53 protein-coding genes and 4 tRNA genes (1 of these 57 running past the window's edge) are annotated in these 57671 nt (G+C 57.6%); 18 read left to right on the forward strand and 39 right to left on the reverse strand.

Features of this window, described 5'->3' with window-relative positions; translation table 11 throughout:
- The 6 genes from NT179_04165 to NT179_04190 form a co-directional block, all read right to left on the reverse strand.
- The coding region (locus tag NT179_04165) for a GTP-binding protein (GenBank protein MCX5721213.1) at positions 1 to 141 on the reverse strand (141 nt) is incomplete at its 3' end.
- Positions 142 to 227: 86 nt separating this feature from the next.
- Positions 228 to 303, reverse strand: a tRNA-Thr gene (locus tag NT179_04170).
- Positions 304 to 366: 63 nt separating this feature from the next.
- A tRNA-Gly gene (locus NT179_04175) sits at positions 367 to 441 on the reverse strand.
- 77 nt (positions 442 to 518) lie between these two features.
- A tRNA-Tyr gene (locus NT179_04180) sits at positions 519 to 603 on the reverse strand.
- Between the two features lie 327 nt (positions 604 to 930).
- Positions 931 to 1851, reverse strand: coding sequence for a hypothetical protein (locus tag NT179_04185; GenBank protein ID MCX5721214.1), 921 nt, complete (start codon positions 1849 to 1851; stop codon positions 931 to 933).
- A gap of 48 nt (positions 1852 to 1899) precedes the next feature.
- Positions 1900 to 3927, reverse strand: a complete 2028-nt coding sequence (locus NT179_04190) for an ATP-dependent helicase (GenBank protein ID MCX5721215.1) — start codon at positions 3925 to 3927, stop codon at positions 1900 to 1902.
- Between the two features lie 298 nt (positions 3928 to 4225).
- Between NT179_04190 and NT179_04195 the strand changes: the two genes are divergently transcribed.
- The 4 genes from NT179_04195 (at position 4226) to NT179_04210 (ending at position 9169) form a co-directional block, all read left to right on the forward strand.
- Entirely contained in the window at positions 4226 to 5062 is an 837-nt protein-coding gene (locus NT179_04195; protein MCX5721216.1) for a hypothetical protein, read from the forward strand.
- A 72-nt stretch (positions 5063 to 5134) separates the two neighbouring features.
- Positions 5135 to 7294, forward strand: a complete 2160-nt coding sequence (gene glgP / locus NT179_04200; protein ID MCX5721217.1) for an alpha-glucan family phosphorylase — start codon at positions 5135 to 5137, stop codon at positions 7292 to 7294.
- Positions 7288 to 8706 carry a HEAT repeat domain-containing protein gene (locus NT179_04205; protein ID MCX5721218.1) on the forward strand — a complete coding sequence of 473 codons (1419 nt, stop codon included), beginning with the start codon at positions 7288 to 7290 and terminating at the stop codon, positions 8704 to 8706. The genes glgP and NT179_04205 overlap by 7 nt, the downstream gene beginning before the upstream one ends.
- Positions 8707 to 8722: 16 nt before the next feature.
- Positions 8723 to 9169 (forward strand): hypothetical protein, encoded by a 447-nt coding sequence (locus tag NT179_04210; protein MCX5721219.1) that lies wholly within the window; start codon positions 8723 to 8725, stop codon positions 9167 to 9169.
- A 3-nt stretch (positions 9170 to 9172) separates the two neighbouring features.
- On the opposite strand, the gene NT179_04215 is transcribed toward NT179_04210, so the two are convergent.
- The 4 genes from NT179_04215 to NT179_04230 all read right to left on the reverse strand — a co-directional run bounded on the left by NT179_04215 (position 9173) and on the right by NT179_04230 (position 11646).
- Positions 9173 to 9991, reverse strand: coding sequence for a HEAT repeat domain-containing protein (locus NT179_04215; protein ID MCX5721220.1), 819 nt, complete (start codon positions 9989 to 9991; stop codon positions 9173 to 9175).
- 51 nt (positions 9992 to 10042) lie between these two features.
- Positions 10043 to 10246 carry a hypothetical protein gene (locus NT179_04220; GenBank protein ID MCX5721221.1) on the reverse strand — a complete coding sequence of 68 codons (204 nt, stop codon included), beginning with the start codon at positions 10244 to 10246 and terminating at the stop codon, positions 10043 to 10045.
- A 124-nt stretch (positions 10247 to 10370) separates the two neighbouring features.
- Positions 10371 to 11039: a septal ring lytic transglycosylase RlpA family protein gene (locus NT179_04225; GenBank protein MCX5721222.1), complete on the reverse strand. Its 669-nt coding sequence runs from the start codon at positions 11037 to 11039 to the stop codon at positions 10371 to 10373.
- A gap of 262 nt (positions 11040 to 11301) precedes the next feature.
- Positions 11302 to 11646: a hypothetical protein gene (locus NT179_04230; protein MCX5721223.1), complete on the reverse strand. Its 345-nt coding sequence runs from the start codon at positions 11644 to 11646 to the stop codon at positions 11302 to 11304.
- Between the two features lie 201 nt (positions 11647 to 11847).
- Here NT179_04230 and NT179_04235 point away from each other — a divergent pair, with 201 nt between their 5' ends.
- The 4 genes from NT179_04235 to NT179_04250 are packed head-to-tail and all read left to right on the forward strand — an operon-like array spanning position 11848 to position 16493.
- Positions 11848 to 12828, forward strand: coding sequence for an ATP-binding cassette domain-containing protein (locus tag NT179_04235; protein ID MCX5721224.1), 981 nt, complete (start codon positions 11848 to 11850; stop codon positions 12826 to 12828).
- Positions 12825 to 13592, forward strand: a complete 768-nt coding sequence (locus NT179_04240; protein ID MCX5721225.1) for an ABC transporter permease subunit — start codon at positions 12825 to 12827, stop codon at positions 13590 to 13592. The genes NT179_04235 and NT179_04240 overlap by 4 nt, the downstream gene beginning before the upstream one ends.
- Before the next feature lie 2 nt (positions 13593 to 13594).
- Positions 13595 to 15112: a GldG family protein gene (locus NT179_04245; GenBank protein MCX5721226.1), complete on the forward strand. Its 1518-nt coding sequence runs from the start codon at positions 13595 to 13597 to the stop codon at positions 15110 to 15112.
- Positions 15113 to 15116: 4 nt separating this feature from the next.
- Entirely contained in the window at positions 15117 to 16493 is a 1377-nt protein-coding gene (locus NT179_04250; GenBank protein ID MCX5721227.1) for a DUF4340 domain-containing protein, read from the forward strand.
- Positions 16494 to 16575: 82 nt separating this feature from the next.
- On the opposite strand, the gene NT179_04255 is transcribed toward NT179_04250, so the two are convergent.
- From NT179_04255 to NT179_04385, 27 genes are all read right to left on the reverse strand, one after another.
- A complete protein-coding gene (locus NT179_04255; GenBank protein ID MCX5721228.1) occupies positions 16576 to 17721 on the reverse strand; it encodes an MraY family glycosyltransferase in 1146 nt (381 codons plus the stop codon).
- 8 nt (positions 17722 to 17729) lie between these two features.
- Complete coding sequence (locus NT179_04260) at positions 17730 to 18803, reverse strand: DegT/DnrJ/EryC1/StrS family aminotransferase (GenBank protein MCX5721229.1); 1074 nt, start codon at positions 18801 to 18803, stop codon at positions 17730 to 17732.
- Complete coding sequence (locus tag NT179_04265; GenBank protein MCX5721230.1) at positions 18800 to 19441, reverse strand: PIG-L family deacetylase; 642 nt, start codon at positions 19439 to 19441, stop codon at positions 18800 to 18802. The genes NT179_04260 and NT179_04265 overlap by 4 nt, the downstream gene beginning before the upstream one ends.
- Before the next feature lie 33 nt (positions 19442 to 19474).
- Positions 19475 to 20164 carry a WbqC family protein gene (locus tag NT179_04270; GenBank protein ID MCX5721231.1) on the reverse strand — a complete coding sequence of 230 codons (690 nt, stop codon included), beginning with the start codon at positions 20162 to 20164 and terminating at the stop codon, positions 19475 to 19477.
- A 17-nt stretch (positions 20165 to 20181) separates the two neighbouring features.
- On the reverse strand, positions 20182 to 21735 hold the full coding sequence (locus tag NT179_04275; GenBank protein ID MCX5721232.1) for a hypothetical protein: 1554 nt from the start codon (positions 21733 to 21735) through the stop codon (positions 20182 to 20184).
- Positions 21732 to 22925, reverse strand: coding sequence for a glycosyltransferase family 4 protein (locus NT179_04280; GenBank protein MCX5721233.1), 1194 nt, complete (start codon positions 22923 to 22925; stop codon positions 21732 to 21734). Before NT179_04280 ends, NT179_04275 begins: the two co-directional genes overlap by 4 nt.
- 1 nt (position 22926) lies before the next feature.
- On the reverse strand, positions 22927 to 24165 hold the full coding sequence (locus NT179_04285; GenBank protein MCX5721234.1) for a glycosyltransferase family 4 protein: 1239 nt from the start codon (positions 24163 to 24165) through the stop codon (positions 22927 to 22929).
- 28 nt (positions 24166 to 24193) lie between these two features.
- A complete protein-coding gene (asnB, locus tag NT179_04290; GenBank protein MCX5721235.1) occupies positions 24194 to 26077 on the reverse strand; it encodes an asparagine synthase (glutamine-hydrolyzing) in 1884 nt (627 codons plus the stop codon).
- Positions 26077 to 26862, reverse strand: a complete 786-nt coding sequence (locus NT179_04295; protein MCX5721236.1) for a class I SAM-dependent methyltransferase — start codon at positions 26860 to 26862, stop codon at positions 26077 to 26079. Before NT179_04295 ends, asnB (NT179_04290) begins: the two co-directional genes overlap by 1 nt.
- 109 nt (positions 26863 to 26971) lie before the next feature.
- A complete protein-coding gene (locus NT179_04300; protein ID MCX5721237.1) occupies positions 26972 to 28117 on the reverse strand; it encodes a glycosyltransferase in 1146 nt (381 codons plus the stop codon).
- Between the two features lie 2 nt (positions 28118 to 28119).
- On the reverse strand, positions 28120 to 29382 hold the full coding sequence (locus NT179_04305) for a radical SAM protein (GenBank protein ID MCX5721238.1): 1263 nt from the start codon (positions 29380 to 29382) through the stop codon (positions 28120 to 28122).
- 73 nt (positions 29383 to 29455) lie between these two features.
- Positions 29456 to 30205: a class I SAM-dependent methyltransferase gene (locus NT179_04310; GenBank protein ID MCX5721239.1), complete on the reverse strand. Its 750-nt coding sequence runs from the start codon at positions 30203 to 30205 to the stop codon at positions 29456 to 29458.
- 57 nt (positions 30206 to 30262) lie between these two features.
- Complete coding sequence (locus NT179_04315; protein MCX5721240.1) at positions 30263 to 31210, reverse strand: glycosyltransferase; 948 nt, start codon at positions 31208 to 31210, stop codon at positions 30263 to 30265.
- A gap of 11 nt (positions 31211 to 31221) precedes the next feature.
- The gene (locus NT179_04320; GenBank protein ID MCX5721241.1) at positions 31222 to 31974 is read right to left on the reverse strand and encodes a class I SAM-dependent methyltransferase; all 753 of its coding nucleotides are present in this window, start codon (positions 31972 to 31974) and stop codon (positions 31222 to 31224) included.
- Positions 31971 to 33209, reverse strand: coding sequence for a glycosyltransferase family 4 protein (locus NT179_04325; GenBank protein ID MCX5721242.1), 1239 nt, complete (start codon positions 33207 to 33209; stop codon positions 31971 to 31973). Before NT179_04325 ends, NT179_04320 begins: the two co-directional genes overlap by 4 nt.
- 54 nt (positions 33210 to 33263) lie before the next feature.
- Entirely contained in the window at positions 33264 to 34115 is an 852-nt protein-coding gene (locus NT179_04330) for an FkbM family methyltransferase (GenBank protein MCX5721243.1), read from the reverse strand.
- Complete coding sequence (locus tag NT179_04335) at positions 34115 to 34987, reverse strand: CDP-alcohol phosphatidyltransferase family protein (protein MCX5721244.1); 873 nt, start codon at positions 34985 to 34987, stop codon at positions 34115 to 34117. The genes NT179_04330 and NT179_04335 overlap by 1 nt, the downstream gene beginning before the upstream one ends.
- Before the next feature lie 8 nt (positions 34988 to 34995).
- Positions 34996 to 35691, reverse strand: coding sequence for a class I SAM-dependent methyltransferase (locus NT179_04340; GenBank protein ID MCX5721245.1), 696 nt, complete (start codon positions 35689 to 35691; stop codon positions 34996 to 34998).
- 2 nt (positions 35692 to 35693) lie between these two features.
- Entirely contained in the window at positions 35694 to 36620 is a 927-nt protein-coding gene (locus NT179_04345; GenBank protein MCX5721246.1) for a glycosyltransferase family 2 protein, read from the reverse strand.
- On the reverse strand, positions 36613 to 37803 hold the full coding sequence (locus tag NT179_04350; GenBank protein MCX5721247.1) for a glycosyltransferase: 1191 nt from the start codon (positions 37801 to 37803) through the stop codon (positions 36613 to 36615). Before NT179_04350 ends, NT179_04345 begins: the two co-directional genes overlap by 8 nt.
- 145 nt (positions 37804 to 37948) lie before the next feature.
- Positions 37949 to 39724: an ABC transporter ATP-binding protein gene (locus tag NT179_04355; GenBank protein ID MCX5721248.1), complete on the reverse strand. Its 1776-nt coding sequence runs from the start codon at positions 39722 to 39724 to the stop codon at positions 37949 to 37951.
- A gap of 104 nt (positions 39725 to 39828) precedes the next feature.
- Positions 39829 to 41262 (reverse strand): O-antigen ligase family protein, encoded by a 1434-nt coding sequence (locus tag NT179_04360; protein ID MCX5721249.1) that lies wholly within the window; start codon positions 41260 to 41262, stop codon positions 39829 to 39831.
- A 74-nt stretch (positions 41263 to 41336) separates the two neighbouring features.
- Positions 41337 to 43502 (reverse strand): AAA family ATPase, encoded by a 2166-nt coding sequence (locus NT179_04365; GenBank protein ID MCX5721250.1) that lies wholly within the window; start codon positions 43500 to 43502, stop codon positions 41337 to 41339.
- A 5-nt stretch (positions 43503 to 43507) separates the two neighbouring features.
- Positions 43508 to 44614, reverse strand: a complete 1107-nt coding sequence (locus NT179_04370) for a polysaccharide export protein (protein ID MCX5721251.1) — start codon at positions 44612 to 44614, stop codon at positions 43508 to 43510.
- 81 nt (positions 44615 to 44695) lie between these two features.
- On the reverse strand, positions 44696 to 45718 hold the full coding sequence (locus NT179_04375; protein ID MCX5721252.1) for an HD domain-containing protein: 1023 nt from the start codon (positions 45716 to 45718) through the stop codon (positions 44696 to 44698).
- A gap of 228 nt (positions 45719 to 45946) precedes the next feature.
- Positions 45947 to 46651, reverse strand: a complete 705-nt coding sequence (locus tag NT179_04380) for an AAA family ATPase (GenBank protein MCX5721253.1) — start codon at positions 46649 to 46651, stop codon at positions 45947 to 45949.
- Positions 46652 to 46974: 323 nt separating this feature from the next.
- Positions 46975 to 47313 (reverse strand): hypothetical protein, encoded by a 339-nt coding sequence (locus NT179_04385; protein ID MCX5721254.1) that lies wholly within the window; start codon positions 47311 to 47313, stop codon positions 46975 to 46977.
- Between the two features lie 191 nt (positions 47314 to 47504).
- Here NT179_04385 and NT179_04390 point away from each other — a divergent pair, with 191 nt between their 5' ends.
- The 10 genes from NT179_04390 (at position 47505) to NT179_04435 (ending at position 54964) form a co-directional block, all read left to right on the forward strand.
- Positions 47505 to 47789: a PqqD family protein gene (locus NT179_04390; protein ID MCX5721255.1), complete on the forward strand. Its 285-nt coding sequence runs from the start codon at positions 47505 to 47507 to the stop codon at positions 47787 to 47789.
- Positions 47758 to 48201 (forward strand): lasso peptide biosynthesis B2 protein, encoded by a 444-nt coding sequence (locus tag NT179_04395; GenBank protein MCX5721256.1) that lies wholly within the window; start codon positions 47758 to 47760, stop codon positions 48199 to 48201. Before NT179_04390 ends, NT179_04395 begins: the two co-directional genes overlap by 32 nt.
- Positions 48202 to 48208: 7 nt before the next feature.
- Positions 48209 to 50143, forward strand: coding sequence for an asparagine synthase (glutamine-hydrolyzing) (gene asnB, locus NT179_04400; protein ID MCX5721257.1), 1935 nt, complete (start codon positions 48209 to 48211; stop codon positions 50141 to 50143).
- A 36-nt stretch (positions 50144 to 50179) separates the two neighbouring features.
- A complete protein-coding gene (locus tag NT179_04405) occupies positions 50180 to 50338 on the forward strand; it encodes a lasso RiPP family leader peptide-containing protein (GenBank protein ID MCX5721258.1) in 159 nt (52 codons plus the stop codon).
- A gap of 33 nt (positions 50339 to 50371) precedes the next feature.
- Positions 50372 to 51514, forward strand: a complete 1143-nt coding sequence (locus NT179_04410) for a 50S ribosomal protein L11 methyltransferase (protein ID MCX5721259.1) — start codon at positions 50372 to 50374, stop codon at positions 51512 to 51514.
- On the forward strand, positions 51511 to 52539 hold the full coding sequence (locus NT179_04415; protein MCX5721260.1) for a hypothetical protein: 1029 nt from the start codon (positions 51511 to 51513) through the stop codon (positions 52537 to 52539). The genes NT179_04410 and NT179_04415 overlap by 4 nt, the downstream gene beginning before the upstream one ends.
- Positions 52529 to 53761 carry a nucleotidyltransferase family protein gene (locus NT179_04420; GenBank protein MCX5721261.1) on the forward strand — a complete coding sequence of 411 codons (1233 nt, stop codon included), beginning with the start codon at positions 52529 to 52531 and terminating at the stop codon, positions 53759 to 53761. Before NT179_04415 ends, NT179_04420 begins: the two co-directional genes overlap by 11 nt.
- A gap of 98 nt (positions 53762 to 53859) precedes the next feature.
- Positions 53860 to 53936, forward strand: a tRNA-Arg gene (locus tag NT179_04425).
- 174 nt (positions 53937 to 54110) lie between these two features.
- Entirely contained in the window at positions 54111 to 54521 is a 411-nt protein-coding gene (locus tag NT179_04430; GenBank protein MCX5721262.1) for an Lrp/AsnC ligand binding domain-containing protein, read from the forward strand.
- Positions 54518 to 54964, forward strand: coding sequence for a hypothetical protein (locus NT179_04435; GenBank protein ID MCX5721263.1), 447 nt, complete (start codon positions 54518 to 54520; stop codon positions 54962 to 54964). The genes NT179_04430 and NT179_04435 overlap by 4 nt, the downstream gene beginning before the upstream one ends.
- A gap of 172 nt (positions 54965 to 55136) precedes the next feature.
- On the opposite strand, the gene NT179_04440 is transcribed toward NT179_04435, so the two are convergent.
- Positions 55137 to 56540, reverse strand: a complete 1404-nt coding sequence (locus tag NT179_04440) for a sigma-54 dependent transcriptional regulator (protein MCX5721264.1) — start codon at positions 56538 to 56540, stop codon at positions 55137 to 55139.
- Positions 56540 to 57671: the 3' portion of an ATP-binding protein gene (locus tag NT179_04445; protein MCX5721265.1), read on the reverse strand. It continues 32 nt past the right edge of the window; the window shows 1132 of its 1164 coding nt (coding positions 33-1164); its start codon lies off the right edge, out of view; the stop codon is at positions 56540 to 56542. The genes NT179_04440 and NT179_04445 overlap by 1 nt, the downstream gene beginning before the upstream one ends.

The following is a 57671-nucleotide window of genomic DNA, read 5'->3' on the forward strand; positions in this document are numbered from 1 at the left end:
GTAGCTGATGAACTTGGCCATGCCCTTGTCCGCACTGACCTTAGTCAAGGCCGCCGTCAACGTCGTCTTGCCATGGTCCACGTGCCCGATCGTCCCGATATTCACATGCGGCTTCCGCCGCTCATATTTCGCCTTCGCCATGCCTTACTCCCTTTCTAAAAATCACCAGAGGTACTATCCCGTCGCGCCGACATATTCCTAGCGCTTCAGGTCGAGCAAGCTCCGTTTGGAGCCCACGACGCGGATCGAACGCGTGACCTCGTCCTTACCAAGGACGTGCTCTACCAACTGAGCTACGTGGGCCAACACTGCATGCCTTCTTCCGCCGCGTCCATCGTATTCGCTCCGAGTCGAGTCAGCTCGGACTGGAGCGGGCGATGGGATTTGAACCCACGACAGCCAGCTTGGAAGGCTGGAACTCTACCACTGAGCTACGCCCGCCCGTCGTCTGCCCACACTCGATGCCGCACAGATCCACACACCGCACTTGATCAAGCTTCCGGTCCCACAGGCCTACATGGTGGGCAGGCAAGGATTCGAACCTTGGAAGCCGATGGCAACAGATTTACAGTCTGCCCCCTTTGGCCACTTGGGTACCTGCCCGAAACGCCATGCATGACAAATCTATATGCACAATTACCGACTTCTTTTTCATCGCATGATGAGGAAAGAAGAGTAAACCGATCCACGCACTTCTCCTCTCTCCTTACAAATAAGGATTTAAGCGGGGAAATGCGGGCACGGCCTTGTTCAGGAAACGCTCGATTCTATTGATCAAGTGCTGCGAAGTCAAGGGCCAAAATCAGAATAGTCTCGTTTCCCTCCGACAACCTCTCAACCCATTGCCCTGACAAACTTCGCCTCACTCCTGACTTGCGACACCGCTATCCTGAGCCAACTCCATTGTGCCATGAATATCCCAGAGATATTTCACGGTGTTAGAGAAAGGGGGGCCTGACTGTCACATTGCCTCGGTCGCTTGCCGCTCTGCTCCGGCCAGGAAAATGCCGCGGCGGCACGGGCAAAAAGACCCGGGGAGAATCCCATGACATCCTTTATGAGTACTGCCGCTTCCTGAGAGGAGAGACGCGATGCAGCAGCCAGGTATCGCTTTTGAGCCACAACCCTCTCCTGAGGATCCTCCGGCTCGTAATACCCTCGAAGAATCCCACCCCTATCGGCAGCCCTGAGACGACGCACCCATTCATCCTGACTCTTCCCTGGCTTCTGAATCGACTGCCTTGTCCCATTCGCCACTTCCAACTGGTTCCAGACCATCCACCCGACAAACACCGCCCAGGTTTCATTGAGGGCCTCCCAGGACTCACGTTCGCTTAAAAACCGTTCCTCTGTTTCACCTCTCCTCTGCACCACCGGCGTGATCAGCACCGCTCCGTAGTGACAATCCTGCTGTACCCTCGCAAACACGAGTATTGGATCTGGCACTGCCCCAGCCGATGCCGCAGCCGCCGTGACTAGATAATCGATATAGGCGTGAAACAGTTCATGGTACAGCGTTTCGATCTCGGCATGGGTGAGCCGTCCGAGCGGACGCAACGTAGCGCCGGCCCCATTAAAGGACAGCGCACGATTGAGCACCATGCGATGCTCGCCGAGATGATATTCGGCGGCATAGGTGCGCAAATCATCGAACTCAAATTGGACGAAGCCAGGCGGGACCTCATGAAGAAACTTGGTCGGAAGACCTAATGTCTGCGCTTCACTGAGCAATTGAGTCCACATCCGACCGGTCAACGGCGGACGCTCTTCCGACAGCCCAACCGCAGGAGCAAAGAGCAATGCTCCCATAAAAAACCCCAACGCGAACACTGTGCGCAACGTCTGCACCATGAGAGTGATCCACGCCGACATTGAGAGGGCTACGACAGGGGGAATCGGTCACTCGTAGCGATCATCGCGAGAATACCAGTCAGGCCGTCCGCCTTCTTCCATCAGAGCCAGCTGATCCAGCAACGCAGGCGACACAGGGCCCAAGAAGCGGGAGGGCTTCGACAGGACCATGCCGCTGCCCCGATCAAACACATTAATGGGATAAGTCAGATATAGATGACGCTTGGCTCTCGTCACGGAAACATAAAACAGCCGCCGCTCTTCTTCGATCTCCTCATCTTCATCGAACGAATAGACCGATGGAAACCGTCCATCCAGGATCCACATGACAAACACACATTGCCACTCCAGCCCCTTGGCGGAATGGATCGTAGACAACACGAGCCGTTCAGTATCGCGATCCGACGCCTCAGCGCCGGCAGCGTTTCCGTCCGGCGGCTCCAACGTTAGGTCAGAAAGGAACGTTTCGAGACCCTGATACCGCTCTGCGATCGTCTGCAAATGATCTAAATCCCTCATACGCTTGGGATAGTCGTCGTACTGAGTCTTAAAGATCGGCAGATAATACTCAGAAATCTGATTTACCAGGTGAGCCGGCCGCAGATCGTCGAGCCCGGCAAGACTTTCGAGCGTCAGACCTAAATCCTTCAGCCCCTTCCCGGACCGTCCCGTCATCCCACAAAGGGCCTGATAGGAATTAGCCGATTTCTCGATCGCAGCCATAACGTCCTGCGCCTTCTTAGGCCCGACCCCTTCGATGAGCATCAGCACGCGATGCCAGCTGACGGCATCCAAGGGATTGGCCACGACACGCAAATGGGCCAATAGATCCTTCACATGCGCGGTCTCGACGAACTTACCCCCGCCACGTTTGATAAAGGGCAGCCCATGACGCGACAGCTCGATTTCCAGATCGAACGAATGAAAGCTCGAACGGAACAGCACCGCCATTTCACTGAGCGGGACCCCTTCCTCCCGCAGCTCCAAAATCTTCTGCGCAATAAAGCGCGATTGGGCATTCTCTGCCCCAGCCTCCACCAAGGTCGGCAACGGCCCGTCCAGCTTCCTCGTAAACAAGCGCTTGGTATACTTCTCCGTCGCCTCTTCGATAATGGCGTTCGCCAGATTCAAAATCGGCTGGGTGCTACGGTAGTTTTCTTCGAGCTTATAGATGACGGTGCCGGGGAACAGCGACGGGAACTCCATAATGTTCTTGAAGGTCGCGCCGCGGAACGCATAGATCGATTGCGAGTCATCGCCGACGACCATGACGTTCTGATGGGTGAAAGCCAGATGCCTGATGACATCCGCCTGCAGGCGATTGGTATCCTGATACTCATCGACCAGAATGTAGCGATAGAGGGATGAGATCGTCCGCCTAACCGATTCATCCTCCATCAAGAGCTGCCGCAACAACACCAGCAAATCGTCATAATCCACCAGCTTGCCCCGACGCTTCGCCGCCTGATAACCCTTCTGCAACTGCTCCAGCGCGTCCAAATGACCCGAAAAATGATCGAACTCTTCGACCACGATCTCCGCGAGCGGCCGCAACGTATTCTCGGACTTACTGAACATCTCTGCGATCGTGCCCTTGCGGGGAAACCGCTTATCTTTTTCGTGCAAACCCAACTGGGCGCGAACCAGAGCGATCAAGTCTTCGGCATCGCCCCGATCGAGAATCGTGAAGCCAGGCTCCAGTCCAATGGCCCGGCCATAGCGCCGGAGCAACATATTGGCCACGGAGTGAAAGGTGCCGCCACGGACCCGCTCACTGCGAGCACCGATCAGCTCACCGGCCCGTTCGAGCATCTCCTGCGACGATTTCCTCGTAAAGGTCAGCAATAGAATGTGGGACGGATCGATCCCTGAGTCGATCAAATAGGCCACGCGATAGACCAGGGTCCGCGTCTTGCCGCTCCCGGCTCCGGCAATGACCAAGGCCGGCCCTTCGCCCGCAATCACTGCCGCAAGCTGTTGGGCATTCAGCGCCGCCGCATAGTCAATGGACAGGGCGGGAGCTGGCCCCTGGTCCGGCGACCGTTTCAATACATAGGGAGTGATGTCTCGATTCATGCAGGCAGCTCGTGAGGTGGTCGGGCTGTATAGCACACTGAGGGGGCCCTTTCAAACGAACCAACCGGTCCCAGCAACAGCTCACCAACCTACCAACTCACTCGCAGGATGCTCAAAAAGACCGTCCGGCAAGGCCGCAGCGAGTGAGAATCTGAGGCGGACCCTTTAGGGTACGTTGAGGGGCTGAACGAAGTGAGAACGATGCTGGCGGACTTTTTCAGCATCCTGCACCGCAGACGGCTCTTGGAGAGCGGATGGGAACCTGTATATAATGACACTTCTTTTTTGCGAGGTCATTGTGGGAACGTCAAAAAATCCATACAGCGAACAGCTCCGCGGGATTGCCGAATTGATCCTAGCCGTCGCGGGCGAATCCGTGACCGTCATGAAACGGAATGCTCCCGAGCGGGCCTTGAAATTAAAGCGTCACGAAGAATGGGAAATCTATCTGGAGTTTCTCAAGGTCATGTTCAATCTCACCGACCGGCTCTCCATCTTGTTCTTGCCGATCAAAGAGCAGCCTCAGTTCATGGACAGTCTTGAGGACGCCGTCACCCTACAATTGAAAAACGTGCTCGAACCGGCATTTGGCACCGGCGCCGACCAAACAGAAATCATGCTCACCGTCGGGGCGGCGGTGGCGGAAAGCCGCCAGGCCTATGAGCGCTATCGCTTCCTGGTCACCGAAAACAATCCTGCAAAGGATGAGATGTTGAAAGACTTTGGCGGACGAGTCGCCGAAGCCATGGGCATCGCGGGGAACGCGCAAGTCTCCTCCGCCGCCACGCTCTGCGCGAGCGCCGTGATCCCTGCCATCAAAGCGATCTTAGCTGGAGACGCGCCGCCAGCCACCGCTGGAGCCGCCGCCGCTCCAACAGCCGCCGCTGCGCTACCAGAATCCCAAGGGCCGACGGGGACGGAGATCAAGCTCGTCAGCGTCATGTCGACCATCACAGGGGAAGAAGTCGAAACTCGCTGGGGACTGCACCCGCGATTCCGGCAGGATCTCCCTCCTGATGACGCGCAACAACTCACCAAGCTCATGAATCGAGTGGCGAAAATCCTGGGCGAACGCTACGCCTCCGTGGCCTTCTCCGACGAATGGACGTCCTGGCATAAAGCCGGTCACGCCTAATCGTTCTCGCCAATCGAACGTGGCGGTCCCCTCAGGACAACGCCGACTCCATACCAGCAATCGGGAGGTGCAGTGGATATTCCGCAGACAGCAGCTAGCTTATCGAATGGTATTCCATCAGGCCTCTCACGCCTCATGGAATTGGCCCACAACCTCTGGTGGAGTTGGACCCCGGAAGCCCGTCGGCTTTTCCAACACATCGATCCAACCCTCTGGCTCCTGACGCATCATAACCCCGTCAAACTCCTGGCCGACGTCAGGCCAGACAGGCTTAAACAGCTCGCTGATGATCCCTCGTATATGCGGCAATACTCTGCCGCCCTCAAGATCTTCGACGAGTATCGTCAGAACAAACACAGTTGGTTTAAAACACAACACCGCGATTTGATCTCCCCCACCATTGCCTACTTCTCTGCGGAATTCGGCCTCCATACGTCCATCCCCATTTACAGCGGTGGCCTAGGCATTCTTGCCGGGGACCATTGCAAGGAAGCCAGCGACCTCGGTGTGCCTCTGGTGGGAATCGGGTTCATGTATCCGCAAGGGTATTTCAGGCAGAGGATCACGCCGGAAGGCTGGCAGGAAGCGGCCTACGCCCCGTTCAACCGGGCAGAATCGCCAATTCATCCCGCACTGACTCCATCGGGAGAGGCCTGCCGGATTACGGTCGAGATCGGCAGCCGAGTCGTGGAGGCTGCAGTCTGGAAAGTGCTCGTCGGGCGAGTCCCCCTTTACCTCATCGATACGGATGTCCCGGAAAACAATCCTGAAAACAGAGCCCTCTCTGCTCGTTTATATGGCGGCGATCAAGAGATGCGCCTCTGCCAAGAATTCTTATTGGGTATCGGTGGTGTCCGTATGCTTCGCGCATTGGGCATCACACCAACCGTCTGGCATGCCAATGAAGGCCATTCCGCCTTCCTCACGTTGGAACGCCTTCGAGAATTGATCCTGCAAGGATCGACGCATGAGGACGCCTGCGAGGCCATCCGCCAGAGTACGGTCTTTACCACCCATACCCCCGTGCCTGCCGGTCACGACGTATTTCCGCACCACCTCATGGACCGGTACTTTTCAGGCTACTGGGAGCAACTGGGCCTCTCGCGGGAAGACTTCCTCCGGCTGGGAGACACCCCTGAATCCCAGGGGCATGGCTTCAACATGACGGCACTCGCCATGAGGATGGCCGCCCATGTGAATGGGGTCAGTCATGAGCATGGACGGGTCTCGCGAGAGATGTGGCACCATATGTGGCCCGGGCTGCCGACCGAGCAAATACCGATCCGCAGCGTGACCAACGGCATCCATGCGCCCACCTGGATTTCCCCGGAACTCAACCAGCTCTACGGCAAGTATCTGGGCCCGGAATGGGCGGAGAAATGCGACGACACGACGATGTGGCAGCGGATCCTGGACACCCCAGACCAGGAACTGTGGGCCGTCCGGCAAGTCATGAAACGCAAACTCATGAGCTTCATCCGGGAACGAGCCAGAAGCGGCTGGATGCAGGGGCACCTCCAGCCCTCGCAAGTCTTAACGCAAGGCACGCTGCTCGATCCCGAAGCCTTGACGATCGGCTTCGCCAGGCGCTTCGCCACCTACAAGCGGGCCACCCTGTTATTCCGCGACCTCGAACGGCTGAAGCAATTGCTCCAAAACCATTGGCAGCCAGTCCAAATCATCTTCGCCGGCAAGGCTCACCCGGCCGATGAGCCGGGCCGTTACTTCATTCATGAAGTGTTGAGCTTTTGCGACGACCATAAGTTGGGCGGCCACGTGGCCTTCCTGGAAAACTACGACATGCATATGGCGAAATACTTGGTCCAGGGCGTCGACATTTGGCTCAACACCCCGCGATTCCCCTTGGAGGCAAGCGGCACGAGCGGACAAAAAGCCGCGCTTAACGGCGTCATCAACCTCAGCGTCCTCGATGGCTGGTGGAAAGAAGGCTACAACGGAGCCAACGGCTGGGGCATTGAACCCTTAACCGGGAATCAAGACATCCAGGCGCAAGACCAGCATGACGCGGACCAGCTCTACCGCATGCTGGAACAAGAGGCCATTCCCCTCTTCTATCAACGGGACATGGATGGCACACCCCGCGGCTGGATGCAGCTCGTCAAGGAAAGTATCCGGACCAACGCGCCGCGCTTCTGCACGAAACGCATGGTCAAGGAATACGTCGACCATCTCTATGCGCCGGCCATGATCCGCACCCCCTCGACATGGTAACTAACCGTCACGCCGGACAGCCGCAGCGCGCCTCTGGCAACACCATTGCGGGAGGACTCCATCTGCTCGGGGGCCTCATCTTCAGCGCGATCGTTATAGGCCTGCCCTCAGCGGAGGCAGGCACGCCCACATCGCCCAGCGGCTCAGCCATTGAACGTGAAGCCACAGAATCCTTCAAACATGCCGACTACGACCGGGTCCTGAAACTCTGGCAATCGATCCCGCCAGAGGGCGCCCCCTCGAAACCGCTCATCCGCCTCGCATTCCACAGCTCCCTCAAACTGGGACGGCCGGAAGAAGCCTTCGCCCTCTATCAGCGGTTAGTGCCAACCGATGGTCAGGACGACCCGACCCTCTTACGGCCCCTGGCTCTCAGTTTTGTGACCAGCCATGTCCGCGACTCGCAGGAATATGTCCGGATCGCAGCCTACACGGTGCTGGCGGAGCTCGGCCTCTCAGAGACGCAAGCCATCCTGGAAGACGGCTTGCTCGACAGCTCGGTGCTGGTACGGGCTCGCGCCGCCGAAGCGATCGGCAAAGCCGGACTTGCAGGCAAATCAGGCCCCTTGCTCCGGGCGCTCAACGACGCGACGCCGACCGTACGAATTGCCGCCATGACCGCGTTGAGCGAGGCCAAGGTCACAGCCATCATGCCCCAGCTCATCGCCATCGCCAGGACGGATGACGGACCGGAAGCCGTGTTCGCCTATGCTGCGCTCTACCGGCTTGGCAAACAGGACATGCTGACCGACCTCACCGGCGCGGCGACGCTGCCTGACGCCGATATCCGGATGGCGGCCCTGGGAATGTTGGGACAGCTGAAACGTCCCTCAAGCCTATCGGTCCTAAGCCAAGGCGTGTACGACCCTGAGCCCTCGGTCCGCGCTTTCGCCGCCGGGGCATTGGGAGACTACGGACAGGCCGGCGGGGTCGCACCCCTCACCCATGCGCTGAGCGATGAAAGCAGCAGAGTCCGCGCCGTCGCCGCCGCGAGTCTTGGCAAGCTGGGCATTCGAGAGAACCGACCTTTATTACAGACCCTGACACGCGATGCCAACATGCAGGTGCGGGCCAGTGCCGTGGAAGGGCTGCTCAGGCTGGGCGATACATCGGCGGTCTTGCTCGCTGCAGATTTGGCCAGACACCCGGACCCCTCGATCCGCGCCGCGGCAGCCCATGCCCTGGCCGCCACCTCCGACAAACAAGCCGCCGTGGTGCTGCAGGCGCTGCTACAGGACCAACAACCGCAACCTCGGCTCTTGGCGGCAAAAGCCCTGGGCAAGAGCGCCGCCCCTGTGGTGCCGCTGCTCAAAAAAGGGTTGCAAGACTCGGACGTCGCCATTCGTCTGGCAGCTGCAGGCAGCCTGCTCCAACAGCTTCGCCGTCCCGCAGCCGCCCCCAAAGCCCGTTAGCCGAAAGGATCGCGCAATGTTGAAACTTCTCGGAGCTCTCGTCATGGCCGCCACGTTCTTCGGTCTCGGATTCTATCTCGGCCAACGTCCAGTCGGCACGTTGCAACACAGGATCTTGGACCTCCAACGTTCGATCACAACCCTGTCCAGGAATATTTACGACACCACGATGGGAGACCTTCGCAAACGACAGGCGCTGATCGACGGGAAATCACGGGTGGTACAAGCGAAATCAGAACTCTTGGAGAAGAACTTCGGAGAAGCCGCCAAGCAATTAAGCGAAGCGGCCGACACGCTGGAGGAGGCTACCGCTGGTGCCAAACACGACGACACGACCCTCCCCTTGAAATCGCTCGCAGGGAAGCTCCGAGAACTCAAACTGGAATTGTCGATGGGAAAACCGGTGTCGATCAAGAAGATCGACGAGGTTCAAAGGGAGATCGACCGGCAGATCAATCGCTAACCGCTAGGCGTTGGCAGTCTGCTTCTTCCACTTCGCGAGGATCCGCTCCACCCGCATCCGTACCACCATATCCGGATCTTTCATCAACGGCTTAATCGCATCGCGGCCCCGGTCATCGCCGATCGCCTCAAGCGCCGCCGCCGCAGTCAAACGGGTGAACCAATCTTTGTCGGCCAGCATGCCAATGAGGGGATCGATCGCCTCAGCGCTCTTGATCCGGCCCAGGGCCATGATGGCCTGCTTCTGGACCATCTCGTCTTTGTCCTTGAGCGCGACGACCAGGCGAGAGACCGACGGAGCGCCAAGCTCGACAAGGGCATTGGTCGCATCGTCCTTGAATTCGTCATTTTTCAACTGCAGCATCAAGGGATCGAGAACGCGCTCATCGCGAATCTTCCCGAGCGCCGTAATCACGTACTTCCGCACATCCCAGTCGCGAAGCAACTTAATCAACAGTTCGACGGCGGGAGAACCGATTTGGCCCAGTCCCTCGATCGCCACTTCTCTGACTTGCCAGTCACCGTCACGCAAGGCGCTGCACAACGGCGCCACGCACCGTTCATCGCCCATTTCACCGAGCGTGATGGCCGCCTCGCGGCGCACGACCCAATCAGGATCCTTGAGCAGATCGATCTGGATCTCGATCTCATCCTTGACCTTTTCCTCTTCAAGGACGGCATCTTCCGTCAGTTCCGCCGCCAGCGCAACCGTGGCCGGAGACTCTCCGGTAAAATCAGCCGCCACCTGGTCGGTCAATTCGTCGCTCACCGTCTCTACAACGGTAGGCGTCGCCTGCTCTTCTTTGGATCCTGCTTGTTCCATGGGTACTACCTTAAATAATTCACTCGCCCGTCCACGACCTTGCCGCAGTGACTACTTCTTCGCGGCCGTTTTCTTGCTCGCAGAGTTCTTCTTGCGCAACACGACCGTCCGCCGCTTCCGTTGCGTCCGCCGCAGCCGCTTCTTCAGCGAACGAAGCGCGTCATCCCCTTTAGGATCCTTGTGGCCGGTCAACTTCTCCGCCACCTTCTTTTTCAGTCTGGTTTCGTCCGATTCACTCGCCGTTGTTTTCGCCATCCGGATTCGGGCCTCCCTGTATACCTAATTAATCTAATGTTCTCTCGGATCCCATCGGGAGCTGGCAGTCTAGTGGAGCGCTTCACACCCTGTCAACCGGCGGCTACGCAAAGACGCGAACGAGCTAGGCGGAAACGACCGTCGCCACTTCGGCATGATCGATATGATCGGCTGCCTGCATCCCCGTCAACTGCCGCCCCCTCCGCGAAACCCAGACATCGCCAGGCAGCAACCGAACGGGATAGGCAAGTAACGGAGCCGTCCGTCCCCACGTTGCAGGACTAAATTCCGCCGCTCCTGCCGCAAGCTGCTCGAGCCCCAGAAGGATTGAAATCGATACCGTCTCCATCGATTCTGACGAGAGCAACGCCAGCGGCCGATGCTCGCCCACCAGCTGGACGCGAACCACGGAGAGGCCCCCTGAGAGCATCCCGATCCGAGCCGCGGCCCCGCGTGACAGATCGAGAATCCGCCCGTTCACATAAGGACCCCGGTCCGTGATACGGACATGGACATGTTTCCCGTTCACTAAATTCACGACCCGGACCACGCTGCCGAGGGGCAGGGTGCGATGGGCGGCGGTCAATGCCCCCATATCAAACAACTCCCCGTTTGCTGCCTGCTTGCCATGGAAGGCCTCGCCATACCAGGAAGCCACTCCGCGATCTTCAATTCCCACGTCCAAATGAGACACCCCGGTCGGCACCCACGAGCAGGCCCCCAGCAACAGCCCCAGACTGAGGCTCATCGCCACCAAGAACTGCCGACTCTGTCCATTCATTCGATTGATCATCTCGTACCCCATTTGCTAGTTGAACCAACGGTCCCACAGGACTCAACCTGTGTGTCTCTACTGTACGGTTCAACCGGCAACCCAACAATACCGAGAGCGTAGCCCCCACCCCCTACTTTAGTTGGCGGAAAAAATGGAACAAAGAGGGAATTTGTACAGAAAAGAACTAATAACCAGCGGCAATTCAAGCAGCGCTATGTATTTATAAGAGAAACCACTTACCCCAGTCAACCGGAGAAGGAGCTAGGCTATCCAGGAAGCCCTACTGAAGCTGAATCAAACGGGCAAAGACCCCGTCCCGCTGCTTCACATAGGTCAGCTTCACCATCTCACCCACGCGAATGGCCTGAAGGGGGATCCGTTTCCCCTTTCGGGTGATCCTGGTTTGCGCTGTGACCTTGGCCCCCACCGTCATATCGTTGTGCTTGGACAAGGGGGTCTTCACGACAATCATATGGGGAGTTTGGGCAAGGTTGACCGCCACCACCTGCCCCTGGACCCGGTAGGTCCGCTCACCGGCTGCGGCAGGGTCGGCCACAATAGACAACAGGCCCAGCAACGCAGCGACTGCGCATAGGACCTGTCCCTGTTGACGCGCTCTGGTCACGATGATCGGCTCTCCCTGCAAACCCGTTCAGACGAGCGCGGACTCTAACAGGACGAGGAAAACCTGTAAAGCGACGCGAAGCAGACACGCGATATTGACTGCCCCAACCCGACTGAGTAAGATGCCCACCTGTTGCCAGTCAGGGTGCAATGACCAACCCGCCGGCAGTGTTCTCCAGACTCCACGATCCACTCAGCGCCTATGATTGACGTCCAACAGATCACGAAGCGGTATGGCCACCATACCGCCATCGATCGCGTGAGCTTCTCCGTCGCCAAAGGCGAGGTCCTGGCCTTCCTAGGCCCGAACGGGGCGGGGAAAACGACCACCATGCGCATCCTGACCTGCTTCATGCCGGCCACTGAAGGCAAGGCATTGGTAGCAGGATTCGATTGCGCGGACGAGCCGCTCGAGGTAAAACGCCGGATCGGCTACTTACCGGAGACTCCGCCGGTCTATCTGGAACTGACGGTCACAGAATATCTACAGTTCGTGGGCCGCCTCCGCGGCCTCAGCGGAAAGATCCTCACCTCATCTATGCAGCGCGAGATTGAACGGCTCGGCCTGGGCACAGTGCAACATCGGCTCATCGGAAACCTCTCGCGCGGCTATCGCCAGCGAGTCGGCTTAGCCCAAGCCTTGCTGCACGATCCCCAAGTCTTAATCCTGGATGAACCGACCGTCGGTCTCGACCCGAAACAGATTATCGAGATCAGGGAATTGATCAAGAACCTGGCCGGCTCCCATTCGGTCATTCTGAGCACCCACATTCTTCCCGAAGCCACCGCCGTGTGCCAGCGTGTCGTCATCATCAGCGGGGGACGTATCGTGGCAGAAGATACGCCGGAGCAACTCTCCGCGCGCCTACGCCAGTCCGAAAAGATTTCCCTGACCCTCAAATCTCCCGCTGCGGACACAGACCGACTCTTGAAATCGGTACAGGGGGTCCAGAACGTCTTCACCAGCGGCGCCCCCGGCACGTTTCTACTGGAATGTGAACTCGGTCGGGACGCGCGGGAAGAGGTAGCTCGCCTGGCAGTCACCAGCGGATGGGGGCTGCTTGAACTGAAAGCCATTTCCATGACCTTGGAAGATGTGTTTCTCCAGCTGACGAGAACCGAAGAGGGCCTCGCGCAAGGCGCCGTGGCCGCCTCAGCAGAACCGGCAGGCCAACCAGCATGACGCCAGTCCAAGCCATCATCGCCAAAGAACTGCGTTCCTACTTCGTGTCGCCGGTCGTCTATGTCGTGGGGTCCGTGTTTCTCTTGATCGTGGGACTGCTCGCCTACCTCTACGTGGTCTTTGCCGGAGCCCAGGCGATTCAGTTGATGCAAATGCAGGGGAGCGCCCAGATCAATCTAAACGATCTGGTCTTCCGGAATCTCTTTTCCAGCATACGATTCATTCTGTTGATTATCTTGCCGATCCTGACGATGCGGCTCTTTGCCGAAGAGCGCAAACTCCGCACCTTTGAATTCTTATTGACCTCTCCCATCGGGATCAACGAAATCGTGGCAGGCAAGTTCATGAGCGTCTTCCTCGTCTTTCTAGGCCTCCTCGGACTGACCGGTCTCCTGCCGCTCGTGCTCGCCCTTTTCAGCGACTTCGATTGGTATCCCGTGTTGACCGGCTACCTGGGGCTGGTCCTGCTCGGCGCCCTCTTTCTCTCCGTCGGCGTCCTGGCCTCGGCCTTGACCGAAAACCAGATCGTCGCGGCCTTTGTGAGCTTCGGCCTGCTGCTGGTCCTCTGGCTCCTCGCAGGCGTCAGCTCACTCCTCGGGGATACGGCCATTGGACAGGCCATCTCCTACCTCTCATTCATGGAACATTACGACCACCTGGTGCGCGGGCTGGTCGACACGAAAGACCTCGTGTATTTCTTGAGTGGCCTGGCCTTGATGCTCTTTTTGTCCCATCGAGTCGTGGACTCGACCAGGTGGAAATGAACATGAAGACGATTCCACTGGGCGTAATCGGCATGGCCCTGGCCCTGGCAGGAGCGGTCGGCTATAGCCTCGCCCCGGAAAAACTCTGGCTGGTGACCCTTATGGAAGGGGCGGCCCTCCTCTGCCTCCTCCTCTTTGCGATCGTCCATTTCAGCCGCCTGAAAGCCTTCTCCTCCCGCCGCTCCACTCGTATGGGGGCTAACAGCCTGCTGATGATCCTTCTCTTCGTCAGCATTCTCGCAATCGTCAATTTCCTCGCGGCCCGCCATTCTATCCGGTGGGACCTGTCGGAGAACCAGAACTTCTCCCTCTCTCCGCAGACCTATCGCGTACTGCGGAACCTCCCGCGCGAAGTGCTCGTCACCGTCTTCACCAGAGAAAAAGACCCGGGCTACCAGTCCTATAAAGAACGGCTCGATAGTTATCGGCAAGCCAGCCCGAAGATGACCGTAGAGTTTGTCGATCCGGAACGGCAGCCGAAAATCGCCCAGAACTACGGCATCAACAGAACCGACACGGCCGTATTTGAAAGCGCCGGCCACACCGTCCGCGTCACCTCTCCCTCGGAAGTGGAACTGACCGGGGCCCTGATCCGCGTGTCCCAGGACAGGCAGAAGCAAGTGCTCTTCCTCGAAGGGCATGGAGAACCGAGCCTCGACGATCGGGAGCGAACCGGACTCTCTGCCGCCAAAGACATTTTGCTCAAGCAGGGTTACGACGTCGGCACACTTAGCCTGCTCAAAGAAGCAGCCGTGCCGGATCAGACGGCCATCCTGATCGTGGCGGGTCCCCGCCGCCCTGTGACCACCGAAGAACAAGAACGGATTCACACCTATGTGGAGAAGGGCGGCCATCTCTTATTGCTGATCGATCCGGATACGCAAGCGGATCTCAATCCCCTACTCAAGCAATGGGGCCTGGGAGTCGGCCCGGGAGTCCTGGTCGATCTCCAAGATCGATTGGCCCAAGGCGACCTGACCTCCCTCTTGGTCCGCACTTTCACGGAACATGAGATTACGCAGGACCTCTCTGCCGCCGTGCTCTTTCCCCTCGCGCGCCATATCACCTTCGACGAACAAGCAGGCAAGGCCTGGGACTATGTGCCCCTCGCCAGAACCTCGCCGAACAGCTGGGCGGAAACAGACATCAAGGGCCGCGTCGTCAACCTTGATGAGAAGGAAGATATCAAGGGCCCCCTGCCGATGGCCGCAGCCATTTCGCCCAAGGTGGCGCCGGAAGAAGGCAAGCCCAGGCCGGCCGTCGTGGTCATCGGCAACTCTACCTTCGCCACCAATGCCTTCGTGAACTTTCCCGGCAACAGCGACTTTTTCCTCCACACGGCCGCCTGGCTCGCGGAGGAACGGAATATGATGTCGCTCGTCCCGAAGGATTCCGCGCTCCGACCCTTTACCCCGAATCCCTTACAAGAGCGGGCGCTGCTGTATCTCCAGGTCATTCTCCTGCCGACCGCCATGTTTGTCGCCGGCATCCTGGTCTGGCGCAAGCGCAGACGCCTGTAGATCCATGCGTTACTGGCCCACCATCCTCATGGCGCTCGTCCTAGCCGGACTCGGCCTGTACCTCTACACCGTCGAACTGCCCCAGCGCGAATCGCAGGAACGACAAGACAGCGCCGAGAAGAAGGTCCTGCTCTTCGACCAACAAGCCCTCACAGGGCTCATCGTCAAAACCGACCAGCAGGAACTCGTCTTCGCTCGGACTCCTGAAAAGGGATGGGTACTCACCGCGCCCCTCCATACAGACGCCGACCAGCGGGAGGTCCAGAATCTGATCCGGGCTCTGGTCACAGGCGCCGTCACCCGCGTCGTCGAAAACCAGCCGGCCAATCTCACGCCCTTTGGACTCGACAATCCGATGACCACTGTCACCGTCCTGGCCGGCGCCGCACGAGAGACCTTCTCCATCGGAGATAGCGGCCCCCTCTCCTCCACCCTCTATGTCCTCCGTGAATCGGACCACCAGGTCCTGCTGACGAACCTGGCTCCCAAAGACTTTCTGAACAAGACCTTGATGACCTTTCGCCGCAAAGACCTCCTGCGCGTGGCGCAAGGCGAGGTCGAACGGATCCGCCTGACCTATCCCACGACCGAAATCGTGCTCTATCAAAGCGCAGAGAAACCCAAGAGCAAATGGAAACTTCGCTACCCGATCGAAGGGGAAGCGGATCAAACAGAAGTGCGAACCCTGCTGTTCCGGCTCGAAGACTTAAAAGCCCTGGGCATCATCGATCCGGGCCACGAGCGAGACGCCCTAGCCCAAACACTCACCGTGCCGAAAGTGAAAGTCACCATCCATACGTCCGATGGCGACCAGACGGTCAAGCTCTATCAACCGGACCAGGCCAGCGGCGAAGCCTTTGCGGAAACGAGTCCCACCGGCCCGCTCTATCGCATCAATCCCACCGCGATCAGAGACCTGACCAAGGAACTCTTTTCGTTCCAAGACAAGCGGCTGCTCGGCATCGATTACACCGATATCGCCATGCTCTCCGTCACCACGCCGATCGAACACTATGTATTGATCAATCAACAAAACGAATGGGTACTGGAAGATCAACCGACCAAAACATTGGATCAACAGTCTGTCGACTTATTTGTCAGCCGTGTTGCCAATGTTCCGGCCGAAGAACGGATAATCAAACAGGCGGGCCCCTTGGCGCCATACGGCCTGGTGGTACCGGCTGCAGAATTTATTGCCACGGGGAAAGACGGAAAGATCGCGGGAAAACTCTCTATCGGCAGTCATGCCAACGGGCTGGCCTATGCGATGGGGCAACGGGTCCCTGGCATCTTCCAGATTCGCGCCGACCTGCTTACACAGATCCCTACCAAAAAAGACCTGCTGTCTGCCTCATCAGAGAAAACTTCCCCTTCGCACTAGCAGCGGTACGAGATCGTGCCATGAGATGGGCGGTTTACAGGCAGCTGCTGCTTCCGCTCCAATGCACAGCCGGTCATCTGTATTACTCACGACGGGCAGCCTGCTCAAGAATCGTGATCAGGAGCAGAATGAGCGCCTCCTGAGCCAGCAGCAAAATCGCATCTCTCGTATCCGCGTGGCGCAGCACGATGGCTGACAGGCCCAAACAGATCGTCACGACAAAAATCACACTGACCGATGCTTGTCTGCTGCCAAGAAGCCGCGCGAGACGGTGGTGCAGGTGATCGGTCCCCACATAGTCGATCCATTCCTTAACCGTACTGACCTTCCCCGTCACGATCCTCTCGACGGTGATGTGAATCATGTCGTAAATGAGGATGCCGAAAATGAGCAACGGATTGCTGAACGACACAATGGGGTTATCATCCGCCCAGTTGCCTTTCACGGCGAGACAGGCGAGCGTGAAGCCCAGAAATGTGGAGCCCCCGTCTCCAAGAAAAATCATGGCAGGCCTTTGGCCGGTTCGGAAATTATAGGGGAGGAACCCCAGCGAGGCTCCCACAATGGCCACCGCCAGCCATGCCAGGACCGGTTGATCCGTCTCATACGCGACCAGCCCCATGAAGAAGGCCATGAGTATCGCCAGCCCCGTAGCCAGGCCATCCATGCCATCAAAGAAATTGAACGCGTTCGTGATACCGACGATCCAGAGAAAGGTAAGAAACACATTGAGCGCATTCCCGACCGGCCCAGGCGGAAGCAAATTGAGCAGGACGCCGGAAGAGATGACCAGCCCAGCCGCTAGCAGCTGCGCGGCCAGCTTGACCCATGCCGGCAATTCCCTGGCATCGTCCCAGACCCCCACGACCAATAGCAGTGATCCGGCGAACAGGATTGCGCCCATGTCGCCGAGCAAGGCAGAATTGGCCAACACTGCTCCGGCAAATCCAAGATAGACCGCAATCCCGCCGATCCGCGGGGTCGCAGTCTGGTGGATCTTACGTCCCGCCGGCTGATCGACGAGCCCCCACCTCCTTCCCAGACGCATCATCACCGGAGTCATGGTAAAGGCAGTGGCGAAGGCCAGCAGGAAAATATAGAGCCACCGTCTTCCCTCGACGATGAAGAACGCGCGAACGGGCGGCATCAACAGAATGAGAACGGCGCAGACCCCGCCCATTGCCAACCACCTCACCCATCCTCTCTTGTCCTGAATATCTTGTTCCATGGGTCTCTTTACTGGCTCAGCTCCTCAGCAACCACCTGGATGGTACGGGCGACTTCCTCATCGGTCATCGAAGGATAAATCGGCAGGGACAAGGCCTGCGCAAAGGCTTCCTCGGCTACTGGATATCCCACAAGATCACGATAGCGATGCAACGGACGAAACACCGGACAGCGGCACTGAACCCCTCGCTGCTCCAGCCTGGCGATCATGGATGCCACCGGACCGGCTTCACGAGGCAGCCTGACGACAAACCGGTAGAAGACGTGAGACCGGCCTGTCGGAATGACCGGCAGTCCCAGACTCGTGGAACCGAACGCCGTTCGATACGCAGCAGCAATCGCGCTTCTCCGTTCCAGAAATGAACGGAACCGACTCAACTGGCTGATGCCGATGGCCGCCTGCAAATCCGTCATCTTGTAGTTGAACGCGCGATCGTCCAGGACCGGTTCTTCGTCGTATTCGCGAAGGGCTCTGGCTCGTTCCAGCAAGGATTTGTCATGCGAGAGCAGCATGCCACCTTCGCCGGTGCAGAGCAACTTCGTCGCATAGAATGAACAAACCGTCACGGCGCCAACCGTGCCGACCTGCCGCCCCGCCTCGATCGCACCGAGCGTCTGGGCGCAGTCCTCGATCAAGGGAACCCCGATCGCTTGCAAGCCGGTCAGGTCGGCGGGAAGCCCGAACAGATGAGGCACAATGATGGCGCGGGTACGGACCGATACGGCCTTCTTAACCTCGGCCGGGTCGATCGCATAGCTGTCCGGCTCGATATCCACAATCTTCGGCTGGGCGCCAGCCCGCACGATCGCTAGCCAAGGAGCAGCACAGACGTAGCTGGGCAGGATAACCTCGTCACCAGGGGCAACCCCCAACGCTTTCAGCGCCACTTCCAGCGCAGCAGTGCCGGAAGTGACCGCCACGCCGCCCGCCACCCCCAGCATGGCCGCCATCCCTTGCTCAAACTCCTCCACGCGAGGCCCCTGCGCCAGTTGGCCGGACCCCACCACTGCTGTCAGTGCCTGCAGCTCGTCGCTGCCGACCGTCGGACGTGAATGGAGAATGAGCGGAGAGGGAATCGTCACGGCGTGACCGTTAAAAACATCCGGAGCGGGACAAAGGCCTCCGCATTCGTGACTCGTCCTTGAATCCCCCGAAAATGCGAGGAGGCGCGGATGATGTCCACGATGGTGAGTTTTTCGATATTGGTTTTCTTGATCTGGGAGCGATGGGCGCAGAGAGCCTCGACTTTCCCTTCCAGCACCTGGTCGATGTCCACGAAGGTCGTGGGAGAGAAATTCTGCGTCGTGGGCCCCTCATAGAAGAGGACATTTTTGGTGTAGCGCGCCGCGGTCACCACGCAGGTGGCAAGATTGCGGTGATCCTGGTGCGTATCGTCCGGGTAATGCACAAAGATCACGTGAGGGTCCACCTCGCGGACCACCTGTTCGATCTGTTTGATCAAGGCTCGGTCGACGGCAATTTCCGTGTCATGGAGGCCGCCCCAATAGACCTTCTCGACGCCGATCAGCTTCGCCGCCGCTTCCTGTTCCTGCCTGCGGACGCTGCTCTGCCCCCCCTCTTCCCCTTCCGTCAGCACCATCTGAAAGACCTGGTGGCCGGCCCGCGCATACTTGATGAGCGCGCCCCCGCAGCCTGCTTCGATGTCATCAGGATGGGCGCCCAGCGCCAGCACATGGATCCGACTCGACTGCTCACTCATCGCCGCCTCCCTACTCACTGTCAATTAAACCGCCTACCGAGAGACCCTCGCCTCTCGCAGAAGCCGCAGCGCATCATTCCCACATGTGAGAAGCAAGTCAATGGCTGCCAGGCCTGGCACGAATGGCTCATAGCACTGGACATAGACCGGGGATCGAAAGTCTTGGATCTCCAGCGCGAGGCCCGACGCCTCAAACCGAGGCACATCCATATAGCCGGGAGCGCCGGCTCCGGCCAGGTAATGCGTCGCGCCGACCGTCCGGCAAATATCGATCAAGCGATCGGTGGGCTCTTCCCGCAACGTCATCTCTGACGCCAGTCTCAAGGGGGTCGTGATCCCGAATGCAGCCATCAGCCATTCGAGCACAGCCAGATTGAGGGAAGCCAAGCTGTGCCAGGATTGCTGATAAATGGGCCGAAGCCCCTCCAGAACAGGGTCGCGATAAGCGGCCCGGCTGTAATGCATCTCCAGCGCATGCAGGTGCTTGCTGGGCCAGTCCGATGTCTGGTTGATGCGCACCTCGTTCACACGTTGTCCAAACCGGTGCAGCACGGGCACCGTCAGCCACTGACAGCCCTGAGCCGTCCTGATCCGGTTGCGATTCTGCCACTCGTTTTTCTTGAACTGCACATTGTCCAGGATCACAAATAGATCGGCCTGATCGATCTTATCCAGGTATCCGAGCCAGGGCAAAAACTGAGGCTGATGAATGGCAATCCGCATCTCGCAGTTCCCGGTTATCAGTGCTCAGCCGTCAGCCTGGACGACCCGTTCGACGGCCCCACACTCCCGGTGATCGTCGATGGATGACCTCCATCCGATTCTGCCAGAACAGGCCCGATGAAAACAGGATTACTCAAAATTTCACCCGCTCCCTCAATCACTACCCGGTAAAAATTCCTGGTGTCCGATGACACCATATCGTCCACAAACTGCTGTTCAAACGGGGTGACTCCGGCAACCTTCGAGACGACCTGCCCGGAACGAATGATCGTCACCGAGATCGGATGGGCGCCCTTGTCGGTCGCGGTGACGGAGAGCCGGACGGTCACCTTGCGAGCGTCCGTATGATCAAGGACCTCTCCGGACGAGGCCATGCGCGGCCCCCCATGAAATTCGACGTGGAATGCGTCGAGCCGGAGGTTTTTTCCTGTCGCATAAAAACGGCCATGACGCAGGGCGTCGATCATGCCGTCCGCCGTCCAATCCTCCACCCACAAGACCGTCAGAACCTGATCCAATTCGATCCCGGCAGAGCCAGGCGTATGAAAGGCAATTTCCCCGAACGCAAAGGGAGGCTTGCTCCGTTGACCGATCAGGTACTGCCTCAGCACCTGGTCCCAAATTCCACCAGGTTGCGTAATAGTTCGCGTATCTTGGTAGAGCCCCCCGAAACCTGTATAGCCGGTGGTCTGCACCAGAGCCTCTGGATAGGGATCAGTTTTGACAGTCACGTTTCCCAAGGGGCCAAACGGGTAGACGTGAAAGTCACGCGCTTCTGGCATAGACCACACCACCAGGCCGCCCCGCTCAATGGTGGCATCGATAAAGGCCTGATAGGGCCGATCACCAAGCCGGTCGTCATAGGCGCTGAAGACCGGTTGGCCGAAAGGCCAGGCGCTGACCAGCAGCAGCCCGCCCGTCAGCCCCAGCATTGCAGCAGCAGTGCGACAGCGTCGCGTCATAAGCCAGCCGGCTGGCACGAACAAGACAGCCGGGGCCAGCTCCCACAGGCTGTTCCATCCATAATGATAGGAGGCCTGATTGCCGTTGACCGGCAAGGAAGCATAGTCCTCCGGCTTCGAAAGACCCAACACCAGCAGATTCTTTTGGGAGTTGTGCATGGTCAGGTTGCGATCGACCAGGGACCCGGTCCAAAAATAATGCGGCACGAACTCGACTCCTGGCACCAGCAATACTTTGGGGTGACGAGCCTGCGCCGCAGCCACCTCCGCGAAGTATCGCTCCAGCCCATAGTCGAGCACGGACGGCAGCGCAACGGTATGCCGGATCGATCCGCGCAGAGGGAACAGCCCATACTCATACCGCAGAACAAAATTCTCGGTAAGCACGACTGCGTCGATCCCCAACCGCTCAGCCCGCTCAGCTAGCTCATCCAGACTCAGGGTGCCGGTGCTCACTGTACTATGCGCGTGAAATGCTGCCACCAAGGGACGGAGCTCCGATCCTGTTTCACTCGCACCGCTCGCTGGGTCAGCCCACCCCCAGACAGCCGCCATCACGAGCCATGTGAGCGCCCGCACGTAACAATGTCCTGGACGTGAATCGCTCACGATTTACCCGCCTTGGCTAAAGCCGTTTCGTAGACAGCTCCCACCGCTCGAACCATGGCCTGTGCGCCGAACCGAGACCCGATACTCTCGCTGGCTGCAGCACCCAAAGCCTTGGCCACATCCGGCCGCCGGACCAATTCATCGATCGCCTCAGCCAGCGCAACGACATCGCCAGGCGGCACGAGGCGCCCGGTACGCCGGTCTTCTACGAGCGCGGGGATACCACCAACGTTCGAGGCAATCACCGGTCGTCCCGCCGCCATCGCTTCGACCAGGGCCCGTCCCATCCCCTCATTGCGCGAAGGCAACACGAAGAGATCCATGGCAGCCAGACAGTCCGGCACATCCTGCCGTTCCCCCAGCAAATGCACTGCCTCTCCCACCCCCAACCGTTCCGCCAAGGCCAGATACTCCTCCCGCAGCCTGCCGCTCCCGACAATCACGACGTGGAGCTTGGGATGATGCGGCTTCAACTTGGCCAGGGCCTCGATCAGAAACCGATGTCCCTTGACCTCGGTCAGCCACCCGACCGACCCCACGACAATCGCATCAGGCGGACAGGTCATGCCTTGCGGGCGCCGACCGAACAGACCGGCCATACACCTGAATCGCTCCAGATCGATCCCGCTCGGCACCACTGAGAAACGCTCGGCCCGGCCAACCCCTTCGGCCAGATGCTCATCCCGCTCCGACTCCGTCAACGCAATCAGGTGTGTGGTACCGAGAGCCAACAGTCTCTCAACCTGCAGAAATACCCACGAGGCCCCCCGACCGAAGTGTCCGTAAAAGACATGCCCGTGAGGCGTGTGCACCACCAGGGGGACTCCCGCCATCCATGCAGCCAGCCGGCCCAGGACCCCGGCCTTGGACGTATGAGTATGAACAATGGTCGGCTTCTCCCGACGGAAAATGCTGACGAGGGTCACAAGCGTTGCCAAGTCCTTAATCGGGTGAATTTCGCGCGTCAAGGTCGGAACGAGTAGGCAACGGACTCCAGCCACCTCCAAACGTCGTCGGCTTTGATCGGTGGCCAAATCACCACCTTGGTCGTCCCACTGACCAGTCTGGCCAGCCACCACCAACGATTCAAAGCGGGTTGGCTCATGCCCAATGGCCGTGAGCAACGTGTTCTGCGCCGACCCTCCCCGATCCAATCGCGTGATCACATGAATGACTTTATGAGGAGTCATATCACCAGCCCCGCGATGGCATAGAGGAATGGCCGCAGACGTCCTGCAAGAGCAGATCGAGCTGCTCGTTGTGCCGACTCCAGTTGTAATGTTCCATAACGAGAGTGCGCCCCTTGAGCGACAACCGTTCCCATTCATCTGGTTGGGCACGAAACCGACTGAGGATCACATCGATCGCCAAAGCCAACGAGTCTGGATCGCTGCCCTTCGCGAGCAATCCAGGGCCCAGTCGAGCGAGAACTTCAGGGATCGCTCCGACCGGCGTGCCGAGGACCGGCGTGCCGCAAGCCAGGGCTTCAACCGTCACCAACCCGAAACCTTCCAGTTCATGCGTAGGCATGAGCACCACATCAGCCGCCTGATAATAGTGCGGCAACTCTTCCTCGGCGATGAACCCCAGGAGTTTCACCCGATGAGTCAAATGGAGGTCAGCAATCAGCCGTTCGAGTTCCTGGTGCAAGGGGCCAGATCCTCCGATCAATAGCAGGACATCCGGATGCTCTTTTTCCACCTGCACCATCGCCTGGATCAGCCGATCGAGTCCCATCCGTGCCACAAGATTTCTCACGGCCAGGAGAACGACCTTGTCAGTGGGAATACCAAGACTGCGCCGCACTTCCGCCCGATCTCCAGCTGGACGAAATTTCACAGGATCGGCGCCACCAGGCAGAATATGAATCTTGGACTCGTCGATGCGGTGTGCCGCCATCACACGCTGCTTCATGAATGCACTCAGAACGACCACCTTCGCACAGCGCTGCATCACCACCCGCTCGCACCAGCGGCGCAGCCATGCACCCAATGCGCGCGCGACCCGACCGCACAGGGCAGAATGTTCGCCAGTGCGAGAGAGATATTCTTCATGAGCCAGGGAGTGACAGACGTAGACCCAGCCGCGAGCCAAAGCCCTGCGAATCAGGATGGGCCCCAGGGCCGCCATGGATTGATGCACCAGAACGATATCCTGTCTATCCCGAGCGCATACGCAATCGAACGTCTGGACTGACCGGAGGAACGACGACAGGACAAAGGCACACTGATTCTGACGGAGCACCCCATAGCGATGCTCCGTCACGGCTCCAACCGCAACCTGCAAACGTGGGTCCTCTAGAGGAGCGCGCACGACCAGATCTACTTGATGGCCTCGTTGCTGCAGCCCCAGAGCCTGCTCACGAAGAACCCGCTCGGCTCCCCCGATCACCGTAGCAGCAGAAACTTCTGCCAATATCAGAATGTTCATCGGACTCGCTTCCCTGATGTGTCACCCATCATGAGACGTCACGCCCGAGATGCCACATCTCCAGCACAAGCAAGGCATAGATTTGGTCGGCAAAGTTCCGTCGGCCCGACTCATGTTCCTGGAGCAGCCATTGAACATACTCAGGCTTCACGTAGCCACGCCGCTTAATTGCAGCATCCGACAAGAGATCCCTCACCATTTCACGAAGGTCTTCGCGCAGCCAACGGGCAAGTGGCACACGAAACCCCAGCTTCGCTCCCTTGACGATGGAAGGTGGAAGCACAGGCTGCAGCGCCTTGCGCATGAACCCCTTCAGCCTCCAGCCGGAAAATCTGGTTGAGGTAGGAAGCGAATAGGCAAACGAGAGCAACTCAGGATCACAGAAAGGCACGCGCAGCTCGAGCGAATGGGCCATGCTAAGCCGGTCTCCCATGCGAAGGAGATCGTCCGGCAGGTAGGTCTGCAAGTCCAGGCCCATGGCCCGCTCGGACGGATCATCGGAAGGCCAGTTATCAAAGAGGCGTCGATAGTCCGCCGCCGTATCCGTCGCCCCCCTCAGTCCAGAAAAGTCTTGGGCAAAGGCCGAGGCACCCCACTCTGATGGCACAAACGTGATCCACAGCCAATATTGCTCTGCCAGCGACAGATGCCCGTCCCGCAGAAACCGTTTCACACGGCCAAGCTGATCCCGGCTGCCTGCCCCCTCGGGAATCCTGGGCGCGAGAGAAGTACCGATCCATGCTCGCAGGCACTGAGGCACCTGGGCATAGTGCGATGCAGCGCGAACGCCAAGATAACGAGGGTAGCCGCCGAATAGCTCGTCCCCGCCGATGCCGGACAAAGCGACCGTGACCGAACGTCTAGCCACTTCGGACACGAGATAGGTGGGAATGGCCGAAGAGTCGGCAAAAGGCTCTCCCATCGCTGCGACGATCTTCGGCAGCAAAGTCACCGCATCAGGGCGGAGCCGTTCCTCTGTATGATCGGCACCGAAGTGATCCGCTAACAGCCTGGCCTGATCCAATTCGTTATAGGAACGGTCTGCCTCATCTTCGTACCCGACTGAGAAACTGCGGATTGGTCCATTGGTCACTTGCCGCATCATGGCCAGAATCGATCCTGAATCGAGCCCGCCAGACAGAAACAGCCCGAGCGGCACATCGCTCACCAGATGGGCCTGTACCCGCTCACGTAAAAGTTCGAGGAACCGGTCCTCAGCATCGGCTTGCGACAGCCTAGTCCGAGATCCAGGCACATCAGTGGGATGGAAATACTGTTTTGTTTCGACCCTGCCATTAACGACTTTGAGCAGCTCTCCTGGCTGCAATTGACGAACTCCCTCGAACAGAGTGCCAGGCCCCGGTACATAGAGCAGGGTCAGGTATTGCGCGATAGCCCGTGGGGCCACAGTATGAGGGGGGAGCGATTCCAACAGAGCCGGCAACTCCGAGGCAAAGGCCAGGCCGCCTGGCCAGGTCGCATAATAGAGGGGCTTGATCCCCAAGCGATCACGGACTAACAGCAGCGTCTGTCGTTCACGGTCCCAGAGCGCATAGGCGAACATCCCCTTGAGCCGCCTGACTCCCTCCTCGCCTTCCTGCTCGTAGAGATGAACCAAGACCTCTGTGTCACTATTGGTCGCAAAACGATGACCCTTGCCGATCAGCTCCTCGCGCAGTTCGCGATAATTATAGATCTCTCCGTTGAACACCACCCAGACCGTGCGATCTTCATTGGCGATCGGCTGCTGCCCCCCTTGGGGATCGATCACGCGCAACCGCTGAATCCCCAGCAGGACTCCCGGCTCCCGGTGACTGCCGCTCTCATCAGGCCCCCGGTGCACGATCCGGCGCATCATCCGATCTAGCGTCGCCTCGTCTCCGCTCCCGACGATTCCGCAAATCCCACACATCAGTGCGAGCCCTGCCTTCCTGCTTCGGTCGCCTGCGCACTGGAGTCACTCTTACGAGCCATCACCTCGATGGAAGGCCCCCAGGCTTGTCGCGTCAGTCCCAGCCCTCGCAATAAATAGAATCCTGCCTGGTCGATCCGTTTCAGGATGGTCCTGCCAATGTTCCAACTTTCACCTACTCGCCTATAGGGATCGCTCTGGCTGGGGGGAGCGGTGCGCACGATAATCTCTTCAAACCCGAGCCGCGACAGATGATGTAGCAATGAAGTCCGGCCGAATCCATAGAGGTGGAAGACCGCAAGGCGATCAGTCCGCAGAACCGCAGACAAAGCCAACAGGCCGGCATGAAAGGGTCCGTTCGGGACTCGGAGGTACAGCAGGCCTCCAGGACGAAGTACCCGCCAGGCCTCCTGCAATGTGGCAAAGGGATCCCGAAGATGATCCAGGACATTGATGAAGGTCACGGCATCCGCCGTGGCATCGGCAAGAGAACAAGGAGGAAAAGCTTCGGCCTGCACGTCCAATCCGCGAGCCCGCGCATGGGCGGCTGCCTGATGGGACGGGTCAAAACCGATTCCTTTCCATCCTCGATCACGACAGAGAGCAAGGAGGGTTCCTCCTCCGCAGCCGACATCCACCAACGCCCCAGGACATGGCATCAATTGCTCCAACCAAGCCAAGGCATGCTCATGCACATTGTTACGAGCTGCTCCAACCTGTTCATCGCGATACCACTGCCAATAATCTTCCTCGTAAAACTTGGCCACGTCTTCATCGGACGGCATCTGGGATCGAGACAGAAGCCAACACCGTTGGCAGTGAAAAAATTCTCCTGCACGTCCCAGATGTACGGTGAGAACTGACGCCATCCCGCAGGGACATTGGCGTAGGGAGTCAGTCATGGGTGCAGGAGCACTGTGCGTGATCAACGAGACTTTCGTATAACGATTCCATCTGCCCGACCCATGCTTCAATAGAATACGTCTGCTCCACCAGGCGACGAGCCGCCAACCCGAACGATGCGGCAAGATGAGGATTGGCCAGAACTGTTTCGATGGCCTGGGCCAGCGCGACCGGATCTTTTCGTGGGACCAGCAGGCCCGTCACACCGTCTTGAATGAGTTCCGGCACTCCGTTGACGGCAGTCGCCACAACCGGCTTTCCCATCGCCATGCCTTCAAGCGCTGCGTAGGGCATTCCCTCGGACAGTGACGGAAGAACCAACAGATCCATCGCCGCCAGCACCTCAGGGATATCCTGCCGAACACCTAAAAAGAGGCAGTGCTCGGTCAAGCCAAGATCTACGGCAAGCTTCTGAAGCTCTTCCCGCAACTCCCCGTCCCCCACCACAAGGCAGCGCAGAGCGGGAAACTTCGTCAACAACAAGGGCAGTGCCCTCAACAAATAGACATGGCCCTTTTGGTCCGTGAGCCTTCCGACAATGCCAATGACCGGAACGTCATCGCTGATGGCCAGCGCTTCACGCAGGTGCTGGGTGCGTTGCGTTGGCTGAAACTTCGTAAGGTCTACCCCGTTTGGAATCGTCACAACCCTGTCAGGCCGCAATCCATAACGATTGATCAATTCCTGCCGGTGTGATTCGGCCACGCAGAGTGTGCAATCGGCCAGAGGCGCCGTGAGCTTATCGCATGCCAGGTACAACCATTTCTTGATCCGGCCGATGGGATAGTCATAGAGGGAGTTATGGACGGTCGAGACAATCGCCCCCGTCTCAGCCAACCGCCCGGCAATTCTGCTGTAGACATTCCCCCGCGCTCCATGCGACTGGACGATATCAGGCTGTTGTTCACGCAGGAAATTACGGAGACGAAAAAGAGGTGCCAGGCTCCCCAACGGCTCCATATCTAAAACATGAGCCTCAATCCCCTCGGCACGGAGATTGTCCACCAACGCGCCGGGCTCTGGCGAAGCAACAATCAACCGGAACCGTTCGCGATCCAAATACCTGGCCAGGAGGAGCAGATAGGTCTCGCCGCCAGCCCACCCGCCCGATCCTGCAAGATTAAGCACCGTGATCATGCTCAATTCCTACGTGCAGACTCTTGGCGCGCTGCAGCACCGCCACTGCGTACACCAGACGCCCCGACTCGGTCAGGCATCACGAGTGTGGTCGAGGAGGCAACCGTTTCTTGTAGTGGGAGCACCGGTGCCTCTCCATCCGGCCATACGCTTAACTTGCAACAGCGGCGACAGACCGGAAGCAAGTTGCCATCGAGCAAGGTTTTCCTGAATTCCCGCATCGAACGGCTGTTCCAAATGGCCTCAACCGGCTGATCCAGAACGTTTCCGAACTTCTGGCGGAGAAAGCCGCAGTGGACCACGTTTCCCGATGGATCGAGATACAGATTGGTCAGTTCGCGGCAAAACAGCCTGGTCGTGGCACGAATCGTTCCGTCATACAGCGCCGGCAGGGTCTCGGCTGGAAGTGGCGGCTCAAAGGCTGCGACAAAGCCATGGCGACGCTCAAGAGCTGGAATTGTGGCAAGCGTATCAAGGAGCTGCCGGACGGAGTCAGCTTTCCAATCGCGTTTCTTCACGGTCATCATGATGTCATCCTGCCCATTCCACCCCAACCGACGGCGCGTCGCCTCTACATCGCCAGTTAGACAATACATTTCATGGACAAAACCGATCTCCTTGATACCCAAGGCTGTAACGGTCTTGATAAATTTATGAATTTGCCCAATATTGGACTCCATCATCACGAAGCTGATATAGACCCGCTGGTTAAGCAAGGCACGCCGGACGTTGGCAACGATGGCCTCATAGGTATCCTCCCCTCGAATCGCATCGTGGACAGCCCCGATCCCATCGAGCGAAAACCCGAGACCGGTCAGATGGCGAACCCGGTTCAGGACAGCCCAATCTTCCGGTCCAATCCTGGTCCCATTGGTCGTGATAAATGTCTCAATGCCCTGCGCATCCACAGCTTCCAGCAGCCGCGGGAATCCCTTCCGGAGAAACACTTCACCGCCCAGAAAATACGCGAACCTGATTTCTGGTGGGAGCCGACGCACAACTTGAAGCAGACCATCCGTGCCCAATTCTTTGGCAATCCCACGATCCCGATAATCGTTTTGAAAGCACATGGTGCAGTGAAGGTTACAAGCTAAGGTCGCCTCAATGGTCACGGAAGTCGGGACTGGCACTTCACCTGTCCGCTCCAGCAGCTGGTAATCGACCTGAACCGGAGGAGCAATCGTGTCTCGAACTTTTCGCAAGACCTTGATACTGCCCGTCTTGATCGCCAAATTCTTCAGCCAATAGCGCAATCTTGGATTCATAGCGCCCCCCTCCCAACAACCCGGCTCATATCCGCATCGCACCCCTCAACGAATGCTGCAAGGTATCTCACAATCATTTCCTCCCTGCCACCACCAATCCGTATGGGCCTGAGCGGTTGCCACACAACGGATCCAGCGCACCGACAGCAAACAAGAACGGGAGAAGAAGTCTTTTCAACCTCGGGCACCTGTCCGTAAGCATATCCAACTCCCAGGCTAACTTCCCCCAGAAACCAAATGTGTATTGGGCCTGGAGAATGGTCAGCCCCAGTGACCGGAAAATGGCCGCAAGTTCATCGCACGTATACTGATCTCCGATATGTTCGCCAGACGCCCACCGAATATATTTCTCGAAATAGCGCTTTGGGAAAAGGAATCGATGGATCTTTTCGCATGGCATCGCCACATACAAGATGCCTCCCGGCGCTAAAGCGCGAACCAGGTTAGCCACAACCTTCTGATTACCTGGGATATGTTCCAAACAGTCAATTGAAAAGATAAAGTCGAACGTCTCATGCTCAGCCAGACTCATCAAATCCTGAACCTTGAAGGACACATTCCCTAACCCCTTCTGTCGAGCATCAGCCCGGCCTTGTTCGAGGTCATCCCGAGAAAGATCGTAGCCGGTAAACTGCGCCTGAGGAAACCTGCTTGCGAGAAACAGCGTAAAGAGGCCGGTTCCGCAGCCGGCGTCGAGCACATTCGAAAACGTGATAGTTCGCACAAACTTTTTGAGATAAAGAGTCCGAATGTAGGCGCTGACAAAGGCGGAGGGGAAAAAGCGATAGAACAACTGTCGCCCAATCCTGACGATCGGATTCACAACAATGGCCTATGCATGTCAGATCGTCCTCTCATGTGGTGTATTGTCACCCAGCCCTTAGACTGGCAGCCCGACTTCACGATTGTCAGCCGTCGCATCTTCCGGGAGTGCCCCCCTCACACCTCGCAGACCGTCACAGAGACCTTCCCAAGCCTTGACGACGTTGCGCAAGGTTCTCTCTCGGATCGCGATGCTCACAATTCGCCCTACCGACAGCAAGAAACATAATGCCGTGGTCAAGGCCCGGCAGGGGAAATAGCGATTGTCTTGAATCATTAGGAGCTTATTGCGGAACATGTAGTACAGGCGCTCGGTGCTGCAGGCGGTCGGATACTGCACCTTGTGTTTCGCGACGGCCCGTGGCTCATACATGATACGCCAGCCGCGAACTTTCGCTCGCAGGCAATAGTCGACCTCCCAATGGTTGATAAAGAAATCCGGAGAAAACCCTCCCATATCTTCAAATACCCTTTTGTCAAACAGCCAGCAACATCCGATCACATAATCGCATTCGACCTGTTCACTCGCGTCACGTTCACTGTACTTGGCTGTCCAGCGGCTGACGAAACCGGCTCCATGCGCGGTCTGAAGAGGGTCGCGAAACACGACTGACCTGGCCCCTACGACGACGACCCGTTCCCCTCCCATGGCGTCGACAAGACGAGTGAGGGCATTCGGATCAAGCTCGATATCGGCGTCAAGGCCGAGGATGTAGTGTGCCTGAGGAGACAAGAGCGGCATAACCAGGTTGTAGGGGACATAGCATCCCTCGTTTTTCCCGTTCTGAATAAGTCGCAGCGATGCCCATCCCTCCCCGGCCATCGCTTGAAAGCGCTGTTCAACCATGGGGATGGTCTCATCCTCTGAACCATTGTCCCAGACCACCAACTCCAATTTCTCCTTCGAGTATTGCACCCGTCGCAGCGAGGCCAGACAGGCGGAGAGATCGGCTTGATCGTTATAGGACGGGATGAAGATGGAGACGAATGGTTGAGCAGTCGGCATTAGATGACAGCCTATTTTTTGAACACCACCGCCTGCCCTGTGGACAGGCAGACGATCTTTTCAGGCTTGTCCGAGAAAAACTCATCCATGGCGGCTTTTGCGCCAGGACACGTAATGAACCCATAATCGTCGCATACGATGATTCCTCCCGGGCTGGTCCGCTCGTAGAAAAACGCTACGGCATCGAACGTGGGCTGGAAAAGGTCCACATCCAAATGGATAAAGCAAAACCGCTCGTTGGACACTTCGTGAAGCCGTTCGGGTATCCAGCCCTTGCGATACGTGACGAAATCAAATTCGTGCAAGTTCCGCCGAACGACAGACTCGTCACAAGCCATGCCCCCCTCGGTCCAGTGGCTGCCATCCGCTCTCCCAGGCTTCGAAAGGCCTTCGAAAGAATCGAATATGTGGTGCGTCTTCCGCAATCCAACAATCCGGCGGCACATTAAATAGGAAGAGGCACCCCTCCAGACGCCGCATTCAACCGTGTCGCCCTCAATATCCGTGACCAGTTTCATTAATTGATCAAGCGTGTATTTCCGGTCAAGGGAATGGTAGTTGTCTGTGCCACAAAATTTCTCATAGAAACGGATGAAGTTCTCGTCGTACTCAATGAGCCGGCCAAATTCGCTGAACTTATATCGGGGATACACCTGTCGGGCCAGCGCCTCAGCCAGCACATACCGCGACTTCTCGTCTCGCTTCACAATCACATCGCGGAAGTATCGCCATCCTGCAACCGCTTTGGTCATCAACGTCATCATGCGCCCCCTCCGATATGTGTGCGGCGGACTCGAACCCGCTCCATCACAGCCACAGTCCCTTCGACCATTCGCTTCACGGTAAACTCTCGCCCCACTGTTTCGCGCGCTTCCACAGACAGGCGCGCAGCCAACTCTTTGTCTGTCAGTAGCCTTATGATAGCTCGACACAAATCATTGGAGTCGCCAGGGGTAACCAGAAGCCCATTGACGCCATGCTTGACGACCGAAGGAATTCCTCCTATGCGAGACGCAATAACCGCCTTTTGACAGGCCATGGATTCCACCAGCGAGAAGGGCAAGCCTTCCTGTCTCAGCGTCGGAAGCACGTAGAGGTCTGCCGCGTTCAAGTAGTCCGCAGTCCGTTCGTGCGGGACATGTCCGGCAAACATAACATGGCTGTGCAGTCCCATGACTTCAACAAGGCGTTTCGCCTCAGCCAGATAATCCCCTGTTCCAGCCACCAGGACTTTCATCTGACCATGCTGCGCCAGGACCGCGGGCAAACAGTTCAGTAACAGATGCAATCCCTTTTGCTTGGTGACGTGGCTCAGGAAAATGATCAACCGCTCATCTGACGAGACGCCGTATTGCTTCCTGACGGCCTCGCGTGCATTCCGGTCCGGCGCAAAGACTGTGATATCCACCCCGTTGTACACCGTATACACCTTGTCGCTAGGCACGCCGCACCATCGAGGAAGGGATCGGGCGACCTCGTCGCTGACGGCAATGAGCGCATCGCACGCCCAAGCTCCAAGCAACTCCCACCCGACGTAATAGTAGAGGAACGACAGCAATCGCCTTCCCAGCAGTCCATACCCTTTGTTGAGGCTGAGCACTTGCCGGATTTCAGACAAGAACACCCAGCCGGCAAGCCCCTCGATGATGATCACGACCGGTACGCCATGATGCCGGGCAAACTTCATGAGCGCGCGCGGGGCGATGGCATGTTGGCAGCACAGCACATCGAACGCCTTGCTCTCGTGCAAGGCCTTGAAAATCCTGCCGCACTCGACTGCCCAATTTCCTTTCTGTGAAGCAAACGTCGTGTCTTTCAGATAATGAATCGCGACGCCGTCTTGCAGGTCGCTGCTCATCCCAGACGGATGCCGAGACGTCAGCACCGTCACGTCATGTCCACGAGCAGCCAATTCCTTGGCCAGGACTCTCCCGTGAATTTCCATGCCCCCGGCGACCCCGTGCCAATAGGTAACCACCGACAGCAAACAGATCCTCATCGAATCTGCTCCAATCGCATAAGAGCCCGCCCATCCTGCTCATGCAGGACCAGCTTACTTACGGTAGGCATAAATGAGCATCCCGTGAAACCGCCCTCGCTCGAATGGTGGGAGTGTCAGCGCGCTGATCTCGTATCCGAAGCCGTTCTGCTCCAGCGTAGTCAGCACCCCGGCTAGCCTGTCTTGGTCCGGTCGCTCATGATGATGATATTCGAACACCATCTCTTTCACTAACTTCAATTTATTGTGGCGTGAAAGCTCTGCGATGGCGCACTCCTCGGCTCCCTCAATATCCATCTTGAGGAAATCAATCTCGCCGCTCAAATGCTCCGATAACGGAGTCGTCTCGACCCGTGCCATTGCTTTCAGTCCCCTGCCGGGCTCAGTGGTCATCGCCAGCGATCCCGGCAAGTCCGGATCAGAATAAAAGTCAACGGTCCCGGTGGTATCCGAGACCGCACGATTGAATAAGGTGACATGCTGCAGCCCATTATGGGACACATTTTCCTTTAGCAGCTCAAAGGTCTTCTGGTCGGCCTCAAACCCAATAATCACGCAGTCTGGATAGGCCCGTTTAAAATACAATATGGACATACCGATGTTGCTTCCGCAGTCAAAGATGATCGGGCGATCAGTTGCGGCCGTAAAATCATATTGTTTCCAAATGAATATTTCCTCGAACAAAAACAGAAACAGTTCATAGTTGAAAAACTGCACGGTAAACCCAAAGAGTTGTTCCCTGTGCAGCGACCGCTTGAAGAGCTTGACTCCGATCAGGAACGTGAGCTGCAGCCTGGCATAGGTTAGGAGCATCACAAGGCGACGCCCGGCCGGCTCATTTCTCACAATAAGCCCTACGTTTCGTGTTACGCGCCAGACCGCATAGAACAATCCATACACAGACATCAGGGCTCGCTCCTCCCCAGTGCAGTCCCGGGAGAAGGTCCCGTGGAGTGCAGGGCCTTCACTTCGCAGCCCCGCTTGGCATACACCACAAGCAACGACACATTGTACGTTGCGTAATACGTCAAATAAGCTGAGAGAAGGAGGTCAACCGTGGCGGTCATGTATGCGACCAGCAGAAGGGCATAATGCGTTTCTCGAACTCGCAGGTTGGTCATGACGGCCCGGGTCCATACGGCTGCGGACCGTCTATTGAGAGGCGCATCCGATGGCTGACTATCCACGGCACTCACAGAAGTACTCATCGCCGTTTCCGTTTCCCGGATCCTGTCCCAGGCGGGACGCAACAGCTCGTCAAAGCACATCTCCAGATAGCCCATCCATATCGATAGAAAGCAGGTGGCCCCACCTACTGCCAACCAGAAGATCGGCCCATAGCCAAAGGGCTGCGGCCGACAGAGCAGCTGCGGGTGCTGAAAGGCCATGATGCCGACGATGCCCCAAAAGGCCAGATCAATGACTCCACCACAGACAGAGTCCAAGAACCGGCCATAGGGATTCCGCGTTTTCATGGATCGGGCGATATCGCCATCTACACAATCAAGCAGGTTGAAAAGGAAAAGCACCCCGATCCCGACAGGTACGGCTTCTTGTGATCCACTCACGAGCAATGAGCAACCGGCCAAGCCCACCGCTCCGGATAGCCACGATACTCCCTCAGAGGTTGCGCCCATACGGATCGCCACCCACGTGAGCAGAAAGCCGATTGGGCGAAACAAATAGCCATTGAAAAACAGATAGCGTTCGTACTCCCTTCTGACCTGGTTACTTCCGTGCGCCTCACGAATTTCTCGAAGTGCCGGCAGGTGTTGCATGTGCTGTTTCATCCCTTGATCGCTGAAGCCGTGATTCCGCCGCAGAACCATTCGCCGAACCGGTGGGAGCCCAAGACCTTTACCAACAGTCTCCGCTTCCAGGAACGGACAAACTGTTTCTCATTGACGACGAACTGCCAATGGGCAAATCCCGCCTCGCCAAGCAACTGAGCCAGATCGGTTCGAGTGAAGTAATGGAGATGGCCTCCGCCCCAAACGAAGGTGTCGGTCGTCGTATGGGGGAATCGTCCCTCCAGAACAAGCTTCAAAATGTTTCTGAAGTAGCGAACATTGGGGGTTGTGATCACCAGTTGCCCGTGAGGTCGCAACACTCTGCGCAGTTCTTTCAACAAGCGAAGAGGATCGACCACATGCTCGATGACCTCCAGGCACGTCACACAATCGAAGGAGCTGTCCCGGTAGGGAAGCACCCCGGCATTAAGATCTACGCACGCGACCGCCATCCCCCGCTGCCTTGCGTGGCGCAAGGCATGGACAGACAGATCACAGCCACAGACCCGTTGAAAGCTGGCACGAGCTAGGTCGGCTACCGAGCCTGCCCCGCATCCAACATCCAGCAACCCACCCCCAGTGCCCAGCACAGCCTCAACCGACTCGAGAATCTCGTTCGGTCCGGCACTGCAGCTCGCACCCCTTCCATGCTGCGGGTCTGCCCAGTACTGCTCATAAAGGTCTTTAAACACGGTCATCCTTGCGGCCACAGCCACTGGGGCCCTCGATCTGTTCGTCCGGCATGGTAATCCATGATCGCGGCGGCATACGCCCGAGCCTTTTTTGCTCGATCCGGCTGCCTGGACTTCACCACCAGCCAGACGATATCGCGCAGGACCCTCCACTGCAACGCAAACATGGCATGCGGCGCGTGGAGTTGCGCAAAAAGCAAATGGCTTCGTATTTTATGGTAGGCCTTCAGCGCCGACTCAGTCCCGCCGGTCGATGAGGAGACCTTGTGCCATATATGTGCGGACGGCACGACTACTGTTCGCAAGCCAGACCTATGGAGGCGCAGCCCCCAGTCTGTATCTTCCCAATAAAGAAAGAATCTCTCGTCCAGCAAACCAGCTTTCTCGAAAGCCTGCCGCTTAATCAATAAACAGCATCCTGTGAGCCAATCCGATTCAATCAACTCTGGCTGCCCCTCTTCATCCAACTCGCCGGACCGCGGCGCATGCACCTGGCAAAGTCGAGCGTCAAAACGCCCTCCAGCAAACCATATTCTTTTCGAATCATCAAAATAATAAATGGTAGGTCCTAGTGCACCAATTGATTCGTCTTGCTCCCCTACCTGCACCAAGACGTTCAAGAACTCAGGTGCCACCTCGGTATCGTCATTTAGCAACAAGACATAATCCGCTTCTCGATCTAGGGCCGCCCGGACGCCAAGATTGTTGCCGCCTGAAAATCCAAGATTGACCGGGCTGCGAATCACGATCGGTGTCCGACCGGCACAATCTCTAAGCACCTCAAGATCGAGCGCCACGCTGGACCCATTTTCGACGATGACAATCTCATAATTCTTGTACTGAATCGCTCGGCAAGATCGGAGACAGGCCAACAAAGCCGCCTGACTATCAAGGTGCAGGATAATGATGCACACCCGTGGGTCAGACATGGGAGCCGACCTGAGAACCAAAGTACTCCTTGCACAGATCCTCATAGACGGAAATGAACCGCCTGGCTACTTGTGGCCAATCGTAGGCTTCCTGCGCAACGGCCCGATCCAGCGCTGGCGGCAGTCCCTTGTCGAGAATCCCCTCGATCGCTATTTTCCATTCGTCGTACCGGTCAACGGGAACCAGTTTGCCGACCCCATATCGGCGCATCCGTTCTGACGTTTCACCAACAGGCGTGGAGAGAACAGCCAATCCGCAGGCCATGGCCTTCATCACGGACACCGACGCGCCTTCCCCCGTGGAAACCGACAGATAGACATCTGAAGCCCAGTACAAATCTCTGAGCGCTGCTCCTGCCACGTACGGATGGAGAATCGCTTTCCCCTCGGCAGCCATCGAGCGGCTCAAGGCCTCCAGCCGCTCGGTACTCGCCCGATCTCCGTGTCCCGCGATCAGTAGTACAAAATCGTGTGGCTTCGGCAAACGACTGAACACCTCCAACAACCGGTCGAATTGCTTCAATGAAACGAAGTTGCCGGTGGCCAAAAATACCATGCTCGACGAACGAACCCCCAGAGTCTGCCTCGCCGCCTGCTTTCGCTCGATCGACGGCACAGGAACCCAGAAATCGAAATCGCACCCCATCGTCAACAGTTCTGTCCGCCCGCGGAAAACCTTTTGGGTCTCGCGCCTGGCAAATTCAGACTGAGCGGATATGACGTCAACATTCCGAAGCTGTCGCACGAGCTTTTGCTGTTCCAGAAGGAGGCAGGCATAGGTCAGAGGCCTGTGCAAGCCTCGCATTTCACTCATCGGCACAATCGACATCCCATGGCCGATGATAAAAATTGGACACCGCTTCTTACCTCCACAGCGCACAATCATCTCGCCATAAAAAGGAATGCGGAAACCGTGCAGGTGAAGGATCATGGGAAGAGCACTCGCCTCGGCAAGGCGGGCCAGCATCGCTTCGGAATAGATGCCGGCCTGAGACCTGATTCCCAGTCGATAGTCCTGCTTCTTGGCGGGAAAGAGCCGATGCGTGACACCCGTTTCTAATGTCCTGGAATAGACCTCATCCGCGCGGAGGTCAGGCTGCCACACTTCCCATTCATAGGCATCGCTGCATTTCAGCACTGCCTCCCCAAGCAGATCCGGCCACTCACGCGGCCAAAAGCCCACCCAGGTTCCGTCAGGTTTCTCCCAAGCTATATCGGGACGCACATCCGGCTCGAAATGATATGCCGGGCCATGGGGCATGATATTGACCACCAAGCATTTCATCGGTACGTGTGCCCTTGTTCGGCAATGCCAGCCTCAGCGCTTCTCATGTCAACGCCTGCAGCTGACGCAATTCGTTGAATCGTCCCTGGGCGCGCGTGAGCTCAGTCCACGAGCCCGACTCCACAATACGCCCCTGCTCCATCACATAAATCCGATCAGCCCGCTGAATGGTCGCAAGGCGATGGGCCACGATGACAACACTCATACTTCGGGCCAGCGTCTCAAGCGTCTTCTGGATCATGAACTCAGATTCGGTATCCAACGAACTGGTAGCCTCGTCCAGGATCAGGAGCGCTGGCTTCCGGATCAATGCCCGCGCGAGAGCAAGGCGCTGGCGCTGCCCCCCCGAGAGCAATACCCCCCGACTTCCCACAACGGTTTCGTAGCCCTGCGGCAGCCGTTGAATAAACTCGTCTGCATGGGACAGTCTGACGGCCGCTTCAACCTCTTCAGCTGTTGCGGTCGGCTTCCCCCACAATAAATTTTCCCGTATCGTCTCATTGAACAAACTGACTTCCTGCGGCACGTAACCGCACTGCCGATGCCAGTCATTCACATTCAGCTGATGCAAGGGCACTCCGTCCACCAACACGTCCCCCTGCGTGGGACGGATAAATCCCATGAGCAAGTCAATCATCGTCGTCTTCCCGCTCCCGGAAGGCCCCACGATCGCAATCGTTTCTCCCTTCCGCACCTCTAACGTCACACCACGAAGAACCGGAGCCTTATTCTCATAGGCAAACCACGCGTCATCGACACGAAATCCCTGCTGAATTCCGTGAAAAGGCACCCCCCCATTCCGTTCACGATGCTCTTGTGCAAGACTGGTTAGATCGGCCACATGCGCCACACTGGGAAGCAGCGACAATATCTCGTGCATAGTCATCTGGAGGTCAGACACCCTCGGTGTCAGACGAAATACGATGATGAGCAACACCATGATGTCGGACATCGGCATCTTGAAAACAGTCAGAGCGGCGTACAAGCCAGCCAGGAGTAGCGTCGCCGTCAGGGGCTGATACAAGGCACCCACCATCGTGCGATTTCTGGAATCTCGAATTTGCACATTCGCCAACGCCTGCACAGCCTTGGCGAACCGATCGGCAGCATCACTAACGCCCCCGAAACCTTTCACCAATTTCGCGCTAGCCAGTTTTTCAACCGCCTCTTCCTGCACGCGTGCATACGCCAGGGTCGTTTCCGCCCCGTATTCCTGCCCCTTAGCCACACGCGCGCGGAAGAGATACAGGCCTGCCCCGGCAATCCCAACCGCAACCACGGCCATTTGCCACGAAAAAATGAGGGCCAGCGAGACGTAAATGAGAACCGCCACGCACTCGCGCACCAAGGCCATTAGATTCAAAAATGCGGCAGCAGCTCTTATAGGATCCAGAGTGAGTGCATTCGTCAGAATTCCGGTCTTCTGCTTCGCGATAAACTCCCAGCGCGCAGTAAGAATAGCTTCATACAAGGTGCTTCTGAGGAAACCGGCATACTGAAAACGTGTACTATTGACCAGTCGTTCATTGAGAATGACCACGAGGCTCTGCAGGAAAAATATGGCCAACAGGACTATCAGCACACCCCCAAGCGTCGGGGAAAACCCGACCGCCTGCGTTGCCTGTTGGAACCACCCCAGTATCTTGGAGGGCGGCCCCGGCGTCCCGGTTGTTTCCATGCCTGCCAATGAAAACATGGGTGCCAGCAACGCCAGCCCAACCCCTTCCAGCAAATTAGAGGCAATTCCAGCAGACACAATCAGCCACATCCTGAACGGATAGCGGTGGATCAGCCCTCTGGCAAACTCTACAACCGTCACAAGACCATATCCTTTTGCATATTGTCGTTACTGCCCTGAGTGGCCTACACAAGGAAACAACGACGGCCGCACACCAGCGCACTGAATGTTAGAGGATTCAGAAATCAAACCAATCCTGGTCGCCCCGATGAAAAACGCTGCATCGCGGAGGAGGAATGAGCCTGTTCGTCGCTCTCCGAGGCCTGCCCTTCCTCAGCTAAGAAAGGCGCCACGATGAGCAGCGCGGCAAACATCCAAAACGGCTCCATGATCCGCACAATGACGAAGGTATTGGACCCGACCGCATGCACCATTAAGCCAAGCAAGCCGAGCAAAAATCCAAAGGCAAGCCCCCGAACAGCCGGATCGTGAGCCTGCAGATAAACCCGCCTCACCGCTCGATAGAGACCCCAGATGAGAGCGCCAAAGGCCAGCAAGCCCACCATACCGGTTTCAACAAGAATCCGTGGGTACATGGCATCCATAAATGGCGCGCCGGTGATGCCACCGCCAAAAACTGGCGACTGTTTCCACCATTCGAACGATCTCTGCCACGACCGCAAACGATCCGACGTGGAGGTGTCGATCTTCAAACGGCCTACTTTGACCTGTCCCTTCTCAGATGCCTGGGTAAAGGTGAACATGATGCGTTGTTTGACGACATCGGGAGCCCAGACCGGAGTGGACACGATCACGGCGAGAAACAACGCAAAGAGTAACGGCTTTCGGTAACTGGCGTACCCTAGAACGGCTAACAGCACCACCCCGGCCGCTAAAAATGACGCGCGTGACAGGGTTGCCATGAGCGCAAGAGTTCCGATGCCTAGAAGCATAATGAATGGCCACTTCCGTTGCACCGCCCCTGGCGTCAGGATAAGCCCTAATACGATGGCCAGCATAAACACGAGGTAGCCACCGAGCGTATTCGGCTCCCCCACCTCACCCTCGAACGGAGCCGACGCCCGCTCCCCACCGGCAAGCTGCGCGATCGCATAGAGCGACACCAGAAAACAGGTCACCAGGCTCGCGACAACCAGCCCTTGCGCCTGACTTCTCGTACGAGTCGCATTCACCACCATAAAATAGAGGAAGAAATATTCGAAGTACTTCAAATTAAAGAAAAATCCGTTGAGCGGCTTCACTCGCCCCGCCACTACGCCGATCATCGTCGCTAACACGCAGGCCGCAACATAAAACATCATCCGCCCATTCAGCGGGGTATGTTTGACCGGTGCCACGCCTTTTTGGATCGCCGCTTTAACCAGCCAGACGAATCCAATGACGACCAGCAAAAGATCGTCAAAGCGGAACGTCGTGCCACGTCCGACTGTCGTGTCAGAGGCCCCGCCTCCAAACATGATCTCCGGACCGAGGAGCATGGAAAAGACGAGTAGATAGAGGCTTATGGTGGTGGAAAGAAACGCTGCGAGCAACAGGGCACAGGCCGCAACACCTCCCAGAAGGATCTTGGACTGGCCGGCATTCACGCCCAGCGAAAAGGCGACCGCCAGCAGGACGAGCAGGAGCAACTGGACCGGTCCGATCTGCAGCTTACTCATAGTCAGCAAGACCTCGTCAGATCTGGCAAGGAACCACTCGGAGCGACTTCGGATTACCCGCCAACCCCGACAGCTTATTTGTACCGGGCCCCATATGCCTCGTAATCGGGAGTCAGCTCCGCACTGACGTTGCTCAAGACGATCCCGAGCACCGTCGCGTTGGCATTTTCCAGCAGCGACTTGGCCCGCTTGAGCGCATTGCGCCCGACCTTGCCGACTTGATAGACAATCACGACGCCGTCTACCTTTGAGCCGAGCGTGACACCATCGGTCACCGGCAGAATCGGCGGACAATCGAAGATCGTGACGTCGTACTCCGCTTTCACCGTCGCGATCAATTCCTTGAGCCTCGGCGAATTCATAAATTCGGCAGGGTTCTCTGGTCGCCGTCCCGACGTCAAGATGTTCAGATTGTCGAGACCCGGCGCATTGATCACCGTGTCCACCCCCAATTTCCCCAGTATCAAATCCGTCACGGTCCGAATCGCTTCGGTATAGGGCACGGCACCCAGCAACACTTCGCTGAGGCCGGGAACCTGCTCCAATCCCAGCCGTTCATGAAGGATCGGCTTCCGAAGGTCCGCGTCCACCAGCAATACGCGCTTCCCGTCCTGCGCCAGCGAAATGGCTAGATTAACCGCGCTGGTGGACTTTCCTTCCTGTGCCCCGGCGCTGACAAAGGCCAGAACCTTCCGCCCTTGCGCTACGCCGGTAAACTCGATCACCGTGCGCAACGACCGATACCCTTCCGCCAAGGGAGATTGTGGATCGAATAAACTGACGAGATGGCAGTACAGATCCATCGTCTCGGACGCCAATTTCTCCTTGAACCCCTGCTGAATGTCCCGCTCGATCTCCTTTCGATCGACGCGGGGGATCACGCCCAGTACCGGCACCTTGAGATAGGCCTCGACCTCCTCGATCGTCCCGATGGATGTATCCAACGATTCTTTCAGAAAGGCCGCTACGAGGCCCACCAAGGCGCCCATCAACAACCCCACGAACGCATTCACGGGAAGGTTGGGCGCATTGATCGGCCGGGTCGGCTCAACCGCCGGCTCGATGATCGAAACCTCTTCGATCCGCTCAGCCCCCTTGATCATGAACTCCTGATGTTTGGACTTCAGCGCGGCGTACAAATTACTGTTCACCAGGACATCCCGTTCCAGCCTCGATAACCGGATCGCCGCCTGCGGGAGACTCAGGTAGCGATCCTTATAGCGAACAATGGATTCCTGGATCGCCTGTTCTCGCTCCGAAAACGTGCCGAGCTTGCCCTCAAGTTCCCGGATCATTTCCTCCTTGACGTTCTTGACCTTGCGGTCCAATTCCTTGACTAGGGCATGTTCGGGCGTATAGTTAATCAGTAAATTATTCCGCTCCTGCGTGAGATCCACCATCCGCCTATTCAACGTACTGATCAGCGCCTCGACCTCATCGGAATAAACCCGATTGGACGTCGTACCGATCGCTCCGACCTTTTTGAGCGACTCCAGCTGGTTGAGCACCTCTTTTTTGACCCGGAGCAATTTTTCCTGCTGCGCCTCCAACTGCTGGTACTGGATGAGCGCCTCCCTGGCCTCTTCTGTGACGAAGACCTGCCCCTCTTGCTCCTTGAAGGACGTCAGTGCCTGCTCGGCCTCGCGCAGGCTGACTTCCAATGCCTGAAGTTGCCCCTCCACAAACCGCCTGGCCTCGATCACTTGCCGATTCCGGTTGTAGATATTTTCTTCTCGATAGGCTTCGGCGGTCAAGGTTGCATACCGCTCGGCCTTCTTCGGATCATCGGCGGTCGCCGTGACCTTAATGATGTTGGTAGTGCCTTCCTGCGTCGCCTCAATCTTGCTTTGGAGGCCATAAATGACGGTCAGGAATTCAGGAGACTGCTGGACGCTTTTCTCCTCGATGGCTTTCTCAATCGTTTGCTCATCGAGATTCTGCGCAATGAGCCCCAACTGTTTGGCAACCCGTTTCATCACCGGAAAACTGCGGATCACCTCGGCTTGCGTGGCGATATCGTTGCCTTCGGACACAGAAACCGTTTCTTGAAGCAGGCCCGTGGCGGTCGTCGATCGCTCATAGCGGACGCGCGCTGAGGTCTTAAATGTGGGGTCAGGCCCAACCAGGTAGGGCATGATCGCTGTGAACACGGAGACCAGCGCCATAGTAAACAGCACTATCGCTTTCCGTTTCCGAACGATCAGCCAAAAATCGATGAGATTGAGATCGGATTGAGCCATAGAGATCAGGTACGAGACGAGAGGTAAGAGACCAGAGGTGCGAAAACTGAGCCATCCGCCCCTGCCCCTGGCCCTTCACGAGCAGTTGAGATTGCCGCTTCGAGAAAGCGATCGAACAGAGGCTTCACGAGGGTCTGCAGTCCTGGATGTTGACGCAGGAGATGCGCCACTCTCTCCCCATATTGCAGATAGAGGTCGGCGAACAGCCGACCATACCAATGCTCAGAAAAGGGCCCCCATATGTACCAACGCAAGACCGGCACCTGCCAGGCATGGGCGCCATAGAGCACTCGGGCGATCCAACAACCGACCCCCACCGCGGTCTGTGAGCTTGGACTCGGTGTGGCAAACAGCACCTGGAGGGTCTTGCCGATAAACACCGCACTGGTGGCCTGGAGCAAAGAGTTTAAAACCGGCATAACGGCCTTGGTGTAGTAATGGTTCCAATCGCCGATCTTATCCCTGGGGACAAAAATCACATCGTTATCATTCAGCGGAAGGTCCTCCCTCAGATCCCCTTCCTTCAAAAATCGCTGCACATTGGCCACCCGAATCACGGGGTTTTCCGCAGAAGACTTGGGTCTCGAAATGATAATCACCCTGTCAAGAGCCGCCACATCCGTATAGCCTCCTGCCTGCCCCAACGCATGCAGAAGGGTCGCATCTCGTTCCATCACCTGTTTTCCCGCCGCCTTGACCTCGCCGAAAATGTAAAAATTTTTCGGTTTCTGTATGCGCTTTTGAGCCAGCCTGACTTGGACACGAGGATTTTTAATTACGGCGGACAATTCCTTGGAGACACGGGCTTCCGCTTCAACCTCTGTCAGTCCACGGACGTTAATGTCCTGGAAGGAGACGGTGATCACCCCGCTTGTTAGCACCGTCGCCGCATACTTCTCCTCGCCCGCGCCACGTCGCACAATGATTTCAAGCGTATCGCCTGGCTCGATAATCGTATCCGGGTCCTGCTTGGCTACTATAGGGGGCAAAGTCCCGTCAGCGCCAAGACTTTCTGCGATCCCCTTCTCTGGCTGAGACGGATTCGCACAACCAGCAGAGAGGCCCAGCAACAACGAAATGGCTACTCGTCCGAGCCCTGCGAGGGCAGACATTCCAGCTGGCTCTTTCTCCGCCATCAAGAACCTGCCAGTCGATTCCGTTCGTTGAGGCAAGTCACGCATTCCCATGGCCCTCTAGAGTTTGTCCACAATCTCGAGGACGCTGATGAGCGGAGTCTTGCAGAGATCGATTTCCCTGGGCTCACGCAGGCGCAGTCCAACCTGATCAATCACGACCTTCACGATGGGACGGAGCGGGAATCGTGGATTCGACTGCACAACTGATCCGATATCGCCCGATGACAGTTTGACCCAGGTACCGGACGGAAACAGTGAAAATTGATTGAGGAGGCTCTTAAAAGCCCTTGTCGGAAAGCCCGCCCGCTCACGAGAAAGGAGGAGGCGGACCGCTTCGTGCGGCAACATGGCTTTCCGATTCAATCTAGTCCGCAACATCGCGTCGAGCACGTCCGCCATCCCGATAACCAATGCCATCTCATGAATCTGGGGTCCCTTCAATCCCTTTGGATAACCGGTGCCGTCCAGCCGTTCATGTTCCTGCATCACGATCTCGGAGATCCATAGCGCATCCGGCGCCGCCCGTCGCAACAACTCCGCACCCTGCACCGGATGATTATGGAGCAAGTCGATTCGATCCTTCGACCATCGGCCTGCCTCATCCAGCATCTGCTCAGGCAAAAGGAACATGCCTAAATCGTGCACCAGCGATGCCAACGCCAGCCGCGAGAGCTCATCCGATCGATAGCCCATGCCCATACCGATCTTGAGGGCAAAGATGGCAGTATGAACCAGATTGCCGACAAGCGACGGACCGCTCTGATGGGAAATGGCTCGCACCATGAGCGTGTCATCTTGAACAAGAGACGTGGCCATGCCACTGGCAATCGCAGGAAGATCACCGAGAGAAAACGGCTGCTGCATGCGGATGGACTTGGTAACCACCAGCAGTGCCGCCTCCGCCTTGATGTACCAGTCGACAGCCGGCTGTATGGCGACCGGCGCTGGAGCTTGCACCGGTGGAACTGACTCTTCCAGCACTTCCGCGATCAACAGGGAACGAGGCGCCTCCAGGGCTCCTGTGCTTGTTGGGACCGACGGCTGAGACGGAATTTCCGACTTCGGCGCCTCAGGTTGCACCCGTTCATTTAGGGTACGCAGGTGAATAGGCTCCGGGGGCGCCTCTGAAGCCGGAGACTTCCCCTCCGGTTCTTTCGGAGGGACGTTTCCCCCTCTAATCAGATCAGAGAGTCTCACTACCCTGCCCCTCCTCGCGTAAAGTCCGCAGTGACACGTGTCACGACTGCGGCATCGACCTGGGCTTTTCTTTCCAGAAAGCCGCTCAGAAGGGACAAGTCAGCCAGCGTATTAATTACCCGTGGGACTCCCTTGGAGCTCTGGAACAGCAACTCGACCGCCTCGCTTGAAAAAATCGGACGCTGCTCCCCCCCCGGCCAGCTTAAGACGATACTCGACATAGCGGATGGTTTCCTCTAAATCGAAGGCCGTCAAATGGAATCGGATCGCCACTCTCTGGGCAAACGGCTCAATCGCGTTGATTCTGCCATTCAGCTCCGGTTGTCCGATCAGAATCAAGGTCAGAAGAAACCGGTCGTTCATCTGAAAGTTCAACAACAGGCGCAATTCTTCAAAGACTACGTCGTCCTTGACCGTTTGGGCCTCGTCAATAATCAGAACCGTTTCTTTTTCACGCCGCAGGTTGTCCAGTAGATGCTCGTTGAGTTGGTGGAGCCGGTCTAATTTATTGTCAGTCGCCGTGACACCCAATTGATAGAGGACCTCTCCCAGGAAATCCTGAGAATCCATGGAGGGATTGGCAATGAGGGCGACATCGTACCGATCATGTGCAAGACGCTGGACAAACAAACGGCTTAATGTGGTCTTTCCACATCCAACTTCCCCGGTCAGCAACACCGCACCTTTCCGTGCCTCCACACCATAAAGCAGTCGCTGCAACCCCTCCTCATGTTTCCGTGAGGGGAAATAAAATGTCGAGTCCGGCACATTTTCAAAAGGGGCGGTTTTCAACCCCCAATACGCTTCATAATGCACAGATTGCCCCAGCGTAAAACGGTCACTACTTTATTTTTCAGACTATGCTTGCAACGTTTTGATTTGTCAAACAATTCTGTCGAAATATTTCCATTGTGCAGATGGGTTTACCCACCCACCCACCCACCCACGCCCCTCGATCCAGGACTGACAACCTGCAGCAAGCACGGAACCGACTTCACCAACGTTCACGCTCCACCCAGAACGGAAACCCCTATCAGCGACCGTTGTTGAAGGCACCGAACGAGCCACTCGGCAGGAACACACAAGCATGATGAGGGAGCAAGGACGCGAAAGGCCTTCATTGGCCCTTGAAGGGAATCTTACTTGCCAAGCATTTCTCGATACTTCTTCTTTTCGGCTTCACTCAAACTATTGAACTGCTGTTTGGCCTGTTCTTTCTGGTCCGGCGCCAGGCTTTCATATTGCTTCATGGCGGAAGCCTTATCCTTGACCAACTTCCTCACTTCCGCTTTTTCATCGGCCGACAATTGCGTGGGGTTATCCATGGCCTTAAACCCCAAGGATACGCGGTGCATCATGGTCTCAAGCCCCTGAGTTGAAACCGCAATGCCCATCCCCACGGCTGCGGACACCACGACAATGCCGCTCAAAAATTTCACATTCCGTTTGAGTTCACTTGTGCGCCGTCGAGATCGCATCACACCCCTCCTGACTGTATAGCATTTAGAAATGAAGCCCAGGGGAAGTCAAGAATTTTCCGAGCCGAGCCCCCTCCTTCTTGACAACTATTCGACCAATCGATACCTTGACCACAGCGACGTGTCACGACTCTTCTGTCCTTAGAGACAGATATCCAGCCCCCTCGGCAGTCAGACAAAGGCACCGGCCCATGAATATCCGCATCCCTAGCGATGTCGTCTTTCGAGATCTGTCAGGCGAGGGAGTCTTATTGAACCTGGCCACCGGCACCTACTTCGGGCTCGATGAGGTCGGCACGAAATGCTGGCACCTGATCGGCTCACAGGGAACGTTGGAGAACATCGTCACGGCCCTGTTGCCCGAGTATGAGGTTGACGAACCGCGACTCCGAAGCGATCTCACACGGCTCCTCCAGCAACTGACCGACAAAGGACTCGTCGTAATTGATCAGACAGAAACTCCAGCGGCTCACTGACCTTTCGCTCAGAGACTGGCTCTGGCTTCCACCGCTCGTCTTGTCGGCCCTCGCGATCGCCATGGCAGTCAAGCTCGCCCCGCTCCCTGACATTATCCGATTCCTCGACCGATCAGCCCGCCACCCTTGGATCGCCTTCCTGCAAATTGGCAATCGACTGCACGATCTGGACGAACTCGTCCGCCTGACCGGATTAGCTGCCAGGGTCGTCCAGGGGCCCGGTTGCTGCCTCAGCCGATCGCTGCTGCGTTTCTGGTTGCTCCGCGCCAGGCAAGAACCGGCCGAGTTGCTGATCGGCGTCGCAAAGAATGGAGACTTGCTTCAGAGTCATGCCTGGATCGAACAGCAAGGACTCGCCATCGATGCAGGTCACGAGCTGAACCGAACCTTCGTGCCTGTACTCCGGTTCTGAGGACTCTATGAGCGGCATCGTCGGCAGCTACAATCTGAATGGCAAACCGGCAGAGCCTCTCGTGATCAGACGCATGACGAACCGCCTCGCGCACCGTGGACCGGACGGGCTGACCTGTTGGCTTGACGGGCCGGTCAGCTTGGGCCATGCCATGCTTCAGACCACCCCTGAATCGCTCTTCGAACGGCAGCCTCTCTGTGAGGGCGCCCTCTGCCTCACGCTGGATGGCCGGATCGACAACCGGGACGAACTACGAACAGCTCTTGAGTCTCATGGCGCAACCATGCGTAGCGACACCGATGCCGAACTGGTGCTGCGTGCCTACCAATGTTGGGGAAACGATTGCCCGATCCATCTCCTGGGCGACTTTGCCTTCGCCATCTGGGACGCCACCAAACACGAACTCTTCTGTGCTAGAGATCAGATGGGAATCAGACCCTTCTATTATTTCGCCAATGACCGGACCTTCCTCTTCGCCTCTGAGCTCCGCCCCCTGCTCGACCATGCCGAGGTCCAACCTGAGCTGAACGAAGGCATGATCGGAGAATACCTGGCCTGCCAGATCACCAGCCAGGAAGAAACCCTCTACCGCCATCTCTTGCGCCTTCCGCCCGGTCATTGCCTCACCGTGAGTCCTGGCCGGTTCCGGGTGACCAGATACTGGGACTTCGATTCCTCCAAAGAGCTCCATTATGGAAACGACGAAGCCTATCGCGATCATTTTCTGGCCCTCTTAACGGAATCGGTCCGCTGCCGTCTGCGGAGCCACAAGTCTGTCGGCTGTTACCTGAGCGGAGGGCTCGACTCCTCCTCGGTCGTCTGCCTCGCAGCCTCTCTCAAGAAAAACGGACTGGCCACTCAGGGCCTGGAAACATTCTCTCTGCTCTTTCCAGGACTGGCCTGCGATGAAAGCCCCTATATCCAGGACATAGTCCAACAGTGGGATATCCCCTCGAACACGATCTGCCTGGAAGCAGAACCGGAGGCATCATTTGTTGAATGCGCCAAGCGAGACCGCGACTTTCCCGGTTATCCGAATGGAACTATGGGGAACCCCTTGAGAGCCCTCGCCAGGGATCGCGGGGTTCGGGTGCTCCTGACCGGAACAGGCGGAGACGAATGGCTGACCGGCAGCTATCTCGGAGCAGGAGACCTCCTTCGCCAAGGAAAGCTTCAAACTTTACATCGCCGGCTCCGGAATGACTTTGGCGCAACAGGCTTTCTCGACACCTTCGACATGGCCCTGCGCTATGGCCTCTGGCCACTGTTTCCTCAAGCCATGCGCCAAATCATCAGGCAGGGACTGGGACGTCATGGACTTCTCTCCTGGCTCAACCCAGATTTTGCCAGAAGGATTCATTTGCGCGACCGGATCCAACTGGAGCCGGACCGGAGTTCCTGCGCGAGCCTGGCGCAAGCAGACATTGCCCTGACCCTCAAGAGCGGCTGGTGGCCCCATATGTTCGAAATCGAAGACCGTGCGGCCTCCTGGTTCGCACTGGAAGAACGGCATCCCTTTGCGGACCGTCGGCTCGCCGAATTTGCCGTATCGTTGCCGGAAGACCAACGTTGGCGAGGCCAGCAAACCAAATATCTCCTCCGCCAGGCGATGCGAGGCATCCTCCCAGAAACCGTGCGACAACGAACGACTAAGGCGGAATTCTCCACCGTCTTCCTCCAGGCTTTGCGCACCCTTGGAGGCAGCCATTTCTTCGACTCGTTACAGATCACGGCCATGGGCTGGGTCGATGCAGACAAGATTCGGCAGGCCTATTCCAACATAGAAGCCGGGGCAACCAATAATCCTGACTCAGCCCCATCCGGCCTCTGGTCTCTCTGGATGGTCATCGGAATCGAACTGTGGCTTAGACATATGGCAGACCGCGACCGTTCATCGGAAGAGACAGCTCTTCACTGGAAGCCTGCAGCCCAATTGGCGTAATCTCTTATCGTAAAATACACAAAGGAGGAACGTGCCATGGCTCAAGAACCAGTCCCGACCGACAAGAAAAAACCCTATCGCTCCCCCACCCTGACAGAATACGGAAACGTGGCCAAGCTCACGGAAGAGAAGGAGGGATCAAAAGCGGACGGAAGGTCTGGCATGCTCATGTTCACACAGAAGCAGGATAAATGATCCAATTCACCAGTCACCCTATGAGGCCGCTTCTTGTCGCTCATCCTGGATGAACACCGCCAGTACCTCTCCGATCTGGCTCGCCTAGCCGCCTTTCGTGCTGCCATTCAGGAAGTCATCAAGCCTGGCGACGTCGTCGTGGACCTTGGTGCAGGAACCGGCATTCTAGGCCTGCTCGCCTGCCGAGCCGGCGCTGCACGCGTCTACTCGATCGAGAGCACCGGCCTGATCCAGCTCACCAGAGACATCTGCGCAGCCAATGGATGCAGCGATCGAACCCAGTTCATCAACGAGCTGTCCGCCCAAGCCTCGCCCCCGGAACTGGCGGATGTCGTCGTCGCCGACCAGATCGGCTGTTTCGGTTTCGAAGCAGGTCTCTTTGAATATTTCCGTGATGCGCGAACTCGATTTCTCAAGCCAGGCGGAATCACGATTCCTTCGCGAATCGACCTAGTCGTCGCACCGATCGACGCGCAACAGCTGCGAGACCAGGTCGAGTTCTGGAATACGGCCCCAGCAGAATTCGACTTTCGTCCGGTCAGAGCCCTCGCGGTCAATAGCAGCTACCCGGCCACCTTCACCCCTGACCAACTCCTAGGTGACCCGGCGATCCTGGCTTCCCTCGCCGCCTCCAATGCGCCCCCGTCCTTCCTGGGTCTGACGGCGACTGCGACGGTCTCCCGACCTGGGACTCTTCATGGAATTGGTGGATGGTTTTCAGCAACTTTGTCTCCATCGATCACGCTGACCAACTCGCCCCTGAGCGAAAACAGGATCGATCGCCAGAACATGTTTTTCCCCATCGACCAGCCGGTCCCTGTCGTCCTCGGTGACCGCATCCTCATCACCATGAACATCCTGCCGACTGACATGGTGATCACCTGGAACGTGGCTGTACTGGGAGCCACCGGAGACGTCATCAAGGCCAGCTTCTCCCATTCGACCTTCCACGGCATGCTCCTATCGAAGGAATCGTTACAGAAAGCCAAGCCTGATTTCGTCCCGATCCTCACCCCCAGGGGCGACGCCAGACGAACAGTCCTGGAACTCTGTAATGGCAAGAGCACTCTCGCGGAAATCGAGCGCGAAACCTACCGGCGCCATTCAACACTGTTCCGCAGCCTCGATGAAGCAGCGAAATTCGTTACCGAAGTCACGACCCGCAATACCCTATGACCCTCTCGCTGGATCGGCCATCCCAACTCCTCTGCTACCAAGTCAGCGGCATCACCCTGGGCAGCGACGTACCGCTCTTGGAGCTGGCTCCCACTGAAGGTCTAAACCCTGCCGATGGCTGGGACATCCGCGTCCGTTTTCTTCCTGAGTCGACTCAGTCCCTCTGCCCCTCCTCCTGGTTCCTCACCATGGCATTGCCGGGCGAGGAGCCTTGGTTATCTTGCGCAGACATCGAAGAGCAGGCCCTGCTCGGAGGCAAGCCAGGCTATCTTCTCCGCTTGCATGACCTAGCAGATTTCCTGGTGGACCGGCAGGGAACGGATGTCGTCGCGCTGGCCAGCCACGAGACGCCGCCGGAGACGCTGCATCACATCCTCTTAAACCAAGTGCTCCCATTGGTGCTCAATCTACGAGGACAGGATGCACTCCATGCCACAGCCGTGCTGACGCCTCAAGGCATCTGCGCCTTCGCCGGACCGGCCGGCGTCGGCAAGTCCACGCTGGCCGCCAGCTTCCTGCTCGCTGGCTATCCGGTGATCAGCGACGATTGTCTCGTGCTCAAGGAACAGGAGGGCAGGATCGTCGCAGTGCCAGGCTATCCAGGGCTCCGGCTCTGGGACGATGTCGCCCAAAGTCTCTCTCTCGATCCAGGCCACCTCAGCTCAGTGGCCCATTACACAGCAAAGCATCGTTTGCTTCTCCCAAACCAAAGCCAGGCCTTTCCAACTGAGCCACTCCCACTCACTCGGCTCTACATCCTCTCGCCACCCGAAGCCCCTGAAGCTCGCAACAAGGCAGCAGCGATCAGTCTCCGGCCATTCCAGCCGCGCCACGCCTTCATGGAACTCCTCTCCTGCCTCTTCCGACTGGACATCAGAGACAAAACGATGCTGGCCAGGCAGTTCTGCTTTATCGAACGGCTCGTGGACCAAGTTCCCGTCAAACAATTATCGATCCCTCAGACCGTCTCGGCCCTGCCAGCGGTCCGTGATGCAATCCTGGCCGATCTGCTCCATGAAATCTGACCAGCAAGACAGGCTCTGCTTCCCCTTGAGCCATAAAGACGAAGTACTCCTCTGCCTGGCCCATCCGAAGCTGAGCACGAAACGGAGCCAACGATTAGCCAACCTCCTGGTTTCCCCCACGGACTGGGCGGAACTCCTCGACCAGGCAGACCGGCATGGGATCACACCTCTGCTCCATCATCACCTGAAGCAGGCTCCCGCTCTCACGATTCCCGAGACAACAAGAACGACATTGGCCGAGAGATCCCGTTCCTGCCTGGCCTGGAATCTCCGCCTCAGTCACGAACTGCTCTATCTCTTAGACCGATTCAACGAGGCAGGCATTCCCGTCATGCCCTTGAAAGGCCTCTACCTGGCCGATCTCCTCTACAAAGACTCCGCCCTGCGCCCGACGTCGGATCTCGATCTCCTGGTGAAGGTCCAAGATTTTGAGGCAAGCCAGCAGATCCTCGAAGAAGCAGGCTGCACGAAACTGGCGGATGAGGAGCAAGGAGCGGAATACCACGTCTCCTATGTCACGACCAATGAACGAGCGGGACACGTGCTGATCGAATTACATAGGGCCCTGGGGGAAAGTCATGTGGCAGGACTCGACATCGAAGCGGTCTGGCGCTCGGCTACTCCGATCATCTGGGAAGGACGGACGATCTGGACAATGGCCATCCCGGACCTCTTCCTCTACACCTGCCTCCATGCCGTAAAGGATGGGCTGGCCTCGATACGATCCTTACTCGACATCACTTTGTTGCTGGAGCGCTATGGCCAGAACTTGCCCTGGCAGGAACTGACACAACGAGTGAAACAAGCGAGGATCGAGACCCCCGTCTCTCTCAGCCTTCTCTTGAGCCGTGAGCTGTTGGAAGCCTCTCTCCCCTCAGAATTTCTGGCAGCCATCCGGCCCTCGCGAAACCTGAGCCGGCTCCTCGGCCAGGCGCTCTTCAGATGGAGAGGCGGAGTCCTGCATGTGCCGCAAGAATTGCTCGTGGGACCCTTCATGGCCCTGCTGATGTTGTGCTGGGAGGACTCGCTCAAAGGAAAACGGCGGCACCTACGTCGCAACCTACTGCCCTCAGAGAAGCTGCAAGGCCGCTGGATATCGCAAACGCACACCTCGACACCATTCCGTCGCTACCAGGCCTGGCTCTGGGAAATCTGCCTTCGTCTCACCAGTCAACTGACTGCCCGCTCCCATTCCAGACAGCCAGGCGCTCCGCGCCATTAATCGACAGCGGACGTATCAGGCGCTGCTCCTGTCACGTCTTGCACGAAAGGCGCTTGAGGCCATCGGTTCAGTCGTGTAAGGTATTGCCACATTGAAATGCCCCCGTAGCTCAGTTGGATAGAGCATCGGTTTCCTAAACCGCAGGTCACCCGTTCAATTCGGGTCGGGGGCACCAATCACATAGGTTCGTGTCTGCAGGCACAGCTTTCTGACATTAATCCTCATACCCCTCGTCCGCTTTCCCATGTTTCCTTGCCACGCCGAAAGGGCAGAGCTACACTTTCCCTACTCGCTACGGTGGACGATTCCTCGACCATCGCCGACTCATCGTCTGTAAATGAGGCCCTGCATGAAGAAGACAAAGCCTGCCGCCGCAGCTCTCTCCAAACCATCGAAGAACGCTTCCGCATTGACAGAAACGCCAGGCATCCGCTACCGTGCCCCAGAATCTGCCAGTCCCACGGTACCCTGTACCATTCAGGCTCCCGTGGACGGCGGGGTGGTCATGTCGGATCGGGCCTACATACTAATCGATGTCCTGCCGGGACGGACGAGCGATGTGGTCAAGGCTCTCTCCGAAATCACGCAGATCAAGACCATCGACCCCTGTTGGGGGAAACCGGATATCATTGTCATAGTGGAAGTCCAGAACCAGGATGCGCTGACCCAGTTGGTACTGAGCCGGATTCACGAAATCGATGGTGTGTCGAAGACCGATACCCATCTCGTCTATCGCTTGAAGGACAATACCGCCGCATGATCCGCAGGCTTCACCTCCTCAGCCTCGCCCTCCTGATCATCTGGGTCTCCGCCTGTGCAGGCCCTCCCATCCCCCATGAGCCGGACCTGGTCGACGTGACGCTCCAAGCTTCGGCCGACCGGGTGACAACTGCCGTCATACAGATCCTGACCGAGGGAGGCTACTCCGTCGACCGGACGGATGACCAGAACCTGACGACCGGCTACCGTCAAGAAATCAGCGGCCCCTGGGACTGGTTGCTCCGTTGGCGCTTCGGCACAGGCCGAAGCCGCGTAGAAGCCATGGTGACGCCGGCATCGGAGTCCAGCAGCAGACTACGCTTAAACGTGCTGTATGAAGGCAAGGACGGGCTATTCACCCGGTGGGAAGATTCACCGACCGCACAACCGCAGAGCGCCCAGAATCAATTGCGATTGATCAAGAACGCGCTCCAACTCCTCTAGCAGGATGCTGAAAAAGTCCGCCAGCGTCGTTTCCAAAAGCCGTAAAAAGTAAGACGTGAAAGGCAAACGGCGGACTGCTAAATGCTCCATCTTTGAAACATTTCACGTTTTACGTTTCACCTTTTACGAACAACAAGGACGGCCTTTTTGAGCATCCTGCTAACCCTCTCTGCTATTCTTTCTCTCCGCTCTCGGCATCGTCGCCAAGATCCAATCCGAACCGTTCAGCCATCCGGTACAGAGTCCGGCGGTCGATCCCAAGCACCTTGGCGGCTTTGACTTTATTCCCCTTGGTTTCCTTCAGAATGCGGACGAGATGGCGCTTCTCAACCTCTTCCAATGTCAGCCCCCCCTCATCGCTCTGACCGATCGCCCCGGCTGTTTCATGAGGTGACGGCACGGTCTGACGCAACGTGGCGGGCAAATCATCCGGCGTCAGGAGCGGACCATGACTCAGCGACACAGCCCGCTCAATGGCATTTTCCAACTCGCGCACATTGCCGGGCCACCGGTACTGCGTCAACAGCGCCATCGTCTCCGGCAGCACCCCCCGCACCGCATGCGCCGCCCCCATCGCGCATTTCTGCAAGAAGTGATGGACCAGCATCGGGATATCCTCCCGCCGTTCCACCAACGACGGCAAGGTGATCCGCACGACATTGAGCCGGTAAAACAAGTCGTCCCGGAACTTCCCCTCCTTGACCAACTGCTCAAGATCTCGATTCGTCGCTGCGATGATCCGGACATCGACCTTGGTGGACGTCGTGCTGCCGACACGGCGGACTTCATGATCCTGCATCACCCGCAGCAACTTCACTTGCAAGGCCTGCCCCATCTCGCCGATTTCGTCGAGAAACAACGTGCCCCCGTTCGCCGCTTCAAACAGGCCGACCTTGTTGCCCACCGCGCCGGTAAAGGCCCCCTTCTCATAACCGAACATTTCTGATTCCAGCAGCGTGTCCGGCAGGGCCCCGCAATTTACCGGAATGAACGGTTTATCCCGTCGAGGCCCGTTCGCATGGATCGCCCGCGCAATCAGTTCCTTGCCGGTCCCGCTTTCTCCCTGGAGCAATACCGTGCTCTTGCTCTCAGTTACCCGCGCCACCAGCTTATAGACCTCCAGCATGGCGGGGCTGCTCCCCACCAAGGGAGACCATTCATCTTTACTCTTCAACTCTTCGCGAAACCGCGCATTTTCCCGCACGAGCCGGCAATGGTCGATGCTCCGCTTGACTACCAGTTTGATATCTTCTTTCTTAAAGGGCTTGGCGAGATAGTCGTAGGCCCCCTGCTTGATCGCTTCAATCGCGCCCTCAAGAGAGCCGAACGAGGTCAACACCACAACCGCCGTATCAGGGCTCATACGCTTGAACTCGCGCAAGACGGTCAGGCCATCGACCGCGCCCATACGAATATCTGTCAGCACGAGATCGACGCGCCCCTGGCGTCCACGCGCGATGATCGCTTCTCCGCTGCCGAAGGCTTCCACGGCATAGCCTTCCTTCTTCAAGGCATCCGCCAGCAGTTCGCGCGCCACCGCATCGTCATCGGCTACCAAAATATTCGCTGGCTGCATCAGTTCCTCTCTGTCGCGTGAACCGGCTCGTTTTTCAATCCAGGCAAGGTGATGGTGACGGTGGTGCCACGGCCCATCTCGCTCTCAAGCGCCAGACTGCCCCCATGGGCCAGCACCGTTTCGCGGCTCAAGAATAGACCTAATCCTGTCCCCTTGCCAACCGCCTTGGTTGTAAAAAACGGTTCAAAGGCTTTCTGCATATCGGCCTCTGGCATGCCGCAGCCCGTGTCCCTCACCGCCACTGTCACCACCAGGGACGACATCGACTGGGCCACCCGCCTGCCACGATCGAGTTCGTCCGCTGAGGCAGCACGGGCTCCGACGACCACTCTTACCGATCCATGTGAGGGCGTGGCCGCTAAGGCGTTGGCCAGCAGATTGACCAGCACTTGGTGCATCTTCTCCGCATCGGCCCAGACGAGCGGAAGGTCTCCGGGGATTTCAACCGCCAAGGCAATCTCTTTCGCATGAAAGGCCGGCTCCATCAACGCGGCTGCAGGACTGATCACCTGCCCCACCGGCAACCAGCTCGGCTCCGGCTGACGCTGCCTGGTGGAGGACAATAAATCCTGAATGATCCGAACGACCCGCGTAAGCTGCTCATCGATGACCGTCACCCGTTTCTTCATCTCAGGCGTCACACCCGGCTCTTCCGCCAACGCTTGCACATGCCAGGCGATCGAGTGCAGCGGCGTGCCAACCTCATGCGCGACGGAGGCCACCAACTGCCCCACCGCGGCCAGCCGCTCCGAACGATTCAGCTGATCTTTCGCATCGACCAATTGCGTATTGGCCTTCAAAAGATTTTCCGTTTCTCTGGCGAGCGCCGCGCGCGCCGCCTCTTCTCGCGCCTTGCGTTCCTCCCAGGTCATGCCGATATAGGCCACGACCAACAGCACGCCTGCCACCACACTGCGATTGATCACCGCCGCCTGAAACCGCCCTGGCTTGGTCGGTTGCAACAATCCCATATAGGTCGCCACGACACAGGCCAGCACCGTGACCAGCATCAGTCCGCGATGACGCACCGTCGCGACCAATAAAATCGGCAGCACGAAACCATAGGCCCCGACGATATTTGCCGGAGCGGCCATTTCCAGAATGACGATCGCCACGAACACCGCCGCCGCG

This window comes from Nitrospirota bacterium, assembly GCA_026387665.1.
In the GTDB taxonomy this organism is placed as follows: domain Bacteria; phylum Nitrospirota; class Nitrospiria; order Nitrospirales; family Nitrospiraceae; genus Palsa-1315.

Coding starts and splice junctions, on each gene's coding strand:
- NT179_04415 (MCX5721260.1), top strand. CDS start 51,511: ATGACCCTCTCGCTGGATCGGCCATCCCAACTCCTCTGCTACCAAGTC.
- NT179_04390 (MCX5721255.1), top strand. CDS start 47,505: ATGAATATCCGCATCCCTAGCGATGTCGTCTTTCGAGATCTGTCAGGC.
- NT179_04190 (MCX5721215.1), bottom strand. CDS start 3,927: ATGAATCGAGACATCACTCCCTATGTATTGAAACGGTCGCCGGACCAG.
- NT179_04305 (MCX5721238.1), bottom strand. CDS start 29,382: ATGAATCCAAGATTGCGCTATTGGCTGAAGAATTTGGCGATCAAGACG.
- NT179_04370 (MCX5721251.1), bottom strand. CDS start 44,614: ATGTCTGCCCTCGCAGGGCTCGGACGAGTAGCCATTTCGTTGTTGCTG.
- NT179_04250 (MCX5721227.1), top strand. CDS start 15,117: ATGCGTTACTGGCCCACCATCCTCATGGCGCTCGTCCTAGCCGGACTC.
- NT179_04300 (MCX5721237.1), bottom strand. CDS start 28,117: ATGATCACGGTGCTTAATCTTGCAGGATCGGGCGGGTGGGCTGGCGGC.
- NT179_04335 (MCX5721244.1), bottom strand. CDS start 34,987: ATGCAACACCTGCCGGCACTTCGAGAAATTCGTGAGGCGCACGGAAGT.
- NT179_04225 (MCX5721222.1), bottom strand. CDS start 11,039: ATGATCAATCGAATGAATGGACAGAGTCGGCAGTTCTTGGTGGCGATG.
- asnB (MCX5721235.1), bottom strand. CDS start 26,077: ATGTGTGGGATTTGCGGAATCGTCGGGAGCGGAGACGAGGCGACGCTA.
- NT179_04255 (MCX5721228.1), bottom strand. CDS start 17,721: ATGGAACAAGATATTCAGGACAAGAGAGGATGGGTGAGGTGGTTGGCA.
- NT179_04405 (MCX5721258.1), top strand. CDS start 50,180: ATGGCTCAAGAACCAGTCCCGACCGACAAGAAAAAACCCTATCGCTCC.
- NT179_04345 (MCX5721246.1), bottom strand. CDS start 36,620: ATGTCTGACCCACGGGTGTGCATCATTATCCTGCACCTTGATAGTCAG.
- NT179_04435 (MCX5721263.1), top strand. CDS start 54,518: ATGATCCGCAGGCTTCACCTCCTCAGCCTCGCCCTCCTGATCATCTGG.
- asnB (MCX5721257.1), top strand. CDS start 48,209: ATGAGCGGCATCGTCGGCAGCTACAATCTGAATGGCAAACCGGCAGAG.
- NT179_04360 (MCX5721249.1), bottom strand. CDS start 41,262: ATGAGTAAGCTGCAGATCGGACCGGTCCAGTTGCTCCTGCTCGTCCTG.
- NT179_04245 (MCX5721226.1), top strand. CDS start 13,595: ATGAAGACGATTCCACTGGGCGTAATCGGCATGGCCCTGGCCCTGGCA.
- NT179_04220 (MCX5721221.1), bottom strand. CDS start 10,246: ATGGCGAAAACAACGGCGAGTGAATCGGACGAAACCAGACTGAAAAAG.
- NT179_04385 (MCX5721254.1), bottom strand. CDS start 47,313: ATGCGATCTCGACGGCGCACAAGTGAACTCAAACGGAATGTGAAATTT.
- NT179_04325 (MCX5721242.1), bottom strand. CDS start 33,209: ATGAGGATCTGTTTGCTGTCGGTGGTTACCTATTGGCACGGGGTCGCC.
- NT179_04315 (MCX5721240.1), bottom strand. CDS start 31,210: ATGCCGACTGCTCAACCATTCGTCTCCATCTTCATCCCGTCCTATAAC.
- NT179_04205 (MCX5721218.1), top strand. CDS start 7,288: ATGGTAACTAACCGTCACGCCGGACAGCCGCAGCGCGCCTCTGGCAAC.
- NT179_04215 (MCX5721220.1), bottom strand. CDS start 9,991: ATGGAACAAGCAGGATCCAAAGAAGAGCAGGCGACGCCTACCGTTGTA.
- NT179_04420 (MCX5721261.1), top strand. CDS start 52,529: ATGAAATCTGACCAGCAAGACAGGCTCTGCTTCCCCTTGAGCCATAAA.
- NT179_04285 (MCX5721234.1), bottom strand. CDS start 24,165: ATGAACATTCTGATATTGGCAGAAGTTTCTGCTGCTACGGTGATCGGG.
- NT179_04365 (MCX5721250.1), bottom strand. CDS start 43,502: ATGGCTCAATCCGATCTCAATCTCATCGATTTTTGGCTGATCGTTCGG.
- NT179_04295 (MCX5721236.1), bottom strand. CDS start 26,862: ATGCCGTCCGATGAAGACGTGGCCAAGTTTTACGAGGAAGATTATTGG.
- NT179_04265 (MCX5721230.1), bottom strand. CDS start 19,441: ATGAGTGAGCAGTCGAGTCGGATCCATGTGCTGGCGCTGGGCGCCCAT.
- NT179_04320 (MCX5721241.1), bottom strand. CDS start 31,974: ATGATGACGTTGATGACCAAAGCGGTTGCAGGATGGCGATACTTCCGC.
- NT179_04430 (MCX5721262.1), top strand. CDS start 54,111: ATGAAGAAGACAAAGCCTGCCGCCGCAGCTCTCTCCAAACCATCGAAG.
- NT179_04185 (MCX5721214.1), bottom strand. CDS start 1,851: ATGGTGCAGACGTTGCGCACAGTGTTCGCGTTGGGGTTTTTTATGGGA.
- NT179_04235 (MCX5721224.1), top strand. CDS start 11,848: ATGATTGACGTCCAACAGATCACGAAGCGGTATGGCCACCATACCGCC.
- NT179_04280 (MCX5721233.1), bottom strand. CDS start 22,925: ATGACTCCTCATAAAGTCATTCATGTGATCACGCGATTGGATCGGGGA.
- NT179_04330 (MCX5721243.1), bottom strand. CDS start 34,115: ATGTCTGTGTATGGATTGTTCTATGCGGTCTGGCGCGTAACACGAAAC.
- NT179_04440 (MCX5721264.1), bottom strand. CDS start 56,540: ATGCAGCCAGCGAATATTTTGGTAGCCGATGACGATGCGGTGGCGCGC.
- NT179_04210 (MCX5721219.1), top strand. CDS start 8,723: ATGTTGAAACTTCTCGGAGCTCTCGTCATGGCCGCCACGTTCTTCGGT.
- NT179_04240 (MCX5721225.1), top strand. CDS start 12,825: ATGACGCCAGTCCAAGCCATCATCGCCAAAGAACTGCGTTCCTACTTC.
- NT179_04270 (MCX5721231.1), bottom strand. CDS start 20,164: ATGCGGATTGCCATTCATCAGCCTCAGTTTTTGCCCTGGCTCGGATAC.